This window comes from Pantoea eucrina, assembly GCF_002095385.1.
Classification (GTDB): domain Bacteria; phylum Pseudomonadota; class Gammaproteobacteria; order Enterobacterales; family Enterobacteriaceae; genus Pantoea; species Pantoea eucrina.
Genome location: NZ_MIPP01000028.1, coordinates 1 through 47,574 on the forward strand (window position 1 = coordinate 1; position 47,574 = coordinate 47,574).

At 55.7% G+C, this 47,574-nt stretch carries 42 protein-coding genes and 4 pseudogenes; 25 read left to right on the top strand and 21 right to left on the bottom strand.

Going from position 1 to position 47,574, the window contains the following annotated elements; genetic code table 11:
* The 4 genes and pseudogenes from HA43_RS12605 to HA43_RS12620 form a co-directional block, all read left to right on the top strand.
* Positions 1-1,537 (top strand): annotated as a pseudogene (locus HA43_RS12605) (ABC transporter permease); the annotation flags it as partial.
* The gene (locus tag HA43_RS12610; RefSeq protein WP_094111813.1) at positions 1,534-2,595 is read left to right on the top strand and encodes an ABC transporter ATP-binding protein; all 1,062 of its coding nucleotides are present in this window, start codon (positions 1,534-1,536) and stop codon (positions 2,593-2,595) included. The pseudogene HA43_RS12605 and the gene HA43_RS12610, both read left to right, overlap by 4 nt.
* Before the next feature lie 14 nt (positions 2,596-2,609).
* Entirely contained in the window at positions 2,610-3,410 is an 801-nt protein-coding gene (locus tag HA43_RS12615; RefSeq protein WP_094111814.1) for an inositol monophosphatase family protein, read from the top strand.
* Between the two features lie 271 nt (positions 3,411-3,681).
* Positions 3,682-4,449, top strand: coding sequence for an N-acetylmuramoyl-L-alanine amidase (locus HA43_RS12620; protein ID WP_094111815.1), 768 nt, complete (start codon positions 3,682-3,684; stop codon positions 4,447-4,449).
* Between the two features lie 40 nt (positions 4,450-4,489).
* On the opposite strand, the gene HA43_RS12625 is transcribed toward HA43_RS12620, so the two are convergent.
* Entirely contained in the window at positions 4,490-5,128 is a 639-nt protein-coding gene (locus HA43_RS12625) for a LysE family translocator (RefSeq protein ID WP_040113586.1), read from the bottom strand.
* Between the two features lie 263 nt (positions 5,129-5,391).
* On the opposite strand from HA43_RS12625, the pseudogene HA43_RS12630 reads away from it, so the two are divergent.
* A pseudogene (locus HA43_RS12630) lies at positions 5,392-6,509 on the top strand (lactonase family protein).
* 4 nt (positions 6,510-6,513) lie between these two features.
* Here the strand turns inward: HA43_RS12630 and HA43_RS12635 are convergent.
* Positions 6,514-7,414, bottom strand: a pseudogene (locus HA43_RS12635) (LysR family transcriptional regulator).
* A gap of 101 nt (positions 7,415-7,515) precedes the next feature.
* On the opposite strand from HA43_RS12635, the gene HA43_RS12640 reads away from it, so the two are divergent.
* The 5 genes and pseudogenes from HA43_RS12640 to HA43_RS19220 form a co-directional block, all read left to right on the top strand.
* Positions 7,516-8,583 (top strand): SDR family oxidoreductase, encoded by a 1,068-nt coding sequence (locus tag HA43_RS12640; RefSeq protein ID WP_071668378.1) that lies wholly within the window; start codon positions 7,516-7,518, stop codon positions 8,581-8,583.
* Between the two features lie 240 nt (positions 8,584-8,823).
* Complete coding sequence (locus HA43_RS18895; RefSeq protein WP_158086450.1) at positions 8,824-8,979, top strand: hypothetical protein; 156 nt, start codon at positions 8,824-8,826, stop codon at positions 8,977-8,979.
* A gap of 316 nt (positions 8,980-9,295) precedes the next feature.
* Entirely contained in the window at positions 9,296-9,847 is a 552-nt protein-coding gene (locus HA43_RS12645) for a C40 family peptidase (protein ID WP_040113578.1), read from the top strand.
* 374 nt (positions 9,848-10,221) lie between these two features.
* Positions 10,222-10,437 carry a YdgH/BhsA/McbA-like domain containing protein gene (locus tag HA43_RS12650; RefSeq protein ID WP_040113576.1) on the top strand — a complete coding sequence of 72 codons (216 nt, stop codon included), beginning with the start codon at positions 10,222-10,224 and terminating at the stop codon, positions 10,435-10,437.
* A gap of 424 nt (positions 10,438-10,861) precedes the next feature.
* Positions 10,862-11,053 (top strand): annotated as a pseudogene (locus HA43_RS19220) (hypothetical protein); the annotation flags it as partial.
* A gap of 62 nt (positions 11,054-11,115) precedes the next feature.
* Here the strand turns inward: HA43_RS19220 and HA43_RS12660 are convergent.
* From HA43_RS12660 to HA43_RS12670, 3 genes are all read right to left on the bottom strand, one after another.
* Entirely contained in the window at positions 11,116-11,394 is a 279-nt protein-coding gene (locus HA43_RS12660) for a VF530 family protein (protein WP_094111816.1), read from the bottom strand.
* 90 nt (positions 11,395-11,484) lie between these two features.
* Positions 11,485-12,012, bottom strand: coding sequence for an outer membrane lipoprotein Blc (blc, locus tag HA43_RS12665; RefSeq protein ID WP_040113572.1), 528 nt, complete (start codon positions 12,010-12,012; stop codon positions 11,485-11,487).
* 111 nt (positions 12,013-12,123) lie between these two features.
* Entirely contained in the window at positions 12,124-12,813 is a 690-nt protein-coding gene (locus HA43_RS12670) for a RipA family octameric membrane protein (RefSeq protein ID WP_094111817.1), read from the bottom strand.
* Between the two features lie 206 nt (positions 12,814-13,019).
* Here HA43_RS12670 and HA43_RS12675 point away from each other — a divergent pair, with 206 nt between their 5' ends.
* Positions 13,020-13,856 (top strand): substrate-binding domain-containing protein, encoded by an 837-nt coding sequence (locus HA43_RS12675; RefSeq protein ID WP_094111818.1) that lies wholly within the window; start codon positions 13,020-13,022, stop codon positions 13,854-13,856.
* A 44-nt stretch (positions 13,857-13,900) separates the two neighbouring features.
* On the opposite strand, the gene HA43_RS12680 is transcribed toward HA43_RS12675, so the two are convergent.
* Positions 13,901-16,228, bottom strand: a complete 2,328-nt coding sequence (locus tag HA43_RS12680; RefSeq protein WP_094111819.1) for an FdhF/YdeP family oxidoreductase — start codon at positions 16,226-16,228, stop codon at positions 13,901-13,903.
* A 217-nt stretch (positions 16,229-16,445) separates the two neighbouring features.
* On the opposite strand from HA43_RS12680, the gene HA43_RS12685 reads away from it, so the two are divergent.
* On the top strand, positions 16,446-17,642 hold the full coding sequence (locus HA43_RS12685) for an FAD-dependent oxidoreductase (protein WP_094111820.1): 1,197 nt from the start codon (positions 16,446-16,448) through the stop codon (positions 17,640-17,642).
* 178 nt (positions 17,643-17,820) lie between these two features.
* Here the strand turns inward: HA43_RS12685 and HA43_RS12690 are convergent, their stop codons facing one another.
* Together HA43_RS12690 and HA43_RS12695 are read right to left on the bottom strand one after the other, a co-directional pair.
* Positions 17,821-18,108, bottom strand: coding sequence for a DUF1330 domain-containing protein (locus HA43_RS12690; RefSeq protein WP_040113562.1), 288 nt, complete (start codon positions 18,106-18,108; stop codon positions 17,821-17,823).
* 2 nt (positions 18,109-18,110) lie between these two features.
* On the bottom strand, positions 18,111-18,788 hold the full coding sequence (locus HA43_RS12695; protein ID WP_040113561.1) for a GntR family transcriptional regulator: 678 nt from the start codon (positions 18,786-18,788) through the stop codon (positions 18,111-18,113).
* Positions 18,789-19,321: 533 nt separating this feature from the next.
* Here HA43_RS12695 and HA43_RS12700 point away from each other — a divergent pair.
* The 8 genes from HA43_RS12700 to HA43_RS12735 all read left to right on the top strand — a co-directional run bounded on the left by HA43_RS12700 (position 19,322) and on the right by HA43_RS12735 (position 27,523).
* On the top strand, positions 19,322-19,924 hold the full coding sequence (locus HA43_RS12700) for an amino acid synthesis family protein (RefSeq protein ID WP_040113559.1): 603 nt from the start codon (positions 19,322-19,324) through the stop codon (positions 19,922-19,924).
* A complete protein-coding gene (locus HA43_RS12705; RefSeq protein ID WP_094111821.1) occupies positions 19,896-20,723 on the top strand; it encodes an alpha/beta fold hydrolase in 828 nt (275 codons plus the stop codon). The genes HA43_RS12700 and HA43_RS12705 overlap by 29 nt, the downstream gene beginning before the upstream one ends.
* Before the next feature lie 3 nt (positions 20,724-20,726).
* Positions 20,727-21,668 carry a flavin reductase family protein gene (locus tag HA43_RS12710; protein WP_094111822.1) on the top strand — a complete coding sequence of 314 codons (942 nt, stop codon included), beginning with the start codon at positions 20,727-20,729 and terminating at the stop codon, positions 21,666-21,668.
* Positions 21,665-22,702, top strand: a complete 1,038-nt coding sequence (locus HA43_RS12715) for an LLM class flavin-dependent oxidoreductase (RefSeq protein WP_040113552.1) — start codon at positions 21,665-21,667, stop codon at positions 22,700-22,702. Before HA43_RS12710 ends, HA43_RS12715 begins: the two co-directional genes overlap by 4 nt.
* A gap of 12 nt (positions 22,703-22,714) precedes the next feature.
* The gene (locus HA43_RS12720) at positions 22,715-24,181 is read left to right on the top strand and encodes an aldehyde dehydrogenase (protein WP_094111823.1); all 1,467 of its coding nucleotides are present in this window, start codon (positions 22,715-22,717) and stop codon (positions 24,179-24,181) included.
* A 183-nt stretch (positions 24,182-24,364) separates the two neighbouring features.
* Positions 24,365-25,762 (top strand): purine-cytosine permease family protein, encoded by a 1,398-nt coding sequence (locus tag HA43_RS12725; RefSeq protein ID WP_094111824.1) that lies wholly within the window; start codon positions 24,365-24,367, stop codon positions 25,760-25,762.
* A 223-nt stretch (positions 25,763-25,985) separates the two neighbouring features.
* A complete protein-coding gene (gene leuE, locus HA43_RS12730; RefSeq protein WP_040113891.1) occupies positions 25,986-26,624 on the top strand; it encodes a leucine efflux protein LeuE in 639 nt (212 codons plus the stop codon).
* Between the two features lie 32 nt (positions 26,625-26,656).
* Complete coding sequence (locus HA43_RS12735) at positions 26,657-27,523, top strand: DMT family transporter (RefSeq protein ID WP_094111836.1); 867 nt, start codon at positions 26,657-26,659, stop codon at positions 27,521-27,523.
* A 4-nt stretch (positions 27,524-27,527) separates the two neighbouring features.
* Here HA43_RS12735 and aptA read toward each other — a convergent pair whose 3' ends face one another.
* Positions 27,528-28,859 carry an omega-aminotransferase AptA gene (gene aptA, locus HA43_RS12740; protein WP_040113546.1) on the bottom strand — a complete coding sequence of 444 codons (1,332 nt, stop codon included), beginning with the start codon at positions 28,857-28,859 and terminating at the stop codon, positions 27,528-27,530.
* Between the two features lie 98 nt (positions 28,860-28,957).
* On the opposite strand from aptA, the gene HA43_RS12745 reads away from it, so the two are divergent.
* Positions 28,958-29,884 (top strand): LysR family transcriptional regulator, encoded by a 927-nt coding sequence (locus HA43_RS12745; RefSeq protein ID WP_094111825.1) that lies wholly within the window; start codon positions 28,958-28,960, stop codon positions 29,882-29,884.
* 141 nt (positions 29,885-30,025) lie between these two features.
* Here the strand turns inward: HA43_RS12745 and betA are convergent, their stop codons facing one another.
* Genes betA through betI form a run of 3 tightly spaced genes read right to left on the bottom strand, consistent with a single transcriptional unit; the run spans position 30,026 to position 33,812 of the window.
* Complete coding sequence (betA, locus tag HA43_RS12750) at positions 30,026-31,705, bottom strand: choline dehydrogenase (protein ID WP_071668369.1); 1,680 nt, start codon at positions 31,703-31,705, stop codon at positions 30,026-30,028.
* Positions 31,706-31,729: 24 nt separating this feature from the next.
* The gene (betB, locus tag HA43_RS12755) at positions 31,730-33,202 is read right to left on the bottom strand and encodes a betaine-aldehyde dehydrogenase (protein WP_071668368.1); all 1,473 of its coding nucleotides are present in this window, start codon (positions 33,200-33,202) and stop codon (positions 31,730-31,732) included.
* A gap of 13 nt (positions 33,203-33,215) precedes the next feature.
* Positions 33,216-33,812 carry a transcriptional regulator BetI gene (betI, locus tag HA43_RS12760; protein WP_040113539.1) on the bottom strand — a complete coding sequence of 199 codons (597 nt, stop codon included), beginning with the start codon at positions 33,810-33,812 and terminating at the stop codon, positions 33,216-33,218.
* Positions 33,813-34,061: 249 nt separating this feature from the next.
* Between betI and HA43_RS12765 the strand changes: the two genes are divergently transcribed.
* Both HA43_RS12765 and HA43_RS12770 read left to right on the top strand, forming a co-directional pair.
* Positions 34,062-36,092: a choline transporter gene (locus HA43_RS12765; protein WP_094111826.1), complete on the top strand. Its 2,031-nt coding sequence runs from the start codon at positions 34,062-34,064 to the stop codon at positions 36,090-36,092.
* A 105-nt stretch (positions 36,093-36,197) separates the two neighbouring features.
* On the top strand, positions 36,198-37,175 hold the full coding sequence (locus tag HA43_RS12770) for an apurinic/apyrimidinic endonuclease family protein (RefSeq protein ID WP_094111827.1): 978 nt from the start codon (positions 36,198-36,200) through the stop codon (positions 37,173-37,175).
* On the opposite strand, the gene yfiB is transcribed toward HA43_RS12770, so the two are convergent.
* The 8 genes from yfiB to ascF form a co-directional block, all read right to left on the bottom strand.
* Entirely contained in the window at positions 37,162-37,632 is a 471-nt protein-coding gene (yfiB, locus tag HA43_RS12775) for an outer membrane lipoprotein YfiB (protein ID WP_425298529.1), read from the bottom strand. The genes HA43_RS12770 and yfiB overlap by 14 nt on opposite strands.
* Positions 37,629-38,843 carry a diguanylate cyclase DgcN/YfiN gene (gene dgcN, locus HA43_RS12780; RefSeq protein ID WP_094111828.1) on the bottom strand — a complete coding sequence of 405 codons (1,215 nt, stop codon included), beginning with the start codon at positions 38,841-38,843 and terminating at the stop codon, positions 37,629-37,631. The genes yfiB and dgcN overlap by 4 nt, the downstream gene beginning before the upstream one ends.
* A gap of 1 nt (position 38,844) precedes the next feature.
* On the bottom strand, positions 38,845-39,402 hold the full coding sequence (gene yfiR / locus HA43_RS12785; RefSeq protein ID WP_040113531.1) for a regulatory sequestration protein YfiR: 558 nt from the start codon (positions 39,400-39,402) through the stop codon (positions 38,845-38,847).
* Positions 39,403-39,536: 134 nt separating this feature from the next.
* Positions 39,537-40,259: a hypothetical protein gene (locus HA43_RS12790; RefSeq protein ID WP_158086451.1), complete on the bottom strand. Its 723-nt coding sequence runs from the start codon at positions 40,257-40,259 to the stop codon at positions 39,537-39,539.
* A gap of 224 nt (positions 40,260-40,483) precedes the next feature.
* Positions 40,484-41,002 carry a hypothetical protein gene (locus HA43_RS12795; RefSeq protein ID WP_128083815.1) on the bottom strand — a complete coding sequence of 173 codons (519 nt, stop codon included), beginning with the start codon at positions 41,000-41,002 and terminating at the stop codon, positions 40,484-40,486.
* A gap of 147 nt (positions 41,003-41,149) precedes the next feature.
* Positions 41,150-41,566 carry a hypothetical protein gene (locus HA43_RS18715; RefSeq protein WP_128083816.1) on the bottom strand — a complete coding sequence of 139 codons (417 nt, stop codon included), beginning with the start codon at positions 41,564-41,566 and terminating at the stop codon, positions 41,150-41,152.
* 252 nt (positions 41,567-41,818) lie between these two features.
* Complete coding sequence (locus tag HA43_RS12800) at positions 41,819-43,255, bottom strand: 6-phospho-beta-glucosidase (RefSeq protein ID WP_094111831.1); 1,437 nt, start codon at positions 43,253-43,255, stop codon at positions 41,819-41,821.
* A 15-nt stretch (positions 43,256-43,270) separates the two neighbouring features.
* Positions 43,271-44,713, bottom strand: coding sequence for a PTS cellobiose/arbutin/salicin transporter subunit IIBC (gene ascF / locus HA43_RS12805; protein WP_094111832.1), 1,443 nt, complete (start codon positions 44,711-44,713; stop codon positions 43,271-43,273).
* 239 nt (positions 44,714-44,952) lie between these two features.
* On the opposite strand from ascF, the gene HA43_RS12810 reads away from it, so the two are divergent.
* Positions 44,953-45,981, top strand: a complete 1,029-nt coding sequence (locus HA43_RS12810; RefSeq protein WP_094111833.1) for a LacI family DNA-binding transcriptional regulator — start codon at positions 44,953-44,955, stop codon at positions 45,979-45,981.
* Here the strand turns inward: HA43_RS12810 and HA43_RS12815 are convergent.
* Entirely contained in the window at positions 45,975-46,649 is a 675-nt protein-coding gene (locus HA43_RS12815) for a GntR family transcriptional regulator (RefSeq protein WP_094111834.1), read from the bottom strand. The two genes, HA43_RS12810 and HA43_RS12815, sit on opposite strands and share 7 nt — an antisense overlap.
* 114 nt (positions 46,650-46,763) lie before the next feature.
* On the opposite strand from HA43_RS12815, the gene HA43_RS12820 reads away from it, so the two are divergent.
* On the top strand, positions 46,764-47,444 hold the full coding sequence (locus HA43_RS12820; protein WP_094111835.1) for a DUF2848 domain-containing protein: 681 nt from the start codon (positions 46,764-46,766) through the stop codon (positions 47,442-47,444).
* The last annotated feature ends 130 nt before the right edge of the window (positions 47,445-47,574 follow it).

The following is a 47,574-nucleotide window of genomic DNA, read 5'->3' on the forward strand; positions in this document are numbered from 1 at the left end:
CGGCGACCGGCTCCACGCTGCTGGGGCTCGCTTTCGCGCTCGCCGCCACGCGCACGCCGCTGCCCTGTAAAAAAGCGCTGCGCATGCTGACCATTCTGCCCATTATCACGCCACCGTTTGTTATCGGACTGGCGCTGATCCTGCTGTTTGGCCGTTCGGGAGTGGTGACAGAACATCTGGCCGCGCTGTTTGGCATAGAGCCCGGTCGCTGGCTCTATGGCCTGACCGGGATCTGGATCGCGCAGGTGCTCTCTTTTACACCCATCGCTTTTCTGGTGCTGATTGGCGTAGCGAGGGCGTCAGCCCCTCGCTGGAAGAGGCATCGCAGACGCTGCGTGCCGATCGCTGGCGCACCTTCAGCCGCGTTTCGCTGCCGCTGATGGCGCCGGGTCTGGCAAACGCCTTTCTGATCAGCTTCATCGAAAGCATGGCCGATTTCGGCAACCCGATGGTGCTGGGTGGCAGCCACGGCGTGCTCTCGACAGAAATTTTCTTCTCGGTGGTAGGCGCCCAGAACGATCCGAGCCGCGCGGCGGTGCTGGCGATGATCCTGCTCTGCTTCACGCTGGCGGCCTTTGTGCTGCAGCGCCTGTGGCTGGGGGGCAAAAACTTTGCCACCGTAACCGGCAAAGGGGATGGTGGCCAGCACAGCCAGCTGCCGCGGCTGCTGCGCGGCGGCGTCTATGGGCTGGTGATCCCGTGGGGCCTCTTTACACTGGTGGTCTACGGCATGATTCTGGTCGGAGGTTTTGTGCAGTCGTGGGGCCTGAACAGTGCGCTGACGATTGAGCACTACGTGCGCGCTTTCCGCGTGAGCATCAGCGACGGACACCTGCTGTGGAGCGGGGTGGCATGGAACTCCTTCTGGACCACGCTGGAGATAGCGCTGATCGCCGCGCCGCTCACCGCAATTGTCGGGCTGCTGACCGCCTGGCTGATTGTGCGCCAGAAGTTTGCCGGGCGGCAGACGTTTGAGTTTCTGCTGATGCTGAGCTTTGCCATTCCCGGTACGGTTATCGGCGTGAGCTATGTTATGGCTTATAACCTGCCGCCGCTGGAGATCACCGGGACGGCGATGATCCTGATCGCCTGTTTTGTCTTCCGTAATATGCCGGTGGGCGTGCGCGGCGGCATTGCCGCCATGAGCCAGCTCGATAAAAGTCTGGATGAAGCGTCGCTGACGCTGGGTGCCAGCAGTTTCCGCACGCTGCGCAAAGTGGTACTGCCCCTGCTGAAACCGGCCATCAGCGCCGCGCTGGTCTACGCCTTTGTGCGCGCGATTACCTCTATCAGCGCCGTGATTTTCCTTGTCAGCGCGCAGTACAACATGGCGACGTCCTACATCGTTGGCCTGGTGGAGAACGGAGAATATGGTGTGGCTATCGCGTACTCCACCGTACTGATCTTTGTCATGCTGCTGATTATTGGCCTGTTCCAGTGGCTGGTGGGTGAGCGCCGGCTGCGCCGCGTGGCGCGCCCGGTAGATGTCGCCGCTCCGCCCGTTGCTCCATCCTTAACCCAGGAGAGTGCTGTATGAGTGCCATCAAAGCAGGTTCCGTTGTATTTGAACACGTCATTAAGCGTTTTGCCGGGTTTAACGCGCTGCCGGATCTCTCGCTCACCGTGGAGCCGGGTACGCTGGTAACGCTGCTGGGTCCTTCCGGCTGCGGTAAAACCACGACGCTGCGCCTGCTCGCCGGGCTGGAACATCCTACCTCCGGACGGATACTGATTGGCGGGAAAGACGTCACCCATCTGCCCGCTAACGAACGCGATGTGGCGATGGTTTTTCAAAGCTACGCGCTGTTCCCCCATATGAGCGCGCTGGAAAATATCATGTACGGGCTGCAGTCGTCCGGGATGACGAAGCGTGAGGCGCAGGATCGCGCGCGTGAAGGCCTGAAACTGGTAGGACTGGAGAGTCAGGGACAGCGTCTGCCTTCAGAATTGTCAGGTGGCCAGCAGCAGCGCATTGCGGTGGCGCGCGCGCTGGTGCTGGAGCCGCAGGTGCTATTGCTGGATGAGCCGCTTTCTAACCTGGATGAACGGCTGCGTCGCCGGGTGCGGACCGATATCCGTGATTTGCAGCAGCGGCTTGGCTTTACGGCAGTGTATGTCACGCACGATCAGGAGGAGGCGCTGGCGGTATCCGACAAAATTATTGTCATGAAAGAGGGAGATATCGCTCAGCAGGGCGCGCCGGAAACGCTCTATCGCAGTCCGGCCTCCGAGTTTATTGCCGATTTTATGGGAGAGGCGAATATTCTGCCGTGTGAAGTTGAAGAGGTCGCAGAGAGTGAGGCGCTGATTCGGCTGGGAAATCAGCGCTATCGCGTGCCGGACAACGGTGTCCTCGCCGGCACCGCCCGTCTCTCCGTGCGCCCGCAGTTTATTACGCTCAGCACTCACCGCGCCGGGGCGCTGACGGGGGAGATCACGCACTGCACCTGGTTGGGCGACCATATCGAATATGAAGTGACCACTGAGCTGGGCGCCTTGTTTATCGTCGATGCACAGATGGAGCAGCAGCTGCCGCTGGCGGCACGGGTCGGCGTCGATTTCAAACCACAGGGGCTGGCTCTGATTGCCGGCTGACAAGAGGAAGCGTCATGAGTGAGACAGTAAGCAGTGCGCTACAAGCGCGACGGGAGCTGGCTGAGCAGGTTGCGCGGGCGGGGGGTGAAAAGGCTCTGGCCTGGTTCCGGCAGCGCGATTCGCTGGTGGTGGAAACAAAATACGATCTGCAGGATGTGGTCTCACGCGCCGATCGTGAAGTTGAGCAGCTGATAGCAGAGCAGATCCGCCTCCGGTTTCCGCAGGATGGTTTTCTGGGAGAGGAGTATGGCCTGCAGCCTGGTTCGTCAGGTTATACCTGGGTGGTTGACCCTATCGATGGCACCAGCCCGTTTCTGAACGGTATGCCTAACTGGTGCGTGTCGGTGGCCGTACTGCACGAGGGGATACCGGTGGTTGGCATTATTTATGCGCCGGTTTATGAAGAGTGTTATGCCGCCTCCCTCGGCGCTGGCGCCACGCTGAATGGCACAAGACTGCAGGTTGATCCCGCACGCACTTTGCAGAATCACGTTACAGGTTTTGGTGCAAACAGCCACGTCAGCCCGGAAGAGGTGGGCAGGCTGCTCGCGTCGCTGCTGGCGGCGGGCGGCAACTTTATCCGTATTGGCTCAGGCGCTCTGATGCTGGCCTGGGTCGCTGCAGGACGGGTGGTAGGCTATTTTGAACCCTATATGCACGCCTGGGATTGTCTGGCGGGATATTGTCTGGTGAAAGAGGCGGGAGGCTGGTATCACCCGTTTAATACCGAAGGCGATCGCCTGCTGAAAGGCGCTCAGGTGCTGGCAGTGGCGCCAGGCGCTGAAACCGAGCTCAGGCAGATTGCCGGCGTGTAACTACCGTTAGCGGATGCAAATTATTGCATCCGTTTTTTAACGTAACCGGAACGCTGGTATGCCAGCATACTGCATCAGTAAATATCCGATTCATCAGGCTATTTTTTATTAAAAAAAATATAACAAGAAAATATAGCGTAAAGGCGTGAAATAGCGCTTAAAAAAATCCGTAATTAAAATTGTATAAATTTGTCATCGCAAAACTTCGTTTTATTTTTGTTTAATATAGGTGCTATAAAAATGATTTCTCTTACACGAAAAGGAGAATATCATGATTAAAATTGATTATAACAGCTATCGTTCTGTAAAAGGCTTTAACCGCCGCGTACGCTTTCTTATTATGCATTACACTGCATTAAATTTTAACGGTTCAGTGAATGCGCTAACGGGCGCTTCCGTCAGCGCCCACTATCTGGTCCCGGATTTTACAGACAAAACGTATATCGACGCCGGATTTACCGATGAACGTATATTTAACCTGGTGGATGAGCACGAGCGCGCATGGCATGCCGGCGTCAGCACATGGGCCGGACGAACAAATATTAATGACTCATCCATCGGCATAGAAATTGTTAATGAGGCTAAAAGTAGCAGTGAAGGATTTATTTTTCCTCCTTATCCCGACAGTCAAATCGAGGCGATAATTTCTCTGGCATATAATATTCTGCAGCGTTATCCCGATATTACACCTACGCAGGTAGTAGGGCACAGCGATATTGCTCCGGGTCGCAAAAGCGATCCGGGCGCAAGCTTTCCGTGGCAGCGATTATATGAAGCGGGCGTGGGTGCCTGGTATGATGAAAGTACGAAACAGATGTATATGGAGCGTTTTGCTGCCGGATTGCCGGATAAAAATGAAATTATCAGCAAATTTAAAACATATGGCTATAACACGCAGGAGGCTGCATCCGCTCACGGCTATCGTGTGCTGGTCAGGGCGTTTCAGCTGCATTTTCGTCAGCAGGATTATGCGGGCGTAATGGATACAGAAACGGCCGCAATCCTCTATGCGCTGGTAGATAAATATTTTGCTGGCTAACAGACGCTGCTCTGCCGCACAGATAGCGGCAGAGCACGCTTCAGGATATGACAAACTCCTGATACCCGGAGTAGATCACATACACCGCGAAATAGCTGAAAATCAGCGCTGAGGCGAGATAAGAGAGCCTCAGCAGCTTCCCACCCAGCATTTTGCCGCCCAGCGCGCCGGTCAGGCAAATCACGCCGCTCCAGAGCAAACCTGCAATAAAGAAGCCGCTCAGGAATTCTGCCGTGGCGCCTGCTCCCTGGTTACCCATACGCGCAATCAGCGCGCCGCCCACGCTGGCAAACCAGAGAATGGCGGTAGGCGATGACATTGCCAGCACCACTCCGCGCCGGAATTCCCGTGACAGCGGCTGTCGGGGCGCGGTTTCAGCTGCCGGCATGGCAACAGACTTTATGAGCGCGGCGTAAAGCATACGCCCGGCAAACCCGATCAGTAGCAGGCCACCGCCAATCCATAATGCCCAGCGCACAGGCGCAAATTGCAGCACCATAGCCATACCCGCCAGCGCCAGCAGGGCATAGATCAAATCGCCAATGCAGGTGCCGACACCCAGCCAGAAACCCTGCAGAAAACCACGCTGCATCGCCAGGGTCAGCATGGCGATATTGGCAAGACCAATATCGAGACATAAGGAGAGGCTAAGCAAAAATCCATTTGAAAACGGCAACATAGATCCGTCCCGGGCAGTAAAAAAGCTATTAAATCATCTCTGGCAGGCAGTGTTAATCGCAGAATCAGATTGTTGACTAACTCCTATAGACGGCTTGCAGAATCGTTGCCAGATTGCCCGTTTCCTGACTACGCTGTATCACACCTCTGGTCTGCAGGATAAACATAACGATGTCTATACCTTTCAAACCCGCTGCGTCTGGCGCATTGACGCCGCTTTCCGTAGCACTGTCACTGGCTCTTTTTACTTTTGGGGGAAATGTAATGGCACAAAATAGCGAAGATCAAATCGCCCTGGTGGGCACTTGGACCAGCGTGCCTGATGCTCCGGCGGCTGAAAAACCGGCGCAGCCAAGCGAGGGGCTCTACCGGCTGAAGCTGAACCGTGACGGCACGCTTACTCCGCTGGATGTGGTGAAGATGAAGAGTCCGTCATGGCTGGTGAAATCTGCCGACGGGCGTTTTCTCTATACCACCAACGAAGAGAAGGCGGGCAGCGTAACCGCACTGTCGGTTGCGGCTGATGGCACCGTAAAAGTGATCAACACGATAACCAGCCACGGCGATGAGCCAACACACGCCACGCTCAGCCCCGATGGCCGCTATCTGCTGGTCGCCAACTATTCCGGTAATAAAGGCGGTGCAGGCATTGCCGTACTGCCGGTGAACCAGGATGGATCGCTGGGTGCGCCGGTGCAGCACTTTCCGTTTGCTGAAGGCAGCGGCGTCGTGGACGAGCGTCAGGAGAGCGGACATGCTCATTCAGTCACGTTTACGCCGGATGGAAAGACGCTTTATGCCGCTGACCTGGGGGGTGACAAGCTTTATGCTTATCGCTACGACGCGCATTCAGCCACGCCGCTGCAGCCGGATCCGGCACGCGACATGACCTTTTCACCCGGTGCCGGGCCGCGTCATATGGTATTTTCAGCCGATGGTCACTACGCCTGGGTCATTGCAGAAATGGCGGCGGTGGTCGAAACCTGGCGGTTTACGGGAGAAAAACCGGAACGCATTGCGAGTACGGACATAGCGCCCGATAACGCTACGGCGGATCAGAGAAGCGGCGGCGCAATCATGCTCAGCCCGCAGGGCAAATTTCTGATTGTGTCCAACCGCGGTTCGCATAACCATCTGCTGGTATTCCGGATTGGGCGTGACGGCAAACCGGAGGCGCCCGTACGCTACCCGGCAGGCGGCATTGAGCCGCGGGCGTATCTTTTGACGCCACCGGCCGCTATCTGTACGTGACCAATGTCTTCACTAACGCCATTTCGCTGTTTTCTTTTAATGAAGAGAGCGGCGAGCTGGAGGCGAAAGGAAAGGCGGCAGAAATTGCCACGCCAACTGATATCAAATTTGTGACCACAGAACGTCCCTGAGCGGCTAACGGATAGGCAACTGTTCAAGCGCCGTCAGCAGCGCATCAACTTTCGGTAACAGCTGCTTGCGGCGCGGCCAGATCAGCGACAGCGCAAAGCCGTCTGGCTGCTGCTGTGGGAGAATAATTTCGAGCTCGCCACGCTGCAGCGGCCCGGCGATGAGCCAGGAGGGCATCTGCGCCACGCCTAATCCGGCACAGACTGCCTGCACCTGTGCATCCACATCGCCCAGCGCCATACGATGCGGGACATTACGCCAGTAGGCGTGCCCCTCTGCGGTAGTCAGCAGCCAGGGCTTGGTGGTGCCATCAACCCGTTCATACATTACCGCCGGATGCAGCAGCAGCTCATTTTCCGTTGCGGGATAGCCGTGACGCGCCAGGTAGTCCGGCGCTGCACAAAATACCATACGTTCACGCCCGAGATGACGGCAGCCAAGCGACGCGGGCAGATCCGGCGAGCCGCCGATGCGCACGGCCAGATCGATTCCCTCCTCAAACAGATCGATAAAGCGATCGGAAAACGTCAGGCTTAGCTCCACTTCCGCGTGCTGCTGGCAAAAAGCGATCAGCAGCGGCATCACCGCCAGCCGGCCGTAGGTGCTGGGCAGGGCCAGTCGCAGGCGCTGACGGGATCGTGCGCTGCGCGGCCAGTACCGATTCCGCTTCGGCCAGCTCCTCCATGACGCGCAGGCAGGTCTGATAGTAGGCGCTGCCGGCATCGGTCAGCTTCAGACTGCGCGTGGTGCGCTCCAGCAGGCGTGAGCCGAGACGCGTTTCCAGCCGGGTAACGCTTTTACTGATCGCTGAACCGGTCAGATGCAGCCGCTGCGCCGCCGCAGCAAAGCTGCCGCATTCCACGCTGGCAACAAAAGGAACAATATCTTTCAGGCGATGATCGTGCATCTATTCATGAACTCAATTCAGAAATGAAGTGAATTTTTACCAGAGATAAGAACTGATTTCTCTATTAGGCTAAATATTAATAAACCGACGGGAGGATAATGATGAAAAAACAGGCACTCATTGTAGGGATCAGTGGCGTTATCGGACGTGCGCTGGCAGAACAGCTGCAGAAAGAGGGCTGGGACGTTACCGGCTTATCGCGCGGACGTGGTGCAGTACCGGATGGCTGCCGTAGCCTGACTGCTGACCTTACCGACAGCGACGCGGTACGCGATGCGCTGGCGCAGGAAAAACCCGATGCGCTGTTTTTCAGCGTCTGGGCACGTCAGGAAAATGAGAAAGAGAACATTCGCGTTAATGGCGGCATGGTGCGTAACGTCATTGAGGCGCTGGGCGAACGGCTGCAGGGTGCTCACGTGGCGCTGGTAACCGGCCTTAAGCACTATCTGGGGCCTTTTGAAGCCTATGGTAAAGGAGCCGTACCGGTTACGCCGTTCCGCGAAGAGCAGGGCCGCCAGCCGGTAGATAACTTCTATTATGCTCAGGAGGATGAGCTGTTTGCCGGGGCCGAAAAATATGATTATCGCTGGAGCGTGCACCGTCCGCACACCATCGTCGGCTTTGCACTGGGTAATGCGATGAATATGGGCCAGACGCTGGCCGTCTATGCCACCCTGTGCCGTGAGAAAGGCTGGCCGTTTATCTTCCCCGGCTCGCCTGAGCAGTGGAATGGTTTGGTCGATGTGACGGATGCTGGTTTGCTGGCTGAGCAGCTGGTCTGGGCGGCTACAGCAGAAGGCGCAGCGAATCAGGACTTTAACGCAGTAAACGGCGACGTTTTCCGCTGGAACTGGATGTGGCCGCAGCTGGCAGCCTATTTTGGTATCGAAGCTGCAGACTTGCCGGCTCAGACGCTGCCGCTGGAAGAGAGAATGCAGGAGGCGGCTGAAATCTGGCAGGAGATCGCTGCACGCTATCAGTTACGTGAGGCGGATATCAGTAAGCTGGCGTCATGGTGGCATACCGATGCCGATCTCGGTCGCCCGATGGAAGTGTTTACAGATATGAGCAAAAGCCGCAAAGCAGGTTTTACCGGCTATCGTTCGTCCGTTGACTCTTTTATCCAGCTGTTCGATCGCCTCAAAGCGGAAAATATCATCCCGCGCTGATGCACTCAGGTTCTGCCGCCGCCTCTGGCGAGCGGCAGACGTTGCGCATAAACGCTATCTTTTACCGCACTGTTTTTATTTTGTAAAACTGACGTGCCTGGTCTGTTTTCAGCCTGTGAAGTTACGTGCAAAACGCACAAATGCCTTAAGCCAGCGGCAGATTGGTGCGGTTCGTTTATTTATTTTTAGTACCAGATCCTTACAATAACCCGCTGATACATTTCACCAGGTTATTGCGTTATGACAACAATTCTGAAAAACAACAACAGTGACACACAGCAACTTTTGGCCGTCATCGAACATGCTGTCAGCGATCCGGTTCCGCTGGTTCAGTCTCTGCCTGAGAATTTCTGGCAGCAAATTGAGTCGCTGGCCGTCGCCGCTGCAGAAGAGTAGCGATTGAGTCCCGGCTGGCTGTCAGAGTTAACCGGGACATCCTCTTTATCACTTCACAAGACGGCTGAAATTTTTCTTTTCCCTCCTCCTCTTTTCTCAAACACCCGCTAAAATTAGCTCGTTCAGCACGCGCGACCCACGGCACCTGTCAAAATTACTGTTTATCCTGTTTTTATACGTATAAACATGATGTTACCTTTATGTAAATTAAGGTAAATAACAGGGAGAGAGTGAGGATTTTCCCGCTGCGGGTTTAACTGTGCTGCTTTTTTACGGTATAAATCTTTCACCAATAAGCCGGGCGAAACGACAACCCATGACTATCACCGCAAGCCGTACTCTTTTTACCAGTCTGCTGCTCTTTACGCTGGCTGGATGCGCGAAAAAGCATCATGAAGCGCCTCCGCCTGACAGCGCTGAAATGAATCTCTCTGGTGATAAACAGCCCGATTTAATCCCGGTTATTGCTGCACTGCACGATCAGATGCACTCCTGGCAGGGCACAAAATATCAGTGGGGCGGCACGCAGCTCTCCGGCGTGGACTGTTCAGGCTTTGTCTGGCGCACGCTGAAAGATCGCTTTAATATTCCGATGGAGCGCGTGACGACACGTGAACTCATCGCCATGGGCAAGCCGGTCGATCAGGCCCATCTGCAGCCGGGCGATCTGGTCTTTTTCCGCATCAGGCATGAGCTGCATGTGGGCTTCTATGATACTGACCGCCAGTTCCTGCATGCGTCGGTGAGTCAGGGTGTGATGCGTTCATCCCTCAACAATCCTTACTGGAAGTCTGTCTATCTCCAGGCGCGGCGACTGCCCCGCGAACAGGGTTCGCAAATCAGCTTCAACTATAAAAACAAAGTCTGAGCGCTACCTGCTTCTCTGATCCAGGAATAACAGCCGTACCCCTCTCCGCCTGCTGAGAAAAACCGCCTGATGGCGGTTTTTTTACGCCTGTTTTTATTCAAAAAATATGAACATAAACGGCAAAATGCTTAGCTTTTAAACTCTCCTCAACACCTTTATTCTCTCTTCATCGCAACAGAGGCAGCGCTGATAGCGTTTCCGGAGTGATTCTCCACCTGCTTTTTTAAGTGAAATAAACTGCTTGACTTGCTTGTGAATTTAGTTAGCAAGATCACAGTAACAGCATTAATTATCAAAATGTATATAATTTACAGTGTTACTATATTTCTCATCAAAGGCGTGCGGCCTTTAAAACAGATATTAAGGAAAAGATTATGAAAACCATGAAAGCTCTCTCAATTGCTGCTGTAACCGCTCTGACCCTGGTATCCGGCGCAAGCTTTGCACAGAGCATCTCTGTGACCTCCGGTACGCTGGATGGTGCAGAAGCGAAAATTGCCGCTCAGGCGCAGGAGCAGGGCGCGCAGTACAAAATTACTGAAGCCAATACAAACAACCGTGTGCATATGACCGCTGAGCTCTATAAATAATCTGGCGTGAATAAGCGTTAAGGCCGCCTTCGGGCGGCTTTGCTGTTCTTATGGTTAAAAAATAACCAATCAATGGCGGCGTATCTGCCATGCGGCCTGCAGAAGGTTATCCACAGGTTTGCGCCTGCTCTTTTCACGCGGAATGTGGATAAACCCGCAAGCATAATCCACTCTCTTTGTCAGGTAAGGCGCACGTTTAACTGTGCCAGGCCGATCTATCTATTCGCCTCATTTTTATTCTATTTTATTCCCTGACTGCAGAACGCATAGCAATGACACGCTTCAACGCGAATTTTAACCTTTAGTAACTTATTTCTGGTTACACATTATTGCGGCGCAACTCAGGTAATTCATTCGATATTCCGGAATTTCATTACTATATTCAGCATGAATGCAATCTGCATTTATTTTCGGGGATAAGAATATGCGTAAAATAGCGTTTGCTTTATTAACTGCCGGCGTGCTGTTATCAGCGACTGCTCAGGTTCAGGCTAAAGGCTGTCTGAAAGGGGCTGCGGTAGGCGGTGTGGCAGGGCATCTTAAGCATCACGGTGTAGCCGGTGCGGCAGCAGGATGTGCAGTAGGTCATCACATGGCGAAAAAAAAGAGAAAGAAGCGAATAAAAATACGCAGTAATACTTATTGGGCAGGGCGCTATTTAGCCCTGCCTGAGAACGCTCAGTGCTCCTCTTTATTTCCCTGCGTCCACGGATTAAATCCGGCGTCAGCAAGATCTTTCTCAGGCTGTTCAGTTAACATCTCCCGATAGAGCGCTTCAACTTCTGTACGCGCCCAGGGTGTACGTCGCAAAAATTTAAGGCTCGACTTTATACTGGGATCGCTTTTAAAGCAGTTAATATTGATCTTTTTTGCCAGTTCTGCCCAGCCGTAATGTTCTGCCAGCGCAGTCACTATCATTTCCAGCGTTACGCCGTGCAGAGGGTCATTTGAATGCATATCAGGTTGCGTCTCACAGGGCAAAAAGGGGCGCCAAGGTTACCGTAAACCTACGGTAACCGCAAACCACCCCGCGGTGAAACGTGTTTGTCAGGATTGATCGACCCAGATGAGTTTATCGGTGGCGAAGCCCAGCTCTCTGGCGAGATTAACGTAGTCCCGTTTGACCTGCTCCGGGATCTGCGGCTGGCGCGACAGTATCCACAAGTAGCTGCGATTCGGGCCGCTGACCAGCGCATACTGATAATCTTCATCCAGCGCGATAACGTTGTAGCCGCCGTAAAAAGGCCCGAAGAACGAAACCTTCAGCGCCGCAACGTCAGAGCGTCCGGTGAAATAGGCTTTACCCTCGCTTTCACTCCAGGATTTCTTCTCCGGATCGTAACCGCGATTGATAACAACCAGTCCGCCATCGCTGCGCTTTTTATACGTGGCGGTCACGTGATCTTTACCACGCTCAAAGCGATGATCGAGACGCGCAATTTCATACCACTTGCCCAGATAGCGCTGTGCATCAAAACCGGTAACCGGCTTAACACCTTTGGGCGGGGTAGGCGATTTGCAGGCCACCAGCGTCAGTGAAAGCGCGGTGACAGCAACCAGAGGCCAAATCTTCATTGTCTCTCCTTACACAACATCGTAAAAATCCCATGCTGAGTATAGTTAAGGATTGACGAGGCGTGGCGGGCGCGGGCAGATGCGTTCCGCCCGCGCCTTTGCCTGCCAGGCTTATGGTGCTTTCTCGTCGTCCGCCGGAAACTGAGGTTCATCAATGGCAATCGACTTACCGGACTTCAGCAGCTGAATATCGAGCATGACGTAAGTCATGGTGGTGATAAACAGAGAGATAACGCTGCCAATAACGCCGCTGGTGGTAAAGGTAAAGAAGTTATACATCACCACCCAGGTGACGCAGATAAACAGCGCCAGCGCCACGCTGATAGCGGATTGTGAATAATTGGTTGCGCGCGCGCCCATTTCGTTGATCTGCATACTGAGGTTGCACCCTGTGTATTTCTCAAGTACCCAGATGCCCTGGTCCCAGCTGCGCAGACGACGCGCGCTGCCGCGTGTCACAAACAGAAACAGCAGTGAGATAAACAGGCCTGAGAAAGCGATCAGCACCGGTACTGCCGCCAGAGCATAAGCGATACTTTTATGCAGCGAATCCTGTGCCAGACCGGTGAGATCCAGGGTTAACGACGCGCCGAGTACGCCATATAAAAACAGAAACAGCACCAGATAGAGCGCGTTACGTTTCCAGTCGAGATCGGCTTCGTGGTTTTTCTGCTGACGAGCGATAACCAGAGCCTGCTGCAGGCGCTGCGCTTCAGCAGAGCTGGCGTCGATGGTGTCAGGTTCACTGCCCAGCAGTCGGTGGATAAAAGGCCGATCGGCCGGATCGATAATCACGTGCATAAGGGTTCCGCAAACAGAAGATAAGTGGCAACAGTGTAACAGTTGCCGGCTCAAAGTGATCGTTAAGGCGCGGCTGAAAGCCGTCCGGTGCACCGGTCTTAATCAGAGCGTACCGCCGGTTGTTGGCGATAGCGCATTATTCGGGTAACGTGGAATACTCACCGTTTTATTCATCAGGCCAGCCTGGACTGGCAGGAGCCTCTTTGATGTCAGCTTCCTCTTCACTTGTCGCGCTAATCTGTCGCGCGCCTGAAAATGCGGCAACCGCGCGTCAGCTCAGCGCATTCAGCGCTCAGCTCAACAAACGCGGCATGGTCAGCCTATTGATTCATGCGCAGTCACGCGAGGAGCTGCAGCAGGCGCTGCATAATGCCGCCGAGCTGCCGGTTACGCATCTGCTGTATCTCTCATCTGTCTGCGACGATGAGCAGACTCTGGCCGCAGAGATCCTGCCTGCGGTCGCGCAGCTTCATGCTGATGCACTGGCCAGCGATCGCTACAGCGCCGGCGAAGCGCTCGCCCTGCTGCTGCTTTCGCAGGGGCATCAGCGGACAGGCTTTATGCACGCCGGCGACACGCCGGCTATAAGCCAGCAGCTGGCAGGCGTGAATGCCGCTTTGCAGACGCAGGAGAAAGAGATACAGCTTTTACTGACGGCCGGCAGTGAGCAGCGCGAAGCGGCGTATCAAAGTATGATGACCTACCTGAAGAAAACCCGTGCCGCTGAACGTATTAACGCGCTGGTGTGCAGCAGCGATGAGCTGGCGTTTGGCGCGCTACAGGCCGTGCGTGATTTTGGTCAGGGTGCGCACGTGGCGGTAACGGGCTATGGCAGCGTGCCCGAAGCGGCAACATCCACCTGGCATCTTACCCGCTGGGCACCGCGCAGCGAGTTACAGATCGAAGAAACGCTGAACCGGTTACTGGAGCAGCGTGCTGACAGCAGCGTCTGGCAGCAGGGTGCACTGGAAGTGCGGCATTCCCATCAGGGAAAATATATCCCGGGCAAAATGTCGCAATGTGGCTGCGCGATTCGCCACTAAAGCGCGGCTCCGGACAGCATGAATGCGTATCCGGAGCCCTGCACTTAACGCAGCACGCCGCTGCTGTCAGCCTGCGCGGCACCGGAAGGCTCAATCACCACCGGAATACTTTTATACGCGGGAATACCGCTTTGCGTATCGTGGCTGTCGAGCGGCACCATGATATTCGCTTCCGGATAGTAAGCGGCTACCGAACCGGGCGCCATGTCATAAATCACGAGGGTCAGGTTCTCCATACGGCGCTGCGTGCGGTTGCCCTGCGGATCGAGCGCGGTCATATTGACCGTATCGCCGGAGCGCAGCTGCCGGCTCTCCGCTTCATCGGCAGAAATAAAGAGTACGTCGCGCCGGCCGGTAATGCCGCGATAACGATCGTTCAGCCCGTAAAGCGTCGTGTTGTATTGATCGTGACTGCGCAGCGTGGTCAGCACCAAATCGTGACACTGTAGCGAGCGCGGATCCTCATTGATGCCCTGCATCACTTTAAACTGCGCGCGCTTCGACGGCGTCAGCCAGACACGTTCAGAAGCCGCGTTGTACAGGCGGAAACCGCCAGGCTGCATTACGCGCTGGTTAAAGTTCTCAAAAGCGGGGAAGACGGCTTCAATCGCATCGCGGATGTTACTGTAGTCGCTGACCATTTTATCCCAGTTTACGCGGGAAGCCGGCAGCGTCGCTTTTGCCAGTCCTGCTACCAGCGCCGGTTCCGATTTTAGATGCGGCGAGGCAGGCTCCAGCGTGCCGCGCGAGGCGTGCACCATCGACATCGAATCTTCCACGGTGACGCTCTGGTCGCCCGACGCCTGGCGATCCCGCTCCGTGCGGCCCAGCACAGGCAGCAGGTAACTATGTTTAGCCATCAACAGATGAGAGCGGTTGAGCTTCGTCGCCATATGCACCACCAGATCGAGCTTGCGCATCGCTTCAAAGGTGATTTGCGGATCGGAGATCGCTTCAGCAAGGTTGCCGCCCAGGCAAAGCAGCGCCTTTGAGCGTCCGTCACGAATCGCCTGAATCGCCGCCACCGCGCCGTGCCCGTGCTGCTGCGGGGGCGTGAAGCCAAAGACCTTCTGCAGACTGTCCAGCAGCGTCTGCGAGGGGATCTCTGTAATGCCCACGGTGCGATCGCCCTGTACGTTGGAGTGTCCGCGCAGCGGGCAGATGCCTGCGCCGCGCCGGCCAATATTGCCGCGCAGCAGTAGCAGGTTCGCAATCTGCTGCACATTTTGCGTGCCGTACTGATGCTGGGTGATGCCCATTCCGTAGCAGATAATGGTGTTTTCCGCGGCGGCGTAGAGGTGGGCAATATTCTGGATTTCGGCGATATCCATGCCGGAGACTTTCAGAATATGATCCCAGCTGGTGTCATCCAGATCCGCTTTCAGCGCCGCGAAGCCTTCAGTATGTTCACGGATAAACGTCTCATCCAGAACCGGCGGCTCGCCGGCTTCAAGCGCGTTATCATGCATAGCCAGCAGCGTTTTCATCACCCCTTTGAGCATGGCCGCATCGCCGCCAACGCGCACTTTATAGTAGGTTGAGGCCAGCTGCGTGGACCCCATCGAGAGCATTTCAATCGGGCTTTGCGGAGAGGTAAAACGCTCCAGCCCGCGCTCGCGCAGCGGGTTAATGGCCACAATTTTTGCACCACGCTTAGAGACCTCCCGCAGCGTCCCCAGCATACGCGGATGGTTGGTGCCAGGGTTGTGACCAATACAGATCACCAGATCGGCGTGATCGAAATCCTCCAGCTCTACCGTGCCTTTGCCGACGCCGATGGATTCAGGCAGGCCTACGCTGGTGGGCTCATGGCACATATTGGAGCAGTCGGGAAAATTGTTGGTGCCATATTCGCGGGCAAACAGCTGCCAGAGAAAGGCCGCTTCATTGGAAGCGCGTCCGGAAGTATAAAATTCCACGCTATCGGGATCGTCATAACCGCGCAGCAGCGCGCCAATCTCCTGCAGCGCAGTCTCCCACTCAATGGGCTGATAAGTATCACTGACGGCATCATATTTCATCGGATGCGTGAGCCGGCCTTCACCTTCCAGTTCAAACGCGCTGCGCTGCCAGAGTTCGCTGACGGTGTGTGCGGCGAAAAAGTCGGGCGTGGTGCGTTTGCTGGTCGCTTCCCAGGAGACGGCTTTGGCACCATTCTCACAAAACTCAAACGACGAGGCGTGACGCGGATCGGGCCAGGCGCAGCCCGGACAGTCAAATCCCTCCGGCTGATTGACTTTAAATAACGCAATCACATCCTGTTTCACCGCCATCTGACGGCGAATGGCATCTGCTACCGCTTTCAGTGCACCCCAGCCGCCGGCTGAGCCGCCATAAGGTTTAATGCCGACATCCCGATTCTGCTCTTTCATGGCTGCTTATCTCGCGTAAAAAATTATCTAATAAGCCTGGAATAAGCTGCCGGGTCCGCAAGGAAACTATTTAAAACAGGTTATTTTAATGTTTACAGAATATTGCAGCGCTGCGATTGCTAAACGGGCATATAAGCGCATCGGATTCTCGCCTTACCGCTATAACATGCTATATAAATGATAATTATTATCAGTAAATTGATGCGGAACTGACAGAATGCACAACGGTAAAACTCTCCATACTGACTGCTGTATTGCAGGCGGCGGTCCGGCCGGATTAATGCTGGGATACCTGCTGGCGCGTGCCGGCGTAAATGTGATTGTGATTGAAAAACATGCTGACTTTTTGCGTGATTTTCGCGGTGACACTATTCATCCTTCAACGCTGGAAGTGATGCACCAGCTTGGTCTGCTGGATGAGCTGTTAACGCTGCCGCATCAGCGGGCTGAAAAGCTGCAGGCGGAAGTGGGTGGGGAAGAGATCACCATGGCGGACTTTTCCCGCCTGCCGGTGCGCTGCCGTTTTATCGCCTTTATGCCGCAGTGGGATTTTCTTGATTTTCTGGCGCGCAAAGCCCGCGCGTATGACAATTTTACGCTGCTGCAGGAGACCGGCTTTGCTGACTTTATCAGAGAGGGCGACCGGGTTACCGGCCTGACGACGTTACAGGGAGAGACTATTCACGCACCGCTTGTGATCGGGGCTGATGGTCGTCACTCACAGGTACGTGCTAAAGCCGGATTGACCAGCCAGAGTTTTGGCGCACCGCGTGACGTGCTGTGGTTTTCACTCCCTAAGCTTCCCGACGATCCGGCGCTCGGCATGGGTCATAAAGGACCGAAGCAGAATTTTATTGTGATCGATCGCGGTGATTACTGGCAGTGCGGCTATACCATCGAAAAAGGTGAGTTTGAGCGGCTCAAAACGGGCGATGTCGCTGCATTTATTACGCGGCTTGCTGAGGTGGCCCCCTTTAGCGAAGCGCGGCTTCATGTGCTGACGCACTGGGAAATGTTCCGCCTGCTGTCGATCCGGATCGATCGGCTCGACAGCTGGTGCCGGGCAGGGGTACTTTGCATCGGAGATGCGGCGCATGCGATGTCGCCCATCGGTGGCGTAGGGGTGAATCTGGCTATCCAGGATGCGGTGGCCACCGCTAATCTGCTCACGCCTTCACTGCTCAGGGGCAGGGTGAGCCTAAAAACGCTACAGAAAGTCCAGCGGCGGCGTCAGTTTCCGACGGTTGCCACGCAGTTTCTGCAGATAAAGATGAGCAGTAAAAAACGCACGCGCAGCGCGCCGTCAAAAGTGCCGCAGTTCATCAGCCGCTACCCGTTCCTGCGTCACCTGTTTGGGCGTCTTATCGGACTGGGATTTCGCCCGGAACGCCCGCGTCTGACCGACAAAGTCTGAATTTCAGACAAAAAAAAGCCCGCGAGGCGGGCAGGCGAACGATAACCGGTAAACTTTCTCGTCAGCAACGCATTGCTGTTTAGCGTCACTATAATAGCAACGTTTCAGCGAACGTACGAATTTTGTTCGATGAGTTAATTTTGCTGAACAGATAAGTAATTTATGCAGCCGGGCCGGTTCAGGCTAATCCTTCGGTAATGACAATCGTTGCGTCAGCAATATCAGCACGCGCAGCACGCGCCTGCTGATATTCGGGTGAGTGGTAACACGCCACGGCCGTCTGATAATCGGGAAACGCGATTAACACATGCCGGCCATAGCTCTCGCCTTCCAGCGTCAGCGCCTGCTCGCTCCGCGCGAGAAATGTTGCCTGATATTTATTAAAGGCCGCCGGTGCAAGATCCCGGTAACGCTGATAGCGCTCAGCATCATGCACCGTCACGTGTGCTATCCAGTAAGCGGTCATGGTTACTCCTCCGTTGTCAGAATCGTTTTTGCCAGCTGCGCAGCTTCCGTCAGATGCTGTATCACCGCTTCTCTGGCCTGCTGCGGATCGCTGGCTTCAACCGCCGCACAGATACGCGACATACGTTCAAATCCGGCAACCTGGCGTTCAGGGCTGCGCAGCGTCATGGCGCGCAGCCGGCTGATACGGCTGTTGAGCCGCTGCACGATTTCCCAGGCGATATGATGCTCCGCAATCGAAAACAGCGTTTCATAAAACGCCTGAGACGCTTCAACCCGTTCAATATCGTCATGATGTTCAGATGCTCTGGCAATTCGCATCAGCCGGGTGTGCAGCTTCTGCTTATCTTCCGTTGTGGCTTTGCGGGCGCAATCTTCTGCAGCTGCAGATTCAAGCAGCTGACGTATGCTGTAGATCTGCTGCGCAATCTCCCAGGTCAGCCGCGCCACAATAGGCCCTTTTTTAGGCAGGTTTTCGATCAGTCCTTCCGCTTCAAGATAACGGATCACTTCCCGCACCACGGTACGACTGACGCCCAGCTCATCACACAATGAGCGTTCAACCAGACGATCGCCCGCTTTAAAATAGCCTGAGATGATTGCCTGTCTTACTTTGACCAGCGCCAGTTCCCGCAGTGTCACCGGCGTGTTTTCAATCCTTAAGGAGTGAATCGCAATCATGATCTTCCCTATTGTCCCGCGTTAAGAACCGTTGCGCGAAGCCCCCTGCGCGCGCTCTTTTTTACTATTAGCACTGTTCCGGCAGTTAACGCAACGTCGCGGACGTGGCTGCAACAGAGTCTGAGGTCATAAAGCCCTCAGCGGCGCTGTGATTTCGTCTGACGCCGCCATACCCGGAATTTGTCATTGCTCACATTTTTATCACTTATCGCTGAAGTATTCCCTTTTCCCGCGCGGGCTTTAAAAATAATGCATATTTATCAATCAAATGATTTTTTTCCGCTGCGCTGGCCTGCATCACTTTTATGATGCCAGTCACACTCCGATAGCTGATTTTCTACCCGCTAAAACCTGCACTGGCAGCCCGCTAAAAATGGCCCAGGACCGCGTCTGGCGCATCCTGGCGCATACAAAGCAGGCAATTAAGGTATGACTGTATGATGGTATACCATGTTTTGACATCCCAAAAGTGGCGATGCTATACCCCTTTCACCAGTAGCAATTAACAAACCGTTAACTTGAAAGGGGTTTACATGCATCCGGATATTCGTAAAACCGTCGTCACCACTGAAACCGTGTATACCGATGGCGGCAAAGCGGCGGGCACGCCGCTGGTGATGATTGCGGCTGCAGCCGTGGTCAAAAATCCGTGGGCTGGCAGAGGCTTTGTTGAAGATCTGGCACCAGAAATCCGTGAGATGGCGCCGGTATTAGGCGAATTGCTGACCGGATTAATCGTTAAAGAAGCGGGGGGCGGCGATCGCGTGGTCGCCTATGGCAAATGTGCCGTTACCGGACTGAACGGCGAGCTGGAGCACGCCTCAGCGCTGATTCATACGCTGCATTTTGGTAATCACTACCGTTCTGCGGTGCAGGGCAAAACCTATCTGGCATTCAACAATACGCGCGGCCCGGCCAACACCCCGATCCTCGTCCCGATGATGGGAACAGAAGATGAGGGCTCGCGCGAACATTATCTGACCATGCAGTTCACCATCAATGATGCTCCGTTCAGCGACGAGATCGTGATTGCGCTGGGCGCTGCGCTGGGCGGCCGCCCGCATCATCGCATCGGTAACCGTTATCTTGATCTTAAAGAGCTTGGCCATGATCAGAAAAATCCAGCCGCTGTCTGAGGCGTCAGCGCAGGTCAGCTATCTCGAAGCGGGAGCCGGCACTCCGCTGGTGCTGATTCACGGCGTGGGCATGAATGCGGAAGCCTGGTTTCCCCAGATAGCGGTACTGAGCCGCCATTTTCGGGTTATCGCAGTGGATATGCCCGGGCATGGCGACAGCACAGGCTTCGGGCATCACGCGACGCTGACCGACTACGTTTCCTGGCTGGCAGCCTTTCTCGCCACTCAGCCAGAGCAGCGTTTTGCGGTTGCCGGGCACTCAATGGGTGCCCTGATCACCGCCGGACTGGCAATTGATTATCCGCACTCTGTCAGCCGCGCCATCGTCATGAGCGGCGTCTTCAGGCGCTCAGCTGCGGCCCGCGCTGCGGTCCTGCAGCGCGCTCACGAGCTGGCAAGCGGTGATGTCCAGCTGGATGCGCCACTGGAGCGCTGGTTCAGCGCCACCCCGGAGGAGCAGCCGCTGCGTCACAAAGTCGGCGAGTGGCTGCAGCAGGTCAGCCCGGCAGGCTATGCGCGCGCCTATCAGGCGTTTGCTGAAGGCGACTCGCTGTATGCCGATCGCTGGGCAGAGATGCGCTGTCCGGTGCTGGTCATGACGGGCGAACTGGATGCCAACTCCAGTCCGGAAATGACACGCCAGATGGCCGGCGCAGCACCTTACGGTGAGGCGGTGGTTATCGATAACGCCAGACACATGTTGAATCTGACCGATGCTGAACGGGTCACGCAAGAGATGCTCTCTTTCCTTGAGCCGGTTGCAGCCCCCGTCACGTCACAAGAGCCTATTCAGGAGTAACTTATGGACGCAGATAAACGCAGAGAGTTGCGCGACGCCTTTGGCGCCTTTATGACGGGCGTAACCGTGGTCACGACCCGGGATGCTAAAGGTGAGCCGATTGGTTTCACCGCAAACTCTTTTTCATCGGTATCACTCGACCCGGCGCTGCTGCTGGTCAGCATCGACAAACGTTCGGCTAACTTTGAACATTTTACGCAGTGCCGCCATTTTGCCGTCAATATTCTGGCAGAACAGCAGAAAGAGACGTCAAACGTGTTTGCGCAGAAAATTGCCGACCGGTTTGCGCGCGTCAGCTGGCATCGCGGAGAGCAGGGCACGCCGCTGATTGATGAGAGTTCGGCCTGGTTTGAGTGTGCGCTGCATCAGGTGATTGACGCAGGCGACCACGCAATTCTGATTGGTAACGTGCTGCAGTTCGCTTCCAGCGGCACGGCGGGTCTGGGCTACTATCGCGGCGCCTATTTTACCCCTTATCAGCAGGCAGAGTCGCTGATTAGCGGGCCGGATGTTGTGGTCAGTGCGCTTATCGAGTCCGCCGGTAAGGTGCTGCTGGTCAGGCAGTCAGAGGGGTATGAGCTACCGGCACAAACCATGCGCGGCCGCAGCGTCGATGAAACGCTGACGCAGGTATTCAGCACGCTGCAGATTGCCGCCAGTCCGGGCTTTATCTACTCCATGTGGGAGGATCGGCAGAAAAAGCAGCAGCATATTGTCTTTTTATGCGCTCAGCCCACCGGCGGTACGCTACCCGCAGTTGACCAGGGAGAGTGGCGCGATCTGCAGGATCTGGCTGCAGTACCGGTGGCTAACGGTGCGCTGCAGGCGCTGCTGGGACGCTACATGCGTGAATATGCGGCGGGTAATTATGGCCTCTATTACGGCGATGAAGCGCAAGGTTCGGTGCGCCAGTTCTCTGTGCCAGCCCATCAGGAGGTGGTATGAAGCTTTCTCTGTTTCTGCATATGGAGCGCGTCTCGGCTGATGATGCACAGGATAAGCTCTACGAAGAGATGATGACGCTGTGCGAAATCGCCGATCGCGGCGGGCTGCATGCGATCTGGACCGGTGAGCATCACGGTATGAACTTCACCATTGCACCGAACCCTTTCATCAATCTGGTGGATATTGCGCACCGCACCCGACATGTGCGCCTCGGTACCGGCACCATTATTGCGCCGTTTACCCATCCGATTCGCCTTGCCGGTGAGGCGGCAATGACCGATATCATCACTAACGGACGGCTGGAGCTGGGTATTGCGCGCGGCGCCTATGCGTTTGAGTATGAGCGTCTGCTGCCGGGCCTTGATGCCTGGGGAGCCGGTCAGCGCATGCGGGAGCTGGTGCCGGCAGTAAAAGCGCTCTGGCGCGGTGATTATGCTCATCAGGGCGAGTTCTGGCAGTTCCCGTCCACTACGTCCTCGCCGTTACCCAAACAGCAGCCGCATCCCCCCATCTGGGTGGCTGCCCGCGATCCCAACAGCCATGAGTTTGCCGTTAAGCAGGGTTGTAACGTGCAGTGCACGCCGCTGCATCAGGGAGACGAGGAAATTGTGCGCCTGATCACCACGTTTAAAGAGGCGTGCCGGGAATACGCTCCGGAGCAGCCGCTAAAAATTATGCTGCTGCAGCATGGTTTCGTGGCGGCGGATGAAGCGGATGCACAGCAGGCAGCGCAGGAGCTGAACCGCTTCTACCACTACTTTGGCGCCTGGTTTAAAAACGAGCGTCCGGTGACGCAGGGGCTTATTGCGCCACTCAGTGATGAAGAGATTGCCGCTAACACCTATTACAGCGCAGAAAAAATGCGCCAGAACCTGGCTATCGGTACGGCGGACGAAGTGATCGCCCGGCTGAAAAACTATGAAGCACTGGGCTATGACGAATATGCGCTATGGCTCGACAGCGGTATGACCTTTGAGCGCAAAAAAGCTTCGCTGATGCGCTTTATTGAGCAGGTCGTTCCGGAATTCCACTAAGCGGAGAGAGAGATGGACGCGTTTAAACTCTATATTGACGGGCAGTTTGTAACCGGCGCCGCCTCGTTCACATCCCTGAATCCGGCGACCGCGGAGCCCTGGGCAACTATCGCCGGCGCAGAACAGCAGGAGACTGACCGCGCGGTGGAGGCGGCTGCCCGCGCGTTTACGTCAGAGGCATGGCGCGCGCTTACTGCCAGCGCGCGCGGTAAACTGCTGCTGCGGCTGGCCGATCTGATTGAGCGGGATGCGGCGCGGCTTGCACGTATTGAAACGCTGGATACCGGCAAAATTATTCGCGAGACGCAGGCGCAGATCGCCTATGTGGCGGAGTATTACCGCTATTACGCGGGCATGGCCGATAAAATGGAGGGGGCCACGTTAAGTATCGATAAGCCCGATATGGAAACGTGGGTCAGACGTGAGCCGGTGGGCGTGGTGGCGGCAATCATCCCCTGGAACAGCCAGCTGTTTCTGTCAGCGGTTAAAATCGGCCCGGCGATCGCCGCTGGCTGTACGCTGGTAGTGAAGGCAGCAGAGGTGGCTCCGGCTCCCCTTCTGGCGCTGGCAGAACTGATTGATGAAGCGGATTTTCCCCCCGGCGTGATTAACGTCATCACCGGCTTTGCTGAGCAGTGCGGTGCACGGCTCACCGCACACCCGCTTATCGATCATATCGCTTTTACCGGCGGCGCAGAAACCGCACGCCATATTATACGCGGCAGCGCGGAGAATCTCGCCAGCACCTCACTGGAGCTGGGGGGCAAGTCACCGTTTATTGTTTTTGCCGATGCCGATCTGGAGAGTGCGGCGAACGCTCAGGTGGCTGCGATCTTCTCAGCCTCGGGTCAGAGCTGCGTTGCAGGCTCGCGCCTGCTGGTAGAAGCCAGTATTAAAGAGGCGTTTATTGAGAGGCTGGTGAGTAAAGTGCGCAGCATTGTGATCGGCTGTCCGCAGCAGCCTGAAACGCAGTTTGGCCCGCTCTGCACGCTGCGCCAGAAACAGAACATTGAACAGGTCGTCAGCCGCACGCTGGAGCAGGGCGCTAAGCTGATTATCGGGCATGAGCCTGTTCACAAGCCTGGCTTCTATTATCCGCCGACTATTCTTGATTGCAGCAGCGTACCGGCAGCAGAGAGTGTCGTGCAGGAGCTGTTTGGTCCGGTGCTTTCGGTGCTGACTTTCAGCGGGGAAGCGGACGCGCTGCGGCTGGCTAACGGCACCGAATATGGTCTTGCCGCCGGCGTCTTTACGCAAAATCTGACGCGCGCGCATCGCATCACGCGCCAGCTGCGCAGCGGTGTGGTCTGGCTGAACACCTATCGGGCAGTCTCACCGCTGGCACCCTTTGGGGGCTATGGCAAATCAGGATTCGGGCGCGAGGGCGGCACTGACGCCGCGCTGGAGTACACCACAACCAAAACGGTATGGCTGCGCACCAGCGATGAGCCCATCGACGATCCCTTTATCATGCGTTAATTCCCTTTCCGGCGCTGGCCATTCACATCCTCGCCCGCCGGATCGCTAAATATCAGGAGTCTTACCGCCAGCAGTTTCTCCTGCGAGAAGACGAGACGCACATCGTCGGGATGGCTATGGCATGACAACGCCAGTGATGTATCTGCAACACATAATAATTCTGCATCTCAACTGGAGGGTAAGGTGGAAAAATCATCACGTCAGGGGCCGTTTATCGAGAACAAGTCGGTGGATTATGTGCCGGTGTCTGAGCGGCACGGCAAATCGCACAGCCTGTTCACGCTCTGGTTCTGTACCAATATTGCTCCGCTGGCGGTGGTCAGCGGGGCGATCGCAACCGAAACGTTTCACCTTAATGTAATTTCCGCGCTCTCTGCGATTATCGCCGGCCATCTCTTTGGTGGCATCTTTCTTGCGCTGACCTCAGCGCAGGGGCCGAAAACCGGCATTCCGCAGATGGTACAGAGCCGCGCGCAGTTCGGGCGCTATGGTTCGCTGCTGGTAATCAGCTTTACTACCGTAATCTATCTGGGGTTCTTTATCTCCAATATCTCGCTTTCGGGCCGGGTAATTAACAATGTCATTCCGGCGCTGCCGGTGGCGAGCGCAACGATTTTAGGCGCCGTGCTGGCAACAGCGATCGGCGTGATAGGTTACCGCTTTATTCACCGGATCAATAAAATTGGCGCATGGATCATGGGCGCGGCCCTGCTGCTGGGACTGACGCTGATGCTATCGCAGCCGCTACCGGCAGACTTCTGGCAGCGCGGATCGCTGAGCGCGGCAGGCTGGTTCGGGACCTTTTGCATTGGTGCGGTGTGGCAAATCAGCTTTTCACCTTACACCTCAGATTATTCGCGCTATCTGCCTGCGGATGTGGGGATCGCCCGTCCTTTCTGGGCGACTTACCTCGGCGCCTGCGGTGGAACTATCCTGGCGTTTGTCTTTGGCATGATGGCCGTCAGTATTGCTCCGGCGGATGACGCCATGATGGCGGTGCGTCATGCCACCGGCTGGCTGGGACCGCTGCTGATGATCCTGTTTCTGGTGAATATCATCTGTCATAACTCCATGAACCTGTACGGGGCGGTGTTATCGCTGATAACGGCCGTGCAGACCTTCCGTCCGCACTGGACGCCGGGGGCGGCGGTGCGGCTGGTGGTGTCCGCTCTGGTATTGACAGGCAGCATTTTGATTGCGCTGGCGGCATCGCAGAACTTTGTCGCATTTTTTATCAACCTGATTCTGGCGCTGATCGCCGTACTGATCCCGTGGATTGTGATCAACCTGCTCGACTTCTACTACGTCAATAAACAGCACTACGACGTGGCAGCCATATTTCAGGCGGACGGAGGACGCTATGGGCGGCTTAATACACAGGCGCTGCTGGTCTATTTTGCCGGGATCCTGGTGCAGGTTCCTTTCATCGAAAATGCGTTTTTCTCCGGTCCCTATGCAAAACTGGTCCCGGGCGTGGATATCTCATGGATTATCAGTCTGGTTGTAACCAGCATCGCCTATCCGCTGTTTCATCGCAGGCATCAGCCGGTATTGACCGTACTGCCTGAAAGCAAAGTGTAATAACCGGGCAGGGATGCCCCGGTCTGCTTCCCGCATTAGCAACGAACGTGCTGCTGTCTGCGACCTTCTCATGCACGGCAACCGCACGCGACAGAGGTGCGATTTATGCGGGATACCTGCTAACATAGCGCGCGGCAGCGGCGCGCTGTCGTCTGGTTAACCCGGTATAAATATTATGATTACGCCGTGCGAATAACGCGCGGTGAATGGAGCTATGGCACTGATGTTGCAAGATTTAGGCATTATCGATTTATGGACGTTTCTGGCAGGTGCGCTGGTGATTATTCTGTTACCCGGCCCGAACAGCCTCTATGTTTTACGCACCGGCATGGGCCGCGGCATGAAAGCTGCGTCTAAAGCGATTGCGGGCGTCATGGCAGGCGATCTGATCCTGATTTTTCTTGCCTGGGCGGGGGTTGCTACGCTGATCCGCACCAGCCCGCACATTTTTATGATGGTGCGCTATCTGGGCGCGATGTTTTTACTTTATCTGGGTATCAAAATCATCATGGGCGCACTGCGCCAGCGCGCGGATGCGCAGCCTGCTGAGCCGGTCAAAGCAGAAAACTACTTTCTGCGTGCGGTACTGCTGGGGGTGACTAACCCTAAAGCTATCCTGTTCTACGTCTCTTTCTTTATTCAGTTTATCGACCCCAAAGTCACTCATACCGCGCCGGCGTTCGCCACGCTGGGTGCGCTGATCCAGCTTATCAGCTTCAGCTACTACTCCGTGCTGCTGGTGGCGGGCGCGGTGATGGTCCGCTTCCTGCGCAGCCGCACGCGGCTGGTTAAATTTGCCAACATGCTGACCGGTATGCTGTTCTTTGGTTTTGCCGTCCGGCTGGTGAGCGCCCAGAGCTGATGGCAACTACGCACGCTGCGGAGAGATAAATGATAGCCAGACAACGTCAGGCGGATGCCCTGCTGGTGAGCACCACGCTCATCGCGGCATTTGGCTGGATCTGCTCACGCGAAGCGATAGCTGGTATGCCCGCGCTGGCCTTTGTTGCGCTGCGCTTTCTTTCGGCCAGCGTGGTACTGCTGCTGCTGTGCCGTGCCGCCGAGCTGCGCCATACGCTGCGGAATATCAGGCCGGTTCTGATGAGCGGGCTGCTGCAGTCTGCTTATATGCTGCTGTGGATTTATGCCGTCGCCACCACGCGCTCGCTGGGTGAGGGGGCTTTTATCATGAGCCTGTCGATGCTGTTTGTGCCGCTTTTTGCCTGGGTCATACTGCGCAGCCGGCCGGCGCGTGCGTTCTGGCTCTCTCTGCCGGTGGGCATCGCGGGACTGGCGCTGCTGACGCTCAGGCAGGATCTCCATTTTGAACTGAGCCAGCTGCTGTTCCTCGGCGCCGCGCTGGTTCAGGCAGTCTACTTCTGTTTCACCACCCGCTTTGCCGCGACGGTCCCTGTCTGTCCGCTGGCCACGGTACAGCTCGCCTGCACCGGCGCGGTAGCAGGCGTGCTGTCGCTGCTCTCTGAAAGCTGGCCGCAGGAGATTGCGCTGGCCTCCTGGAGCTGGCTGGCGGCCAGCGCGCTGCTGGCGACCAGCCTGCGCTTCTGGCTGCAGCTGAAAGGGCAGAGCATGACCAGCGCGGCGAACGCCGCACTGATCATGATTCTGGAGCCGCTGCTGACGGTGCTGGCGGCGGCCCTCTGGTATGGCGAAGCGATGTCGGCCCGGCAAATGCTCGGCTGCCTGCTGATATTACTGTCGCTGCTCTATTACCGGCTGCAGCAGGCGAAAGCGCTGGCGTAATTGCTTAAGCAAGGCGATACAGCGCATCGCTTACCGCATTAAACAGCCTGTCGAGTTCGTCAGGCTGAGCAGAAAACATCGGACCAAACTGCAGCGTGTCGCCGCCAAAGCGAACATAGAATCCCGCCTTCCATAACAGCATGCCCGCTTCAAAAGGGCGCAGCGTGGCATCACCTTCACGCGGCGCCAGCTGAATCGCCCCGACCAGCCCGCAGTTGCGAATATCCACCACGTGCGGACAACCGCGCAGCGCGTGGAGCTGCTGTTCAAACAGCGGTGCCAGCTCAGCCGACTGCGCTATCAGCGACTCCTTTTCCAGCAGGTCAAGCGTGGCGATAGCCGCTGCGCAGGCGACCGGATGGGCGGAATAGGTATAGCCATGTGCAAACTCCACCGCATGCTCTGGCAGCGGCTGTGACATATAGGCGTGATAGATTTCGCTGCTGGCGGCCACGCCCCCCAGCGGGATGGCGCCGTTGGTGATCTGCTTGGCAAAGTTAAGCAGATCCGGCGTCACGCCAAAGTACTCTGCGCCGGTCCAGCGTCCCATGCGGCCAAAGCCGGTGATCACCTCATCAAAAATCAGCAGGATGTTGTGCTGCGTGCAGATCTCACGCAGGCGCTGCAGATAACCCCGTGGCGGAATGATGGCTCCGGCGGAGCCGGAAAGCGGCTCAACAATCAGCGCGGCGATGTTTGACGCATCGTGCAGCTCAATCAGTTTCAGCATCTCATTGGCCAGCGCCTCGCCGCCGGTTTCAGCCTGACCCGGCGTGAAGGCGAGGTCGCTTTGCAGCGTATGCGGCAGGTGATCCACATCCATGAACTGACCAAACATTTTGCGGTTGCCGCCAATGCCGCCGAGGCTGGTGCCGGCGATGTTCACACCGTGATAACCGCGGGCGCGACCGATCAGTTTGGTTTTGGCCGGCTGGCCTTTGGCGCGCCAGTAGCCGCGCGCCATTTTTACCGCGGTGTCTGCCGCTTCAGAACCGGAGCCGGTGAAAAAGATATGGTTGAGATCGCCCGGCATGTACTGCGTGATACGTTCTGCCAGCTGAAACGAGAGCGGATGGCCATACTGAAAGCCGGGGGAGTAATCAAGCACGCCGAGCTGCCGGCTTACCGCCTGCTGGATCTCACTGCGCGTGTGGCCAGCGCCACAGGTCCACAGCCCTGACAGACTGTCATAAATGTGTCGCCCTTGATCATCGGTAAGCCAGCGTCCCTCCGCTGCCACGATAAAGCGCGGATCGCGCTGGAAATTACGATTGGCGCTGGAGGGCATCCAGTGCGACTGCAGGTTCAGGGAAGCGGTATCTATGCGTTCGGACATGGCGGGTTCTCCAGAGTGTATAGCCAGAGTTTGCAATCAGGCATCGGTTAAGTTAAATGCTAATTAACTTAAGTTTAGTCAGCGGAAAACTCACCTGAATGAAACCTAAAACCCTGGCGCAGGTTACCGATTTCGATCTGCGTCTGCTGCGGCTGTTTAAAGTCGTTAGCGAATGCGGCAGCTTTACGGCTGCCGAGAGCAGGCTGGGCATTACCCGTTCGGCGATCAGCCTGCATATGAGCGATCTGGAGAAGCGTCTCGGGATGCGGCTCTGTCAGCGCGGAAGGGCGGGATTTGCCCTGACGGATGAGGGGCGCGAGATCCTGCGCCACAGCGCCAGCCTGATGGCGGCGGTTGAGGATTTTCGCCAGCAAATAAATCAGATGCATAAACAGCTGCGCGGTGAACTTAATATCGGCATTATCAATAATCTGGTGACGCAGCCGCGTATGCAGATTACGCAGGCGCTGGAAGCGTTACGCGAAAAGGGTGCGGAAGTCCGCATTAATATCAGTATGCTTACGGCCGCTGATATTGAGCAGGGTTTGCTTGACGGACGTCTGCACGTGGGCGCGCTGCCCTATACCGCGCCGGTGTCGGGCCTGGTCTATACGCCGCTCTATGAAGAGATCTCCTGTCTTTACTGCAGCAGTACGCACCCGCTTTTCAGCCAGGCGCACGAGGCGGATCCAGCGGTGCTGCATCGCTATGAAGCGATAGCGCCTGGCTACCGTCTGAGCGCGGAAGCCGCTGCCCTGCATCGGTCACTTAACTGTACGGCCACAGCCTCTGACCGGGAAGGTATCGCTTTTCTGATCTTAACCGGACGCTATATCGGCTTTCTGCCCGATCACTATGCGGCACGCTGGTGTGAGCTGCAGCAGATGCGTGCAATTGCGCCTTCGCGGCTGCGCTTCGGTAGCCAAATCGCGATTGTGACCCGGCAGGGAGATCGCCGGAATGCCATTCTGCAGCATTTTCTGGCAGCAGCAGGCGCGGAAAATGAAGCTGCCACACTATCATAATTACAACATACTGTTAGTTGATCAACTAACTCGTTCAGCTTCAGTGTCGGCTGGTCAGATCGGGCATTCGTCGTGGCAAGTTTTACAGCGAGAATAAAAGCGGTATGAAGCAGGGCAGCATTGCGCTGCCCTGCAGAGAGGTTATGCCCGTACAGGCTCACCGCGCACCGGGCGCTCGCCGGCAACATAGTAGTCGGCAGTGCTGCGTGGCAGCGGATCGCGACCGCGAATATTATCCGCAATCTTCTCGCCAATCATAATGGTTGTCGCATTGAGGTTACCGGTGATAATCAGCGGCATGATGGAGGCATCGACCACGCGCAGCCCCTGCAGGCCATGCACGCGACCTTCACCATCGACCACGGCCATCTCATCGCTGCCCATTTTACAGGTGCCGCAAGGGTGGTAAGCGGTTTCACCGTGGTTACGCACAAACTCATCCAGCTGCTCATCGGTCTGGCAGTCGATTCCCGGACTGATTTCGCGACCGCGATACTTATCCAGCGCCGGCTGGTTGATGATTTGACGCGTAATGCGAATCGCATCGCGGAACTCATGCCAGTCCTGTTCATGCGACATGTAGTTGAACAGAATGGCCGGATGGCGGCGCGGATCGCGTGATTTAATCCGCACGTGACCCCGGCTTGGCGAACGCATAGAGCCAACATGGCACTGGAAGCCGTGCGCTTCAACCGCGTTAGAGCCGTTGTAGTTAATGGCAACCGGCAGGAAGTGATACTGGATGTTAGGCCAGTCGAACTCTTCCCGGCTGCGAATAAAGCCGCCGCCTTCAAACTGGTTGCTGGCGCCGACGCCGGTACCGTTGAACAGCCATTCGGCGCCGATTTTCGGCTGGTTCCACCACTTCAGCGCCGGATAAAGAGAGACCGGCTCTTTGCACTCATACTGCAGATACATCTCCAGGTGGTCCTGCAGATTCTCACCCACGCCGGGCAGGTCGTGCACGACCGGAATATCAAACTGCTGCAACAGCTCTGCCGGACCGACACCTGAACGCTGCAGGATCTGCGGCGAGGCGATGGCGCCAGCGCATAGCAGTACTTCACGCCGCGCATAGACCGTTTTCGGGGTGTTACTGCCGCCCTCAAGGTATTCAACGCCGGTCGCGCGCTTGCCGTCAAACAGAATGCGATCGGTGGTCGCATGGGTAATGATCTTCAGGTTCGGACGTTTCTTCGCGGTATCAAGATAGCCGCGTGCCGTGCTGGAACGGCGGCCTTTTGGCGTAACAAAGCGATCCATCGGGCCAAAGCCTTCCTGCTGATAGCCGTTCAGATCGTCGGTGCGCGGATAACCCGCCTGCACGCCTGCTTCAATCATTGCCGCAAACAGGACGTTGTTATCCGGCTTACAGGTGGTGATGCTGACCGGACCTTCGCCGCCGTGATAGTCATTTGCGCCGATATCACGCGTTTCTGACTTGCGATAGTAGGGCAGGCAGTCGAGATAGCTCCACTGCTCAAGACCGGGCGCTTTGGCCCAGTTGTCGAGATCCATCGCATTGCCGCGGATATAGCACATGCCGTTGATCAGCGAAGAGCCACCCAGCCCTTTACCGCGCCCGCACTCCATGCGGCGGTTATTCATATAAGGTTCCGGCTCGGTCTCATACGCCCAGTTGTAGCGCTTGCCCTGTAGCGGGTAAGCCAGGGCCGCAGGCATCTGAGTGCGGAAGTCAAAGCGGTAATCGGGACCGCCCGCCTCCAGCAGCAGTACGTTGACATTGCTATCTTCGGTCAGACGGGTAGCCAGTACGTTTCCTGCGGATCCGGCTCCGATAATGACGTAATCAAATTCCATTAGTCGCTCCTCAGGTAAGCTCAATTAAAATACTGACTGAAAACGGGTCATTTCGATCTGCACCGATTTAACCTGGGTGTAATTCTGCAGCGTCATCACGCCGTTTTCACGGCCGATGCCGGAGTGCTTATAGCCGCCTACCGGCATTTCAGCGGCGGATTCACCCCAGGTGTTGATCCAGCAAATACCGGCTTCAATCTGGTGAATAACGCGGTGCGCGCGGTTAAGATCCTGCGTGACCACGCCCGCGGCCAGACCATATTCGGTGGCATTAGCGCGACGCACGACCTCTTCTTCGCTCTCATAGGTGAGAATGGACATTACCGGGCCAAAAATCTCTTCCTGTACGATGGTCATTTCGTCGCGGCAGTCGGTAAAGACGGTTGGTTCAACCCACGCGCCCTGATCAAATTCAGCGCCGCTCATGCGCTTACCGCCGCACAGCAACGTAGCCCCTTCGCTGATGCCCGATTCGATATAGCGCATTACGTTGTCGCGATGGGCAAAGCTCACCAGCGGACCAAAGTTCGTGGCCGGATCGGCGAGGTCGCCCGCTTTGATACGCGCCACGCGTTCGCTGATTTTGGCCTCGAATTCCGCTTTTACCGCTGCAGGAATAAAGACGCGGGTGCCGTTGGTGCAGACCTGACCGGAGCTGTAGAAGTTTGCCATCATGGCGATGTCAGCAGCGAGGTCGAGATCGGCATCATCAAAGATAATCAGCGGAGATTTACCGCCCAGCTCCATCGTGACATCTTTCAGTGTCGAGCCGGCAGCGTTTGCCATCACTTTCTTACCGCTGGCCACGCCGCCGGTGAAGGAAACTTTGTCGATACCAGGATGATCGGTCAGCAGCTGACCGGTCACCGCGCCGCGTCCGTTCAGCACGTTGAAAACACCATCCGGCACGCCGGCCGCGGTGTAGATCTCAGCCAGCTTCAGCGCGGTCAGCGGAGTAACTTCACTGGGTTTGAAAATCATGGCGTTACCCGCAGCCAGTGCCGGTGCCGATTTCCACAGCGCAATCTGGATGGGATAGTTCCATGCGCCGATCCCGGCCACCACGCCGAGCGGTTCGCGGCGGGTATAGACAAAAGAGGTGTCGCGCAGCGGGATCTGCTGGCCTTCCAGTGAAGGGATCAGCCCGGCATAGTACTCCAGTACATCAGCACCGGTGACAATATCTACCGCCTGGGTTTCGCTGAACGGTTTACCGGTGTCCAGCGTTTCCAGTTCCGCCAGTTCGTCATTACGTTCACGCAGGATCTCCACCGCACGCCGTAAGATGCGCGAGCGCTCCATCGCCGTCATCGCAGCCCAGATTTTCTGGCCTTTTTTCGCGGCTTCAACGGCGCGATCGACATCCGCACGCTCAGCTTCATGGACTTCTGCCAGCACATCGCCATTAGCAGGGTTGATACTCTGGAAGGTGTTACCTGCTGCAGAGGGGACAAATTTGCCATCAATGTAGAGGTGCTGTTCGGTGAATCGGGACATGTTTTCTCCTTCCTCAGTGATTCGGTGAGTCAGCCAGTTGCTGACGAATAAATTGGGTGGTAAGCGTTCTGGCAATCGCTAAATCAAAGGGCTTGCCACTCAATGCGGCACGCAGCCACAAGCCATCAATCATAGAAGCCAAACCGTAAGCTGCCAGTCGGGCCTGCTCGCGCGGCATTTCCCGGCGAAACTCTGCAGCCAGGCTGGAGAACAGGCGGCGACTGCTGACCCGCTCTAACCGGCCCAGCTGCGGCTGATGCATGCTGCTTGCCCAGAAGTCGAGCCACGCTTTCATGGCGGCACTGTGCAGCTGGGTATCATCAAAGTTACCTTCCACAATGGCCAGCAGGCGCGCTTCGGTGCTGGCGTCTGCCAGCGGTTTAAGCCGCATGGAAACGGCTTCGCGCAGCTGGCGCGTGACATCACGCATGGTAGCTTCGAGCAGGCCATTTTTATCTTTGAAATAGTGACTGATGATGCCGGTAGAGACGCCAGCCCGTCGGGCAATTTGCGCGATGGTGGCGTAGTTAATCCCTACGTCGTTGATGGTATCAAGCGTCGCATCAATCAGTTGCCGGCGACGTATCGGCTGCATTCCTACCTTTGGCATCACTACCGCTCCACCTCAAATCGAGACCCCTATTAAAACTTTTTTTGATTGCACGTTCAATATAAAAAAGAAAGTTGTTAGGATGGTGTACTTCGTTTGTTACAAAAGCCAAACGGTGAGCTACGCTTGGTAGCGATTTATCACCGTGCCCAACTAACGGAGGTAAAGCAGGGAGTACAACAACAAGATCAGCCACACTGATCGCATCAATTTATTAAGTAGTTACAGGAAATTAACCAGAGGTTATCGATGATTAATCCACCTGCCAGTGAAAAGGACAGAATTAATCCCGTGGTGTTCTTCACCTCGGCCGGACTGATTCTGACATTTTCACTTGTCACCATTCTCTATAGCGACCTTGCGGGCGCCTGGATCCAGATAGCGGTAAACTGGGTCTCAACCACGTTTGGCTGGTATTACATGCTGGCCGCCACGCTCTATATCGTTTTTGTGGTCTATATGGCCTGCTCGCGCTATGGCGCGATTAAGCTCGGGCCGGAGCAATCCAAACCGGAGTTCAGCCTGCTGAGCTGGTCGGCGATGCTGTTTGCCGCCGGTATCGGAATCGATTTGATGTTTTTCTCCGTTGCAGAGCCGGTGTCGCAATATATGCAGCCGCCGGAGGGGGCCGGACAAACCATGGAAGCGGCGCGTCAGGCGATGGTCTGGACGCTGTTTCACTACGGGCTGACCGGCTGGTCAATGTACGCATTGATGGGGATCGCGCTCGGTTACTTCAGCTACCGCTATAATCTGCCGCTCACCATTCGCTCAGCGCTCTATCCGATCTTTGGTAAACGCATCAATGGACCGATTGGCCATACCGTGGATATCGCTGCGGTAGTCGGCACCATTTTTGGTATCGCTACCACGCTGGGTATCGGGGTAGTGCAGCTGAACTATGGCCTGAAGGTGCTGTTTGACGTCCCTGAAGGACTGACCGCGCAGATGGCGCTGATTGTCCTGTCGGTGATCATTGCGACGATCTCCGTCACATCGGGCGTCGACAAAGGTATCCGGATCTTGTCTGAGCTGAACGTGGCGCTGGCGCTCGGCTTGATCCTGTTTGTGCTGTTTATGGGCAAAACAGACTTCCTGCTGAACGCGCTGGTGCTGAACGTTGGCGACTATATCAACCGCTTTATGGGCATGACGCTGAATACATTTGCGTTCGATCGTCCGACCCAGTGGATGAACAGCTGGACGCTGTTTTTCTGGGCGTGGTGGGTTGCCTGGTCGCCGTTTGTTGGCCTGTTCCTGGCGCGAATCTCTCGCGGCCGCACCATTCGCCAGTTTGTGCTTGGCACACTGTTCATTCCCTTTACATTTACCCTGCTATGGCTCTCTGTATTCGGTAATGCCTCGCTGTATGAAATTATTCACGGCGATGCCGGCTTTGCGCAGGAAGTGATGGCGCATGCTGAACGCGGCTTTTACAGTCTGCTGGCGCAATATCCGGCGTTTAAGCTCAGCGCGTCGGTGGCGACCATTACCGGAATGCTTTTCTACGTTACCTCAGCGGATTCCGGTTCGCTGGTGCTGGGTAACTTCACCTCAAAGCTCAAGGATATCAATAGCGACGCGCCTAACTGGCTGCGTATCTTCTGGTCAATCGCGATTGGGGTGCTGACCATGGGCATGCTGATGACTAACGGTATTTCTGCACTGCAGAACACCACGGTTATCATGGGGCTGCCGTTTAGCTTTGTGATCTTCTTTGTGATGGCCGGCCTGTGGAAATCGCTGAAGGTAGAAGATCATCGTCGCGCCAGCGCCGTGCGTGAAACCGCGCCCTATATTCCCTCAAGCAGCGATCGCCTGAGCTGGAAGAAGCGGCTGTCGCGCCTGATGAACTATCCGGGTACGCGCTACACGCAGCGGATGATGGAAACGGTTATCTATCCGGCGATGGAAGATGTGGCGAAAGAGCTGGAGCTGCGCGGGGCGCACGTAATGCTGGAGAAAATGCCGGCTGAAGAGGGACAGGCGCTGGGGCACCTTGAGCTGCGCGTTGATCTGGGTGAAGAGCAGAGCTTTATGTACCAGGTCTGGCCGCAGCAATATTCAATTCCCGGCTTTACCTACCGCGCCCGCAGCGGTAAATCGCACTACTACCGGCTGGAGACCTTTTTACTGGAAGGAAGCCAGGGCAACGATTTGATGGACTACAACAAGGAGCAGGTGATTATCGATATTCTCGATCACTATGAGCGTCACCTGAACTTTATCCATCTGCATCGTGAAGCACCGGGCAGTAATCTGACCTTCCCTGAGATGTAACCCTCCGGGCAGCTGCGACCATGCAGCTGCCCGTTTTCTTTTTTCTCCGCCTCGCGCATTCCTGTCTGAGAGCTAGACTCACTAGCTGCTGTTAAGGGGAATTCTATGAAACTGGGTTTTGCGTGTAAGTATTTCGATCATGAGGCGAAGCAGCCTTTTCCATTCAAAAGCACCACTCGTACCCGCTTTCTGGGCATGCAGGGTGATGCCGCCGCCACGCTGCTAATTGGGCTGGCCCGTACTAACCTCACCAATCTTTATGCTCTGCTGGAACAGCTCGCCACGCTGCCTGATGCACTGCGCATGATGCGTATCGGCAGCGATCTGCTGCCGCTCTATACCGTTCCGCAGGCTACGCCACTCTACCGCGAGGCGATGCCGGAGCTGGCGCCGCTGTTTGCCCGCTGTGGCGAACTGGCGCGCGCCAGCAATATTCGGCTCTCGTTTCATCCCGGACAATATACCGTGCTGGCGTCTGATAATGAGGGGGTGGTGGAGCGTGCAATTGAGGATATTGAATATCATGCCACCTGTGCCGTTCTGATGGGCTATGGACAGCGTTTTCAGGATTTTAAAATCAATATCCATATGAACGGCAAAAAGGGGTTTGATGGTTTTCGCGATGCGTTTATGCGGCTCAGCCCTGAGGCGCGTAATATGCTGACGGTAGAGAATGATGAGGTTTCCTGCGCGCTGGATGATGTGCTTCAGGCGCGCGAGCTGTGCGCGGTGGTGCTGGATATTCACCATCACTGGGTAAAAGAGAATGCCTTTATCAAACCTGACGATGGCCGGATTGCACAGATTATCGACTCCTGGCGCGGCGTGCGTCCGGTGCTGCACTACTCGATTGCGCAGGAAGGATTGATCCCCGATAGCGGTTTTCCCGATCAGAACGCGCTGGCAGCCTCCAAAATGAAGCTGCGCGCGCATTCGGACTACTTCTTTAATCAGACGCTAAACGACTGGGCGCTCTCGTTTGACCGGTTCGATATCATGTGCGAAGTCAAAATGAAAAACCTCGCCCGCGACCGGCTCTATTTCTATGCGCTGGAGCGCGGTGGTCACGCTACGGCGCCGTGATCACAATAGCGACGCGGCGGTTCTGCGCACGCCCCTGCGAGGTACTGTTGCTGGCAACCGGCACCCGCATACCCAGCCCGCGCGTCACAATATTCGCGCGCGGGACGCCGCTGCCGGCGGCCCACTGCTGCGCTACGGCATTGGCGCGTTTAAGTGAAAGCTGCTGATTATAGCCCGCTTCACCGTAGTTATCGGTATGACCATCAATGCGCAGATGCGTAATACCGGTAGCTGCCAGCGTGCCGGCCGTGGAGGCGATGCGCTGTTTACTGGCTGCGGTAAGTTCTGACTCATTAATGCCAAACAGAATACGGTTGGGTAACCCCAGCCTCCAGCCTTCGCTGTTCTGACTGAACCCCTCCTGCTGCAGCGCCGCAACCTGGGCACGGGTAAACCCGCCGGACTGGCAGCCCGCGCAGGTGAGTATCAGCGCCATCAGGCAACCATAGATTTTCACAGCCGATCCTTATTCAATTTTTTGTTTTTATACATATGCAAATCTGCCCGCTCCAGCAGTGAGGCCACGCTGTCGCCAGACTGCGCCCAGGCATAGCCGATGGTGACCGAGGTGGTAATAGTGCGGTCTTCGCTGAGCGCGATAGGCTGGCGCACCGCGTGCTGTATGGCATCCCGAAGTTCCTGCAGCCGGGCAGGGGTGGTGCGGCTGGTCAGGACCATTGCGAACTCATCGCCCCCCATGCGTGCAACCAGATCGCCCTCTGAGATCAGGCCAGCCAGGCGTTCAGCGGTGGCTTTCAGCACTTCATCCCCGGCAGCGTGTCCCCAGCTGTCGTTAATGCATTTAAAGCGGTCACCATCCAGAAACAGCAGCGCAAAGCGCGGCGGCGTTAACGGACGATCGAGCAATTGCGCCAGCCGCGCCACAAAAGCAGAACGGTTCGCCAGACCCGTAAGCGGATCCGTCAGCGCTTTTTCTGCCAGCGAACGGTTATCACGCAGCAGCGATGCTTTCAGCGTCTGCATCTCACTCAGCAGCGCGTTCAGATCGCTGGAGAGCAGCTGAAACTCATTGATCGGTTCAGGCGGCACGCGCTGGGTAAAATCACCGGTGCGGATCACATAGTGAATGGCGCGCGTGATAGTGCGCATGGAGAGCAGAATGCCGCGATGGAGAAACTCGCTCAGCATAAAAGAGATCACCAGCACGCATAGCATGCCGCAGGTCAGGATCAGGATGGAGTAGTGGATAAACTCGCTGGCGCCATTCACCGTTCCGGCCAGCGTCAGGCTGCCGGCCCGGGTACCCGCGTGCTGTATATCAACAGTGACCGGACTGGCGTAGATCCACTGCCGCAGCTGTTTTTCATAGAAGCCGCTGTGTTCGCGGCGGTTGACCCAGTCAACCAGTACGGTATGGCTGGCGGTGACCAGCTGCGCCGACGCAAACATCCCTTTGTCACCCAGCATGGCAATCTTACTGTGCGCATCATAGCTGTCTTCAAATACCGTTGCCGCAGTAAGACTGGTGCTCAGCGTGGTTGCCGTCAGCGCCAGATTGCGGTTTTCGTAACGCTTAATAAAGTAGAGAGAGGTCGAGGTCATCAGCAGCCAGCACAGCAGCAGGATCACCGCCGCATTTATGGTGCTGATGCGGCGCAGGCGACCGCGCAGTGATGAACCCTGACGTTTTCTCAGTAAAAATTTCATCTTATTGGTTCTCTTTACGCGACAGCATCAGCACATCGGGACTGACTTTGACGCCGCTGCGTGCCAGTGAATCGAGATTCACCGAAAAACGGGTACGTTCCTCACCAAAAATCATACAGAAAGTGGCGCCGGTTGCGCAGTCAGGGTTATTTTCCGCCATGCTGAGCACCGCTTTATCAGGCATTGCTGCCAGAGCAGCGTGCTGCTGAGCCGGAGTTTCCGTGCCGAAATAGACCGCGTCGCAGTGCAGCGCGGATAACCTGCCAGCGCTGTCAGCGCGCACGACGCTGAACGGCGTGGCAGGCGGCGCGTCGGCTGATGAAAGCGTGAGGTGTCGGGCGGAGGCCAGGATGCAGAGCTGCGGCACCTGCACCGGAGGTGGCCAGCGGGTAAAACTCAGGATACCGCTGACAATGCGGTTAGCGCGATTGTCAGCGGCAGTATGCTCAGCGGCGTATGCCATCGGCCAGCTAAGCAGCACCAGCAGCGCAGGCAGTGCGCAGCACAGCCAAAGGCAGGATCCTTTTGAATACGGGGCAGGAAATCCTTTTATCTGCATGGCACTCTTCCTGGTCAGTAAAGCCGGGATAGTACCATTTACGCCATGAAATGCGTAACCAGTACGGGATGAAGCTTTTAAACCGGTCTATTGCCACCGCTCATTTGTAGCCACAGGTTGTGCGAGCCGCGACGTTAACTCCACGCCAGCGGGCGAACCGCGGCCAGGGTTTGCGGACAGACTCTGTTCAAATAGTCAAACATGCCCTGGGACAAAGCCGCCGTGCATTCAAGTAATCCGTTACTTCCCTGAAATTGATTCTGCCACTTGATAAGCAAAGAAGGCGAGTCAAAAATTGTTGGGTCAAATTTTGCCGCCTGAAGCATTAAAGCATGAGCGTAGGCGCGCAGTGGCAAAGGCGATTCTGTTTCTGTTCCAAAGTAAAAACTGGAAGAGAGGAGCGTAAATACTGCAGATATGCAGAGAAAATACTCTGCTTTGTTTCGCGGCGATGCATCTGCTATCCCATAAGCTTCTGTAACTGCCCGCGCATGTTGTTGCGTCAGTTGACTCCAGTACTCGTCAGGGTACAGCATAGGGCGAAAGTGCGCTTCCAGCTTAAATTCGGTGGCTTTATCGATCATTTTTTCAGTTGAGGACTTTGCTTCGGTTGCGTTGTCAAAAGCTTTACGGAACTTTCCCAGTTTGAGCAGGTCCAGCAATTTGCTTAACGTATTTTTCTGCTGTTCTGCCAGAAATGGAGTAAGAAACTGAGGAAAGTCGCGTCGAAACAGGTTTTCCGGGTTCACTTCAACCATTTTTAAGCAGTTTTGCGGCGTATCCATTTGATAAAAATGGTTCCAGACGGGGTTCAGCGGATCGGGCCTCAGCATGCCGCGCATGGTGTCAAGACTCATTAAAAGAACCGGGCCGCCTGGATTCGCAGGCATCAACACGAGATTTACCGCATCACTCTCCTGCAGATTAACTTGTGTAGGTTCAGAGAGGGCACTGGTGCGGCTGAAGTGTTCAAAGCGCGTATAAGGCGTAACTTCTCTGCTCTGAAGATAGCGGTCATAGCTTTCCTGAGCGCGAGCGGCAATACTGGAATTTTCATGGTTCTCAGAAACTGTAAGATCAATTATTTGATGAAATAATGCATTTTTTGCGACAATAAAGATGAGTCATGCGTTATAAGGCGAAGGAAATTTTCAATTGTTGCATGAGATAAGAGGTTCAGATTGCTGCCTGAGATATGTCTATTAGAATAAAACCACTCTTCCGTCAGCCTGTCGTGCCATTGCCTGATACTGGGATCTGAACAGAAAGGTTCTTTGCCAAAAACCTCAAGTATCGGTATGGCTGTGCTAATCAGCTGTTGCAAAGTGATATCCTGACGCGATAACTCATTGATAATTTCTCGCGCCAGCTGTTTTTTAAAATCAGCAAAGCGATTATCGATACTCTGTAATGCCGTTAATGGCGTTCCTTCTGGGTTATTATGATGATTAAAGAATAAATCGATATCTCTCTCTTCGTCAGAGAGTCTGGAAAAATCAAGCTGCATTGAACTATTTTTAAATATGGCCCAAGAAAGATTATGCCCTGTAATATCTCGTTTCCCAAGGGAGCTGTAGCTAAAATCAGCCTTTTCGAACATATCTTTGGGAATATATATGTTATCCAATTTCAGCTTGCGAAAATTGATATGCTTATCTTCAGTTAAAAGAGAGTCGGTTGCCGGAAGTTTTTTATGCTCGCGCAGAAGACGCGCTCGCTGATCGAGCGTGATTCTGAAGCTGCACAATTATTCATAGCTATTTCGTCTGAAATCTGGTGTTCCACCGGCGTTAAATAAATTAACGGCTTCATCGACCATATGTAATGGAAGGGGAGTGTCCATAGAAATAACATCAGTCAGTTTATATCTTAATGAACCACGCACAGTACCTTCGTTATCCACCTCTCTTCTTTTAATATTGCACCGCCCAAGAGAGATGCCTGAAGTATGTTCACGGTAAAGAGTTGCTATTAAATGTGACTTTTTCATGAAAGTATACTTAGTGCTTTCTTTTTCAAATAGTTGCCAGGCATTTACTACGGACTTTAAACGGGCCCAGATTGATTCAGGCGGGTTTAATATATCTACCAGCGCATTTATCTCTGGCCGGAAATGCGCTGTTGCTTCGCAAAGTGAAAGTTTATTAAGAGGGTTTTTTTCCATAGTTAATATCGCCCTGAGGTTGGTGTGAAAATTATGCCTTTACTGTTTGCAGTTAGAAGAGGGGATTAGTGAGTCGGTAATACAATTCCTGGATGCCGCCAGGGGGTATAAAACCGGATGTGAAGAGAGTAACCAGGTTAGATGAACGCCTAATACAGTAAATCGCTCATAAAAAAATTAATTATGTGGTTTATTGTGAAATAGCAGATCTATTTCGGGGGAGCAGCAGGCCAGCTGGCTGGCCTGCGCATATTATTCAGAACTGAGGTCGCGTCCGTTACTGGCGATGACTTTTTTATACCACCAGAAGGATTTTTTGCGCGTGCGCTGCAGGGTGCCGTTGCCCATGTCATCCCGATCAACGTAGACCAGGCCATAACGCTTACTCATCTCACCTGTGGAAGCGGCGACCAGATCGATACAGCCCCAGGTGGTGTAGCCCATCACCGGTATGCCATCGGCGATAGCCTCTGCCATAGCCTCAATATGCTGCTGCAGATAGCTGATGCGGTAGTCATCATGAATTTCACCGGCGGCGGTAAGCTCATCACGTGCGCCGAGGCCATTCTCCACCAGAAACAGCGGCTTCTGATAACGGTCATACATCATATTCATGGTGATGCGCAGGCCCAGCGGATCGATTCCCCAGCCCCAGGCGCTGCGCGCAATGTGCGGGTTGGTCAGCGATTTAACAACGTTGGCGGCGCTGCTGTTCTGCTCATTCATCTCTGCCGAGGCGCAGCGCGAGGCGTAATAGCTGAAGGAGATAAAATCTACCGTGTGACGCAGAATGGCTGTGTCTTCATCCGTTATTTCAAGGGTTACGCCTTTTTCACGGAACAGTCGTGCGCTGTAGGCAGGGTAGGCTCCGCGCGCCTGAACATCAATAAAGAACAGGTTTTCACGATCTTTCTGCAGCGCGGCCCAGACATCCTCTGGCTTGCACGACCATGGATAAAAGTTACCGCCCGCCAGCATACAGCCCACCTGGTTCTGCGGATTAACCTCATGCGCAATCTTTGTCACCAGCGCGCTGGCGACCAGTTCATGATGCGCCGCCTGATACTTCACCTGCTCATGATTCTCGCTGGGTTCAAATACCAGGCCAGCGCCTGAGAAGGGACTGTGCAGCAGGATATTGATTTCATTGAAGGTCAGCCAGTACTTCACCAGGCCATCAAACGCTTCAAAGCAGGTTCGCGCGTAGCGCGCAAAGAAATCGATCATTTTACGATTGCGCCATGAGCCATATTCAATGACCAGATGCATTGGCACATCAAAGTGAGAGAGCGTAACCAGCGGCTCAATGCCATATTTTCGGCACTCGGTGAATACTTTATGATAAAAAGCGATCCCGTCCGCATTCGGCGTCAGCTCATCGCCGCCGGGAAAGAGCCGGCTCCAGGCGATAGAGGTACGAAAAACGGTAAAGCCCATCTCTGCCATCAGCGCGATATCTTCTTTATAGCGATGATAAAAATCGATAGCGTCATGGCTGGGATAGAACTCCTCTTCGCGCAGCGTAAACCGCTTCTCCAGCCCCAGCTTAACCGCCATACGGTTAGCGCCGTGCGGGATCATATCCACCGTGGTCAGCCCTTTACCATCGGCCAGGTAACTTCCTTCAGACTGGTTGGCGGCTAAAGCGCCGCCCCATAAAAAACCGGCCGGGAATGGCGTGTCAGACATAAAAAACCTCAATCATTAACGGGTAGGGATGGCGACATTGCCGGTGGCCGGCTGCGGCTTTTCTGCTGGTGTGGTAACAGGAATATCCTCAAAGCCGAGCAGCAGCGTCAGCACAAATGAAACCACCACGGAAAGCACCATAACGCCGCCCACCCAGACAATGCTCATGGGGTTAGCAGGATCAAAAAACTGGACGCTGGTAAACAGGCCCGGTGAGGCCATAGAGTGGCTGGCGAGTCCGCCGATGCCGGCCACCGCGCCGCAGATAAAACCGCTGATCAGACTGGCGATCAGCGGACGGCGCAGCCGCACGGCCACACCGTACAGCGCCGGCTCGGAAATACCGGCGACAATGGCAGAGGCGGCGGCGGCAAAAGCGGTCTGACGCAGCTCCGGGTTTTTGGTTTTAAACGCGACTGCCAGCGACGCGCCGCCAAGCGAGAGGTTGGCACCAATCTCTGACGGCATCACCATGCCCTCTTTGCCGGTTTCAGCGATGGTCTGAATGATAGTAGGGGTAAAAACGCGGTGCATACCGGTCATCACCAGCAGCGGCCAGAGTGCGCCCATAATGGCGACTGAGAGCCAGCCCAGATAGCCGTGAATGGTGTAGACCAGCGCAGAGATGCCGCTGCCGATCCAGATCCCCAGCGGCCCGACAAGCAGAATGGCTACCGGCGCGGCCAGCAGGACGATCAGCATCGGCTTGAGGAAATTTTTCGTCACGGCAGGGGTGATGCGATCAACCCAGCGTTCGATCCAGGAGAGGATCCAGGTCATCACCAGCGCGGGGATCACGGTATAGGTATATTTCACCGCCGTTACCGGAATAAACGCGAACTCCACCGTCTGGCCCTGCGCGGCTTTCGCCATCAGGTCGATAAAATTGGGGTGTACCAGCACTCCGGCAATGGCGATCGCCAGCGACATATTGGTATTGAATTTAAGCGCGGCTGAAGCCGCAACCATCACCGGCAGGAAAAAGAAAGCGCCGTCGCCGATAACGTTGAGAATGATCAGCGTTGAACTGCCTTTCTCCAGCACGCCACCCATCTCCAGCATCATCGCCAGCAGCTTAACCATTGAGCCACCGATGATAGCCGGGATCAGCGGTGACATCGTGCCCACCAGCGCATCAAGAATGCCGGCTCCGATGCGGCGCAGCGTGATTTTCCGCGCCGGCGCGGCTGCGGTGGCAGAAGCGCCGGGCGTCCCGAGCTGCTGCACCGCCTGGTAAGCGAGGTTTACGTCATTGCCAATGATCACCTGACACTGTGTGTCGGTATAGACCACACCCATTACGCCCGGGATCGCTTTTAGCGCGGCATCATTAATCTTTTCGTGTGCGTGCACCACAAAACGCAGTCGCGTCATACAGTGGGTCACCGCCGTAACGTTCTCCAGGCCGCCAAGCGCAGCAACAATAGAGCGGGCGGCGTCTGCATATTTATTCGCCATGATTTCTGTCTCAGTTTTCAGGGTAAGATTGTCCGGCAGCAGGCTGCCTGTTTTTTATTCATGAGAAACCGGTTTCACAAAATCATGAGATGTGCATTATGTTCAGGCAAGAGAATTAAAATTTAATATCTGCAATTGTGACGCAGATCGGATCTCGCCCGGCGGGACAAAAGATAAATTTCTTTGCCTGTCCCGATACTTAGGTAAACTCAGCGCAGGAGAGCTTAAACAGGCAGATTATGACCACTATCACCGAAGTAGCGAAACGCGCGGGTGTCTCAAAAGCGACAGTGTCACGTGTTCTGTCAGGTAACGGCTATGTCAGCCAGGATACGCGGGAAAAAGTGTATGCGGCCATCGCTGAAACCGGCTTCCGGCCCAATCTGCTGGCGCGCAATCTGGCGACGCGCTCCAGCCAGACAATCGGGCTGGTCATTACCAATACGCTCTATAGCGGCAGCTACTTTACCGAGATGATGCAGCATTCAGCGCGCATGCTTGAACAGCAGGGGCGCCAGCTGCTGCTGGTGGACGGCAAACACAGCGCGGCAGAAGAGCGGGCCGCCATTGAGTTCTTGCTCGATCTGCGCTGCGATGGCGTCATCATCTATCCGCGCTTTCTTTCCATCGAAGAGATGGACAGCATTATTGCTCAGCACCGGCATCCGATTTTGGTCATCAACCGCCGCCTGCGTCAGCATACCAGCTACTGCATTTTTGCCGATCAGCACGCCACCAGCGCGGCAGCCGTTGAGCAGCTTATTCTGCTGGGTCATCGCGAGATTGCGTTTATCACCGGATCGCTTGATTCGCCTACCGGACGCGAGCGTCTGGCGGGCTATCAGACGGCGCTGTCGAAGCATGGCATTGCGTTCGATTCGGCACGGGTGGTGGAAGGGCGCTGGCAGGCGGAACAGGGCGTCATGGCTATTGAGCAGCTGCTGAAGCAGCACGTCCGCTTCAGCGCGGTGGTGGCAAGCAATGATGAAATGGCGATTGGCGCACTCAGGGCGCTGGCCGTCCGGGGGATTGCCGTGCCGCAGCAGGTGGCGGTGGTGGGATTTGATGATATTCCACTGGCACCCTATACCCTTCCGGCGCTGTCGAGCGTGAAAATGCCGGTGACAGAGATGATCCATGAAACCATCGCCCGTCTGGTCGCCATGCTCGACGGCGGCGATATCAGGCCAGGCGCGCCGCACACCGGCACGCTTATCCGGCGTGAATCCCTGGCGGCAGGTCCCTGGCTATCCCGCGCGACTCAGTGATTAAGCAGCGCCTGACGGAAAGAGAGAATATGTACCCGCGTCGCCGCTTCCGCCTGTTGCACGTCACCCTGCTCCAGCGCCACGATAATCGCTTCATGCTCGGCGATCACCTCTTCCATATGCCGGACGCTGGAGAGCGTGGTTGCCCAGAAGCGCTGTGCCTGGGCATGAATAATGCTCAGAATATCGGTGAGACGCCGGTTTCCGGCGATCTCCGCCAGCACCTGATGAAATTCCCGATCCAGCAGCATCATCGTCTCTCTTTCATGCGCCGCACCGGCATGTGCGATTTGCTGATTGAGCTGACGCAACGTAGCAATCTGCGCGTCACTGATGCGCACCACAGCCAGCCTGACGCATAGCGCTTCATTCACCAGCCTGACCTCAATCAGTTCAAGCGCATCATCAATAGAGAGCGGCGAGACCATCACACCTTTACGGGGAATGATCTGCAGCAGGCCCTCCGTCGCCAGCCGGTGCACCGCCTGATTAACCGGCGTGCGGCCCATCTGCAGATCTTCCATCACCTGCGCCGTGTTCAGATAGTCGCCGGGTTTATAGCGCAGCGTGATCAGGCGATGTTTAAACGCCAGATAGGCGCGCTCATTTAATGAAAGCGTCTTTCCCTTCGCCTGCGGGTTCACATTTTCAGCCATTACATCACTCATTGCGCACATCCTTTTTTGGGTACTGAGACATATTACACAAAAACCTGGCATGAAAATGGCTACTTTGAAATCACAGTGAAATTTCACAGTCATTTCAAGTCAGGAGAACCGACCATGCAGCTACGTTTCAACACGCAGGAAAACCCGCCCCTGTCGCTGGACGTCACCATCAACCGACTGGTCATTGCGGGCTGGGCCGGGCGCGATCGGGAAGCCGTATTGCACCATATCCGTGAGCTGGAGGCGCTGGGCGTGCCCGCTCCTGGTGCAGTACCGCTGTTCTATCGCGCTACGCCGACGCTGCTGAGCCAGCATGAGAATGCGGAAGTGGTGGGAGAGCAGACGTCAGGTGAGGCTGAGCCGTTTGTCTTTTTTCACCAGGGAGAGTGCTGGGTTTCGCTGATCTCTGACCACACCGATCGCCATCTGGAAACCTTCAGCGTGGCGCTCTCAAAACAGGTATGTGTGAAGCCAGTCGCGCAGCAGGCGTGGCGCATGGCGGAGGTTGCCGCGCACTGGGATCGGCTGGAGCTGCGTGCCTGGATAATGGAAAACGGCGACTGGGTCACCTACCAGTCCGGCACGCTTGATGCACTCCTCTCTCCGCTGGAGCTGATTGCGCGCTTCTCAGGTAAAACGGCTGAAGAGGAGGGATTTGCGATCTCCTGCGGCACATTATCGGCTATTGGCGGTATTCGTCCCGCCGCGGCGTTTCGCATGGCGCTGCACGACCCGGTGCTGAACCGCACGCTGGAGCACAGCTACTCCCTCTCCACTCTGCCGGTGATTGCCTGATGGAGACGCGCCTTATGACAACCTTATGGCAGGCGAGCCAGCAGCTGCAGGCGGGCGAAACCACATCGGTGGCGCTGACGGCACAGGCGCTGGCGGCAGTTCAGGCGGAGCAGGGCGAGGGCGCGCGCGC

Coding starts and splice junctions, on each gene's coding strand:
- HA43_RS12610 (WP_094111813.1), top strand. CDS start 1,534: ATGAGTGCCATCAAAGCAGGTTCCGTTGTATTTGAACACGTCATTAAG.
- HA43_RS12615 (WP_094111814.1), top strand. CDS start 2,610: ATGAGTGAGACAGTAAGCAGTGCGCTACAAGCGCGACGGGAGCTGGCT.
- HA43_RS12620 (WP_094111815.1), top strand. CDS start 3,682: ATGATTAAAATTGATTATAACAGCTATCGTTCTGTAAAAGGCTTTAAC.
- HA43_RS12625 (WP_040113586.1), bottom strand. CDS start 5,128: ATGTTGCCGTTTTCAAATGGATTTTTGCTTAGCCTCTCCTTATGTCTC.
- HA43_RS12640 (WP_071668378.1), top strand. CDS start 7,516: ATGAAAAAACAGGCACTCATTGTAGGGATCAGTGGCGTTATCGGACGT.
- HA43_RS18895 (WP_158086450.1), top strand. CDS start 8,824: ATGACAACAATTCTGAAAAACAACAACAGTGACACACAGCAACTTTTG.
- HA43_RS12645 (WP_040113578.1), top strand. CDS start 9,296: ATGACTATCACCGCAAGCCGTACTCTTTTTACCAGTCTGCTGCTCTTT.
- HA43_RS12650 (WP_040113576.1), top strand. CDS start 10,222: ATGAAAACCATGAAAGCTCTCTCAATTGCTGCTGTAACCGCTCTGACC.
- HA43_RS12660 (WP_094111816.1), bottom strand. CDS start 11,394: ATGCATTCAAATGACCCTCTGCACGGCGTAACGCTGGAAATGATAGTG.
- blc (WP_040113572.1), bottom strand. CDS start 12,012: ATGAAGATTTGGCCTCTGGTTGCTGTCACCGCGCTTTCACTGACGCTG.
- HA43_RS12670 (WP_094111817.1), bottom strand. CDS start 12,813: ATGCACGTGATTATCGATCCGGCCGATCGGCCTTTTATCCACCGACTG.
- HA43_RS12675 (WP_094111818.1), top strand. CDS start 13,020: ATGTCAGCTTCCTCTTCACTTGTCGCGCTAATCTGTCGCGCGCCTGAA.
- HA43_RS12680 (WP_094111819.1), bottom strand. CDS start 16,228: ATGAAAGAGCAGAATCGGGATGTCGGCATTAAACCTTATGGCGGCTCA.
- HA43_RS12685 (WP_094111820.1), top strand. CDS start 16,446: ATGCACAACGGTAAAACTCTCCATACTGACTGCTGTATTGCAGGCGGC.
- HA43_RS12690 (WP_040113562.1), bottom strand. CDS start 18,108: ATGACCGCTTACTGGATAGCACACGTGACGGTGCATGATGCTGAGCGC.
- HA43_RS12695 (WP_040113561.1), bottom strand. CDS start 18,788: ATGATTGCGATTCACTCCTTAAGGATTGAAAACACGCCGGTGACACTG.
- HA43_RS12700 (WP_040113559.1), top strand. CDS start 19,322: ATGCATCCGGATATTCGTAAAACCGTCGTCACCACTGAAACCGTGTAT.
- HA43_RS12705 (WP_094111821.1), top strand. CDS start 19,896: ATGATCAGAAAAATCCAGCCGCTGTCTGAGGCGTCAGCGCAGGTCAGC.
- HA43_RS12710 (WP_094111822.1), top strand. CDS start 20,727: ATGGACGCAGATAAACGCAGAGAGTTGCGCGACGCCTTTGGCGCCTTT.
- HA43_RS12715 (WP_040113552.1), top strand. CDS start 21,665: ATGAAGCTTTCTCTGTTTCTGCATATGGAGCGCGTCTCGGCTGATGAT.
- HA43_RS12720 (WP_094111823.1), top strand. CDS start 22,715: ATGGACGCGTTTAAACTCTATATTGACGGGCAGTTTGTAACCGGCGCC.
- leuE (WP_040113891.1), top strand. CDS start 25,986: ATGTTGCAAGATTTAGGCATTATCGATTTATGGACGTTTCTGGCAGGT.
- aptA (WP_040113546.1), bottom strand. CDS start 28,859: ATGTCCGAACGCATAGATACCGCTTCCCTGAACCTGCAGTCGCACTGG.
- HA43_RS12745 (WP_094111825.1), top strand. CDS start 28,958: ATGAAACCTAAAACCCTGGCGCAGGTTACCGATTTCGATCTGCGTCTG.
- betA (WP_071668369.1), bottom strand. CDS start 31,705: ATGGAATTTGATTACGTCATTATCGGAGCCGGATCCGCAGGAAACGTA.
- betB (WP_071668368.1), bottom strand. CDS start 33,202: ATGTCCCGATTCACCGAACAGCACCTCTACATTGATGGCAAATTTGTC.
- betI (WP_040113539.1), bottom strand. CDS start 33,812: ATGCCAAAGGTAGGAATGCAGCCGATACGTCGCCGGCAACTGATTGAT.
- HA43_RS12765 (WP_094111826.1), top strand. CDS start 34,062: ATGATTAATCCACCTGCCAGTGAAAAGGACAGAATTAATCCCGTGGTG.
- HA43_RS12770 (WP_094111827.1), top strand. CDS start 36,198: ATGAAACTGGGTTTTGCGTGTAAGTATTTCGATCATGAGGCGAAGCAG.
- dgcN (WP_094111828.1), bottom strand. CDS start 38,843: ATGAAATTTTTACTGAGAAAACGTCAGGGTTCATCACTGCGCGGTCGC.
- yfiR (WP_040113531.1), bottom strand. CDS start 39,402: ATGCAGATAAAAGGATTTCCTGCCCCGTATTCAAAAGGATCCTGCCTT.
- HA43_RS12790 (WP_158086451.1), bottom strand. CDS start 40,259: ATGAGTCTTGACACCATGCGCGGCATGCTGAGGCCCGATCCGCTGAAC.
- HA43_RS12795 (WP_128083815.1), bottom strand. CDS start 41,002: ATGTTCGAAAAGGCTGATTTTAGCTACAGCTCCCTTGGGAAACGAGAT.
- HA43_RS18715 (WP_128083816.1), bottom strand. CDS start 41,566: ATGGAAAAAAACCCTCTTAATAAACTTTCACTTTGCGAAGCAACAGCG.
- HA43_RS12800 (WP_094111831.1), bottom strand. CDS start 43,255: ATGTCTGACACGCCATTCCCGGCCGGTTTTTTATGGGGCGGCGCTTTA.
- ascF (WP_094111832.1), bottom strand. CDS start 44,713: ATGGCGAATAAATATGCAGACGCCGCCCGCTCTATTGTTGCTGCGCTT.
- HA43_RS12810 (WP_094111833.1), top strand. CDS start 44,953: ATGACCACTATCACCGAAGTAGCGAAACGCGCGGGTGTCTCAAAAGCG.
- HA43_RS12815 (WP_094111834.1), bottom strand. CDS start 46,649: ATGAGTGATGTAATGGCTGAAAATGTGAACCCGCAGGCGAAGGGAAAG.
- HA43_RS12820 (WP_094111835.1), top strand. CDS start 46,764: ATGCAGCTACGTTTCAACACGCAGGAAAACCCGCCCCTGTCGCTGGAC.